Annotated in this window: 46 protein-coding genes and 3 pseudogenes (1 of these 49 cut by a window edge); 15 read left to right on the plus strand and 34 right to left on the minus strand. The window is 71.6% G+C overall.

Annotated features, from left to right (window positions below; all coding sequences use genetic code 11):
* Positions 1 to 55 precede the first annotated feature (55 nt).
* Positions 56 to 1,741 carry a ribonuclease J gene (locus ACH5AO_RS10800; RefSeq protein WP_398923906.1) on the minus strand — a complete coding sequence of 562 codons (1,686 nt, stop codon included), beginning with the start codon at positions 1,739 to 1,741 and terminating at the stop codon, positions 56 to 58.
* A 590-nt stretch (positions 1,742 to 2,331) separates the two neighbouring features.
* Positions 2,332 to 2,694, minus strand: a pseudogene (locus ACH5AO_RS10805) (DeoR family transcriptional regulator); the annotation flags it as partial.
* Here ACH5AO_RS10805 and ACH5AO_RS10810 point away from each other — a divergent pair.
* Positions 2,686 to 2,952 (plus strand): annotated as a pseudogene (locus ACH5AO_RS10810) (GDP-mannose pyrophosphatase); the annotation flags it as partial. The pseudogenes ACH5AO_RS10805 and ACH5AO_RS10810 overlap by 9 nt on opposite strands.
* 425 nt (positions 2,953 to 3,377) lie before the next feature.
* On the opposite strand, the gene ACH5AO_RS10815 reads toward ACH5AO_RS10810, so the two are convergent.
* The 7 genes and pseudogenes from ACH5AO_RS10815 to ACH5AO_RS10845 all read right to left on the minus strand — a co-directional run.
* Positions 3,378 to 4,670 (minus strand): TIGR02679 family protein, encoded by a 1,293-nt coding sequence (locus ACH5AO_RS10815; protein ID WP_398923907.1) that lies wholly within the window; start codon positions 4,668 to 4,670, stop codon positions 3,378 to 3,380.
* Positions 4,667 to 8,806, minus strand: a complete 4,140-nt coding sequence (locus ACH5AO_RS10820) for a TIGR02680 family protein (RefSeq protein WP_398923908.1) — start codon at positions 8,804 to 8,806, stop codon at positions 4,667 to 4,669. Before ACH5AO_RS10820 ends, ACH5AO_RS10815 begins: the two co-directional genes overlap by 4 nt.
* Positions 8,803 to 10,149, minus strand: coding sequence for a TIGR02678 family protein (locus ACH5AO_RS10825; RefSeq protein ID WP_398923909.1), 1,347 nt, complete (start codon positions 10,147 to 10,149; stop codon positions 8,803 to 8,805). The genes ACH5AO_RS10820 and ACH5AO_RS10825 overlap by 4 nt, the downstream gene beginning before the upstream one ends.
* On the minus strand, positions 10,146 to 11,699 hold the full coding sequence (locus ACH5AO_RS10830; RefSeq protein WP_398923910.1) for a TIGR02677 family protein: 1,554 nt from the start codon (positions 11,697 to 11,699) through the stop codon (positions 10,146 to 10,148). Before ACH5AO_RS10830 ends, ACH5AO_RS10825 begins: the two co-directional genes overlap by 4 nt.
* Positions 11,700 to 11,890: 191 nt before the next feature.
* The gene (locus ACH5AO_RS10835) at positions 11,891 to 14,167 is read right to left on the minus strand and encodes a DUF262 domain-containing protein (RefSeq protein ID WP_398923911.1); all 2,277 of its coding nucleotides are present in this window, start codon (positions 14,165 to 14,167) and stop codon (positions 11,891 to 11,893) included.
* Between the two features lie 320 nt (positions 14,168 to 14,487).
* Complete coding sequence (locus tag ACH5AO_RS10840; protein WP_398924051.1) at positions 14,488 to 15,399, minus strand: transposase; 912 nt, start codon at positions 15,397 to 15,399, stop codon at positions 14,488 to 14,490.
* Positions 15,338 to 15,808: pseudogene (locus tag ACH5AO_RS10845) on the minus strand (transposase domain-containing protein); the annotation flags it as partial. The gene ACH5AO_RS10840 and the pseudogene ACH5AO_RS10845, both read right to left, overlap by 62 nt.
* 347 nt (positions 15,809 to 16,155) lie before the next feature.
* Between ACH5AO_RS10845 and ACH5AO_RS10850 the strand changes: the two are divergent.
* Entirely contained in the window at positions 16,156 to 16,974 is an 819-nt protein-coding gene (locus ACH5AO_RS10850) for an IS5 family transposase (RefSeq protein ID WP_398923912.1), read from the plus strand.
* Here the strand turns inward: ACH5AO_RS10850 and ACH5AO_RS10855 are convergent.
* The 5 genes from ACH5AO_RS10855 to ACH5AO_RS10875 form a co-directional block, all read right to left on the minus strand.
* Complete coding sequence (locus tag ACH5AO_RS10855; RefSeq protein WP_398923913.1) at positions 16,946 to 18,382, minus strand: hypothetical protein; 1,437 nt, start codon at positions 18,380 to 18,382, stop codon at positions 16,946 to 16,948. The two genes, ACH5AO_RS10850 and ACH5AO_RS10855, sit on opposite strands and share 29 nt — an antisense overlap.
* Positions 18,383 to 18,502: 120 nt before the next feature.
* Positions 18,503 to 20,011: an ATP-binding protein gene (locus ACH5AO_RS10860; RefSeq protein ID WP_398923914.1), complete on the minus strand. Its 1,509-nt coding sequence runs from the start codon at positions 20,009 to 20,011 to the stop codon at positions 18,503 to 18,505.
* A gap of 678 nt (positions 20,012 to 20,689) precedes the next feature.
* A complete protein-coding gene (locus ACH5AO_RS10865) occupies positions 20,690 to 21,316 on the minus strand; it encodes a TetR/AcrR family transcriptional regulator (RefSeq protein WP_398923915.1) in 627 nt (208 codons plus the stop codon).
* A 142-nt stretch (positions 21,317 to 21,458) separates the two neighbouring features.
* Entirely contained in the window at positions 21,459 to 22,850 is a 1,392-nt protein-coding gene (locus ACH5AO_RS10870; protein ID WP_398923916.1) for an amidase, read from the minus strand.
* Positions 22,837 to 23,043, minus strand: a complete 207-nt coding sequence (locus tag ACH5AO_RS10875; RefSeq protein ID WP_398923917.1) for a hypothetical protein — start codon at positions 23,041 to 23,043, stop codon at positions 22,837 to 22,839. Before ACH5AO_RS10875 ends, ACH5AO_RS10870 begins: the two co-directional genes overlap by 14 nt.
* Before the next feature lie 148 nt (positions 23,044 to 23,191).
* Here ACH5AO_RS10875 and ACH5AO_RS10880 point away from each other — a divergent pair, with 148 nt between their 5' ends.
* Together ACH5AO_RS10880 and ACH5AO_RS10885 are read left to right on the plus strand one after the other, a co-directional pair.
* The gene (locus ACH5AO_RS10880) at positions 23,192 to 24,529 is read left to right on the plus strand and encodes an MFS transporter (RefSeq protein ID WP_398923918.1); all 1,338 of its coding nucleotides are present in this window, start codon (positions 23,192 to 23,194) and stop codon (positions 24,527 to 24,529) included.
* 68 nt (positions 24,530 to 24,597) lie between these two features.
* Positions 24,598 to 25,476, plus strand: a complete 879-nt coding sequence (locus ACH5AO_RS10885; RefSeq protein ID WP_398923919.1) for an MBL fold metallo-hydrolase — start codon at positions 24,598 to 24,600, stop codon at positions 25,474 to 25,476.
* Between the two features lie 463 nt (positions 25,477 to 25,939).
* Here ACH5AO_RS10885 and ACH5AO_RS10890 read toward each other — a convergent pair whose 3' ends face one another.
* The 3 genes from ACH5AO_RS10890 to ACH5AO_RS10900 all read right to left on the minus strand — a co-directional run bounded on the left by ACH5AO_RS10890 (position 25,940) and on the right by ACH5AO_RS10900 (position 30,626).
* Entirely contained in the window at positions 25,940 to 27,268 is a 1,329-nt protein-coding gene (locus ACH5AO_RS10890; protein ID WP_398923920.1) for a class I SAM-dependent RNA methyltransferase, read from the minus strand.
* 66 nt (positions 27,269 to 27,334) lie between these two features.
* Positions 27,335 to 29,380: an APC family permease gene (locus ACH5AO_RS10895; protein ID WP_398923921.1), complete on the minus strand. Its 2,046-nt coding sequence runs from the start codon at positions 29,378 to 29,380 to the stop codon at positions 27,335 to 27,337.
* Positions 29,381 to 29,711: 331 nt separating this feature from the next.
* Positions 29,712 to 30,626 (minus strand): PfkB family carbohydrate kinase, encoded by a 915-nt coding sequence (locus tag ACH5AO_RS10900; protein WP_398923922.1) that lies wholly within the window; start codon positions 30,624 to 30,626, stop codon positions 29,712 to 29,714.
* A gap of 238 nt (positions 30,627 to 30,864) precedes the next feature.
* Here ACH5AO_RS10900 and ACH5AO_RS10905 point away from each other — a divergent pair, with 238 nt between their 5' ends.
* Positions 30,865 to 31,536 carry a TrkA family potassium uptake protein gene (locus ACH5AO_RS10905; protein WP_217129031.1) on the plus strand — a complete coding sequence of 224 codons (672 nt, stop codon included), beginning with the start codon at positions 30,865 to 30,867 and terminating at the stop codon, positions 31,534 to 31,536.
* Positions 31,536 to 32,204, plus strand: a complete 669-nt coding sequence (locus tag ACH5AO_RS10910; protein ID WP_125503764.1) for a TrkA family potassium uptake protein — start codon at positions 31,536 to 31,538, stop codon at positions 32,202 to 32,204. Before ACH5AO_RS10905 ends, ACH5AO_RS10910 begins: the two co-directional genes overlap by 1 nt.
* A 48-nt stretch (positions 32,205 to 32,252) precedes the next feature.
* On the opposite strand, the gene ACH5AO_RS10915 is transcribed toward ACH5AO_RS10910, so the two are convergent.
* From ACH5AO_RS10915 to ACH5AO_RS10950, 8 genes are all read right to left on the minus strand, one after another.
* A complete protein-coding gene (locus ACH5AO_RS10915; protein ID WP_398923923.1) occupies positions 32,253 to 33,017 on the minus strand; it encodes a DUF3159 domain-containing protein in 765 nt (254 codons plus the stop codon).
* Between the two features lie 3 nt (positions 33,018 to 33,020).
* A complete protein-coding gene (locus ACH5AO_RS10920) occupies positions 33,021 to 33,419 on the minus strand; it encodes an OB-fold nucleic acid binding domain-containing protein (RefSeq protein ID WP_078661935.1) in 399 nt (132 codons plus the stop codon).
* 100 nt (positions 33,420 to 33,519) lie between these two features.
* Entirely contained in the window at positions 33,520 to 34,200 is a 681-nt protein-coding gene (locus tag ACH5AO_RS10925; protein WP_398923924.1) for a response regulator, read from the minus strand.
* Positions 34,197 to 36,749 (minus strand): ATP-binding protein, encoded by a 2,553-nt coding sequence (locus ACH5AO_RS10930; protein ID WP_398923925.1) that lies wholly within the window; start codon positions 36,747 to 36,749, stop codon positions 34,197 to 34,199. The genes ACH5AO_RS10925 and ACH5AO_RS10930 overlap by 4 nt, the downstream gene beginning before the upstream one ends.
* A gap of 54 nt (positions 36,750 to 36,803) precedes the next feature.
* Complete coding sequence (locus tag ACH5AO_RS10935) at positions 36,804 to 37,496, minus strand: ABC transporter ATP-binding protein (protein ID WP_398923926.1); 693 nt, start codon at positions 37,494 to 37,496, stop codon at positions 36,804 to 36,806.
* Between the two features lie 303 nt (positions 37,497 to 37,799).
* Complete coding sequence (locus tag ACH5AO_RS10940; RefSeq protein WP_398923927.1) at positions 37,800 to 38,555, minus strand: DUF3710 domain-containing protein; 756 nt, start codon at positions 38,553 to 38,555, stop codon at positions 37,800 to 37,802.
* 1 nt (position 38,556) lies between these two features.
* On the minus strand, positions 38,557 to 39,117 hold the full coding sequence (gene dut, locus ACH5AO_RS10945) for a dUTP diphosphatase (RefSeq protein WP_398923928.1): 561 nt from the start codon (positions 39,115 to 39,117) through the stop codon (positions 38,557 to 38,559).
* Complete coding sequence (locus ACH5AO_RS10950) at positions 39,114 to 39,698, minus strand: PaaI family thioesterase (RefSeq protein ID WP_398923929.1); 585 nt, start codon at positions 39,696 to 39,698, stop codon at positions 39,114 to 39,116. The genes dut and ACH5AO_RS10950 overlap by 4 nt, the downstream gene beginning before the upstream one ends.
* A 58-nt stretch (positions 39,699 to 39,756) precedes the next feature.
* On the opposite strand from ACH5AO_RS10950, the gene ACH5AO_RS10955 reads away from it, so the two are divergent.
* On the plus strand, positions 39,757 to 40,227 hold the full coding sequence (locus tag ACH5AO_RS10955) for a DUF3093 domain-containing protein (protein ID WP_398923930.1): 471 nt from the start codon (positions 39,757 to 39,759) through the stop codon (positions 40,225 to 40,227).
* 310 nt (positions 40,228 to 40,537) lie between these two features.
* On the opposite strand, the gene ACH5AO_RS10960 is transcribed toward ACH5AO_RS10955, so the two are convergent.
* From ACH5AO_RS10960 to ACH5AO_RS10975, 4 genes are all read right to left on the minus strand, one after another.
* Entirely contained in the window at positions 40,538 to 41,482 is a 945-nt protein-coding gene (locus ACH5AO_RS10960) for a hypothetical protein (protein ID WP_398923931.1), read from the minus strand.
* A 13-nt stretch (positions 41,483 to 41,495) separates the two neighbouring features.
* The gene (locus tag ACH5AO_RS10965; RefSeq protein WP_003993510.1) at positions 41,496 to 41,792 is read right to left on the minus strand and encodes a DUF4193 domain-containing protein; all 297 of its coding nucleotides are present in this window, start codon (positions 41,790 to 41,792) and stop codon (positions 41,496 to 41,498) included.
* A gap of 393 nt (positions 41,793 to 42,185) precedes the next feature.
* A complete protein-coding gene (locus ACH5AO_RS10970; protein WP_398923932.1) occupies positions 42,186 to 43,430 on the minus strand; it encodes a sensor histidine kinase in 1,245 nt (414 codons plus the stop codon).
* Positions 43,431 to 43,436: 6 nt separating this feature from the next.
* Complete coding sequence (locus ACH5AO_RS10975) at positions 43,437 to 44,090, minus strand: response regulator transcription factor (RefSeq protein WP_266726523.1); 654 nt, start codon at positions 44,088 to 44,090, stop codon at positions 43,437 to 43,439.
* Between the two features lie 439 nt (positions 44,091 to 44,529).
* On the opposite strand from ACH5AO_RS10975, the gene ACH5AO_RS10980 reads away from it, so the two are divergent.
* Positions 44,530 to 44,703, plus strand: a complete 174-nt coding sequence (locus tag ACH5AO_RS10980) for a hypothetical protein (RefSeq protein ID WP_167748545.1) — start codon at positions 44,530 to 44,532, stop codon at positions 44,701 to 44,703.
* 135 nt (positions 44,704 to 44,838) lie between these two features.
* On the opposite strand, the gene ACH5AO_RS10985 is transcribed toward ACH5AO_RS10980, so the two are convergent.
* The gene (locus ACH5AO_RS10985; protein WP_398923933.1) at positions 44,839 to 45,654 is read right to left on the minus strand and encodes an inositol monophosphatase family protein; all 816 of its coding nucleotides are present in this window, start codon (positions 45,652 to 45,654) and stop codon (positions 44,839 to 44,841) included.
* A gap of 8 nt (positions 45,655 to 45,662) precedes the next feature.
* Positions 45,663 to 46,790: a ferrochelatase gene (locus ACH5AO_RS10990; protein WP_398923934.1), complete on the minus strand. Its 1,128-nt coding sequence runs from the start codon at positions 46,788 to 46,790 to the stop codon at positions 45,663 to 45,665.
* 149 nt (positions 46,791 to 46,939) lie between these two features.
* On the opposite strand from ACH5AO_RS10990, the gene ACH5AO_RS10995 reads away from it, so the two are divergent.
* From ACH5AO_RS10995 to sepH, 3 genes are all read left to right on the plus strand, one after another.
* The gene (locus tag ACH5AO_RS10995; RefSeq protein ID WP_398923935.1) at positions 46,940 to 48,178 is read left to right on the plus strand and encodes an MFS transporter; all 1,239 of its coding nucleotides are present in this window, start codon (positions 46,940 to 46,942) and stop codon (positions 48,176 to 48,178) included.
* Positions 48,138 to 49,457, plus strand: coding sequence for a D-arabinono-1,4-lactone oxidase (locus tag ACH5AO_RS11000; protein ID WP_398923936.1), 1,320 nt, complete (start codon positions 48,138 to 48,140; stop codon positions 49,455 to 49,457). Before ACH5AO_RS10995 ends, ACH5AO_RS11000 begins: the two co-directional genes overlap by 41 nt.
* Before the next feature lie 313 nt (positions 49,458 to 49,770).
* Positions 49,771 to 50,820 (plus strand): septation protein SepH, encoded by a 1,050-nt coding sequence (sepH, locus tag ACH5AO_RS11005; protein ID WP_398923937.1) that lies wholly within the window; start codon positions 49,771 to 49,773, stop codon positions 50,818 to 50,820.
* A 97-nt stretch (positions 50,821 to 50,917) separates the two neighbouring features.
* Here sepH and ACH5AO_RS11010 read toward each other — a convergent pair whose 3' ends face one another.
* The gene (locus ACH5AO_RS11010; protein ID WP_398923938.1) at positions 50,918 to 51,769 is read right to left on the minus strand and encodes a sulfurtransferase; all 852 of its coding nucleotides are present in this window, start codon (positions 51,767 to 51,769) and stop codon (positions 50,918 to 50,920) included.
* Here ACH5AO_RS11010 and ACH5AO_RS11015 point away from each other — a divergent pair.
* The gene (locus tag ACH5AO_RS11015; protein WP_398923939.1) at positions 51,768 to 52,088 is read left to right on the plus strand and encodes a hypothetical protein; all 321 of its coding nucleotides are present in this window, start codon (positions 51,768 to 51,770) and stop codon (positions 52,086 to 52,088) included. The two genes, ACH5AO_RS11010 and ACH5AO_RS11015, sit on opposite strands and share 2 nt — an antisense overlap.
* Before the next feature lie 2 nt (positions 52,089 to 52,090).
* On the plus strand, positions 52,091 to 52,894 hold the full coding sequence (locus ACH5AO_RS11020) for a VOC family protein (protein WP_398923940.1): 804 nt from the start codon (positions 52,091 to 52,093) through the stop codon (positions 52,892 to 52,894).
* A 40-nt stretch (positions 52,895 to 52,934) separates the two neighbouring features.
* On the opposite strand, the gene ACH5AO_RS11025 is transcribed toward ACH5AO_RS11020, so the two are convergent.
* Positions 52,935 to 53,525 (minus strand): L,D-transpeptidase family protein, encoded by a 591-nt coding sequence (locus ACH5AO_RS11025; protein WP_398923941.1) that lies wholly within the window; start codon positions 53,523 to 53,525, stop codon positions 52,935 to 52,937.
* Between the two features lie 250 nt (positions 53,526 to 53,775).
* Between ACH5AO_RS11025 and ACH5AO_RS11030 the strand changes: the two genes are divergently transcribed.
* Entirely contained in the window at positions 53,776 to 54,753 is a 978-nt protein-coding gene (locus ACH5AO_RS11030; RefSeq protein WP_398923942.1) for a helix-turn-helix domain-containing protein, read from the plus strand.
* A 40-nt stretch (positions 54,754 to 54,793) separates the two neighbouring features.
* On the opposite strand, the gene ACH5AO_RS11035 is transcribed toward ACH5AO_RS11030, so the two are convergent.
* Complete coding sequence (locus ACH5AO_RS11035; RefSeq protein WP_398923943.1) at positions 54,794 to 55,927, minus strand: FAD-dependent oxidoreductase; 1,134 nt, start codon at positions 55,925 to 55,927, stop codon at positions 54,794 to 54,796.
* A gap of 149 nt (positions 55,928 to 56,076) precedes the next feature.
* Between ACH5AO_RS11035 and ACH5AO_RS11040 the strand changes: the two genes are divergently transcribed.
* Positions 56,077 to 56,143, plus strand: the beginning of a protein-coding gene (locus tag ACH5AO_RS11040; protein ID WP_398923944.1) for a TetR/AcrR family transcriptional regulator. Its footprint extends 560 nt past the window's final position; only the first 67 of its 627 coding nucleotides appear in the window; its start codon is at positions 56,077 to 56,079; its stop codon lies beyond the right edge, outside the window.

A 56,143-nucleotide genomic window follows, 5' to 3' on the forward strand; every position in this document is an offset into this window, starting at 1 on the left:
GGCGGGTCAGCGGCCTCGGACGCCCGCCGGGCCGTGCTCAGGCGTCGACGACGGCTCAGGCGTCGATGATGACGGGGATGATGAGGGGCTTGCGGCGGTAGGTGCGGAACGCCCAGTTCGCCACGGCGCGGGCGATGAGCTGTTCCAGCTGGCGCGCGTCCCCGACGCCTTCCTCGGCCGCGGTGGCCAGGGTCTTCTCGATGACGGGAACGACCGGCTCGAAGGTGGTGTCGTCGTGGACGAAACCGCGGGCCAGGAAGTCGGGGGCCTCGGCGAGCATGCCGGTGTCCGCGTCGACGATCGCCACCACCGTGACCACGCCCTCCTCCGCGAGGGTGAGGCGGTCCTTGAGGGACGCCTCGGTGGCGCCGCCCACCTCCATGCCGTCCACGTAGACGTTGCCGGCGGGGACCTTGCCGGTGATGGACGCGCGCCCGTCGACGAGGTCGACGACGACGCCGTCCTCGGCGATGACGACCCGGTCGGGATCGACGCCGGTACGGATGGCGAGGTCAGCGTTGGCCCGCAGGTGGCGGAACTCGCCGTGCACGGGCATGACGTTGCGGGGTTTGACGATGTTATAGCAGTAGACGAGTTCGCCGGCGCTGGCGTGCCCGGAGACGTGCACCTTGGCGTTGCCCTTGTGGACCACGTGCGCGCCCCACCGGGTGAGTCCGTTGATCACCCGGTAGATGGCGTTCTCGTTGCCGGGGATGAGGGAACTGGCGAGCAGGACGGTGTCGCCCTTGCCGATGCGGATCATGTGGTCGCGGTTGGCCATCCGGGACAGCGCGGCCATCGGTTCGCCCTGGGAGCCGGTGCACACCAGAGTGACCTTGTGGTCCGGGAGCCTCTCCAGCTCCTTCGTGCTCACCACCAGACCGGACGGAACCTTCAGATAGCCCAGGTCGCGGGCGATGCCCATGTTGCGGACCATCGACCGGCCGACGAAGGCGACCTTGCGGCCGTGCTGGTGGGCGGCGTCCAGGACCTGCTGGATGCGGTGTACATGGCTGGCGAAGCTGGAGACGATGACCCGCCGCGGCGCGGTGCGCATCACCTGCTCGATCGCCGGGTTCAGCTCACGCTCGGAGGTGGTGAAGCCGGGCACCTCGGCGTTGGTGGAGTCGGTGAGGAACAGGTCCACGCCCTCCTCACCGAGGCGGGCGAAAGCGCGCAGATCGGTGATGCGGTCGTCGAGGGGGAACTGGTCCATCTTGAAGTCGCCGGTGTGCAGCACCGTCCCGGCGCCGGTGCGGATCGCGACCGCGAGGCTGTCCGGGATGGAGTGGTTGACCGCCACGAACTCGCAGTCGAACGGGCCGAAACCGCGCCGGTCCCCCTCCCGCACCCGCACCGTGCGCGGCCGGATGCCGTGTTCCTTGAGCTTGGCCTCCAGGAACGCCAGCGTCAGCTTCGAGCCGACGAGGGGAATGTCGCGCCGCTCGCGCAGCAGGTACGGCACACCGCCGATGTGGTCCTCGTGCCCGTGGGTCAGTACCACGGCCACGATGTCGTCCAGCCGGTCCCGGATCGAGGTGAAGTCCGGCAGGATCACGTCCACGCCGGGCTGGGTCTCCTCGGGGAACAGCACGCCGCAGTCGACGACGAGCAGCTTGCCGGCGTGCTCGAAGACGGTCATGTTGCGGCCGATCTCACCCAGGCCGCCCAGGGCGATGACCCGCAGCCCTCCCTCGGGAAGAGGCGGTGCGGCTTTCAGTTCGGGGTGCGGATGGCTCATACCTTGACGGTACCCGGAGAGCGGGACGGGATGATCCATCGCCCGTGATCCCTTCCTCCCGACGGAGCGGGTCAGCCGCACCTGATGTCCCGGAACGACCAGATGACGCCGGCGGCCGGAACAGGGAGCGGCCAAGGCGGTACCGCCTTCGGCGGGTGAGCCGTGGGCGGGTGGTGCCGACGAGGATCTCGTGCTCCCCCGAGCGGGTGACCGGCCCTCGCGGACCCCTGGTGCGCCTCGGCGCCGATCCTCTCGGTGTACGGCGGCGGGGTCCGGATGCCGTCGGCTCCGCGCGGGAGGCGCACCCTGCAGGACGCCATGGACCCGACGAGGGCGCCCTCGACCGTGCGGAGCGAGGTGCCGCGGGTCGTGCACCCGCCGGGGCCGGCCCGTGCGTGCTCCGGGGCGGGTGCGCCGGCGGCGTACAGGGGCGGGTCCGGCCGGTGGAACGTGCGGAATCGGCTGTCCCGCGCGGAGCGGCTGCCGTTCCTGTGGATGACCGGAGCACGGTCGGGGGTTCGGGGGTTGGAGGGTTCGGGGGTGATGCCCTGGATGTCCCGTCGGCGATTCCGTATGCGGAGATGCTCCTGTCAGTCGGCCGTCAGGATCTCCACGCCGAGCGCGGTGAGCTGCTCGACGACGGTGTCGTGGGGGTCGGCGTCGGTGATCAGCCCGCTGATCTTCTCCCAGGGCAGGACGCCGAACCGGGAAGCGGTGCCGATCTTCTCGGACGAGGCGAGGACGTAGGTCTCCGCGGCCCGCGCGGCCAGGGCGCGCTTCATCGCGGCCTCCTCCGCGTCGCCGGTGGTCAGGCCCGCTTCGGGGTGCACGCCGGTGACGCCGATGAGGCACAGGTGGGCGGAGACGTTCTGCGCGGCCTCGACCGCGGCCGCGCCGCAGGCGACCGCGGAGTGCTTGAAGACGCGGCCACCCAGCACGAAGAGCTCGGCCCGCTCACCCATGTCCTCGACGCCTACATGAGCCCCGGCTCCGTCACCGAGCGCCTCCACTTCTTCGCCGCCCCCTACACCCCGGCCGACCGGACCGGGACCGGCGGCGGGCTCGAGGAGGACGGCGAGGACATCGAGGTCCTCGAACCGCCCTTCACGGAAGCCCTCGCCATGACCCGCGACGGACGCATCACCGACGGCAAGACCATCCTGCTCCTGCAATGGGCGGCCCTGGACGGCCCCTTCGCCCCCGGCCTGTGAGGCGGAGCGATGGTCAGGAGTTCCGGTTCGGTCAGTGCGTGACCGGACAGCCGCGGGCTCCCGGCTCCCGGCTACCGACTCCCGACGACGATCTCGTCGATCAGGGAGCCCGAAGTGACGACATCGGTCGCCCCGTTCGCAGCGGACGGCGTGAGGGCCAGGTGGGCATGGCTGGACGAGTCGTACGTCGTGCGAGCGTCGAGGATCCCCGGACGAGACCTTGACACCGTCCGGGGATACGGGTGCCTCTCTCGCGAACGCGCGGGTCAAGCGTCCTTGCCCACGGGCTCCAGAATCGCCACGCACTTCACGTGGTGCGTCATCGAAATGACGCCACATGAAAAGCGAGACGAATAATCGCAGGTCGGCGTGTGTCTGCGGCCGCTCCGAACGGCCACTCGTCCACCTGGAGCGTCAAAGGAGCGTCACGACCACCCAGGGCGACGCCTCTGCTGAGCCATACCAGCGAGATCTTTCAACAACACCTCCGCCACCAGTTCCTCGACCACGGCGATGCCGTGCTCCGTCATGGCCTCGGCCAGGTCGAGATCCCAGGGCGCTTCGGTGATGCGTCCCGGCTGAGGACCGCGTGGGTTGAGGGCGACCGCGGCACGATAGTCCGCTGCCGTCATGCGCCAGGGACGCGCCGGCGTCTTGTCCAGGACGTAGGCGGCGATGCGGACGCCTTCTCCGTCGAAGTCACCGTGGTAGCGAAGAGCCGCGCCGTGGTCCGCGAGCATGCGCAGGAGCTGGATCGCGGCGCTGTTGGGCCAGCCGGACGTACAGACGAGCGGCGGGCAGCAGGGCCCGAAGCGGCGTAGGGCCAGTGCCAGGACGCTGGGGTTCTCCACGACGTGGACGACGGGTACCGGGGCCTCGGAAAGGATGAACTCGCCCGGGTACCGGACGTTGGCGAGGGTGAGACAGGCGGCCTGGCCGGCCTCCGCGCACGCCGTGGCCACCCGGGCGAACAGGCCGTCACCGGCCGGGCGAAGACCGCTGACGAGGACGGTGGCGGACAGCTCGTCGTCGGCGACTCCCGCACGGGTCCACAGGGCGCGCCGCTGCGCGGCGGACTGCGGCGGGATGGTGTCGTACAGGGTCGCCAGGGCGCGCAGGACGAGCGCGGACAGGGGTGTGCCGTCGTCGAGTGCGTGCGCTCGGCCACTCAGGACGCGGGCGGCGAAGACAGGCAGGGGTTCTGCCTGGCCGGGCAGTTCGGCGAGCACCTTGAGCGCGTCCGTGAGCAGCGTACGGGTGTGCTCCACCGAGCCGGCGGCCACGCCGGCTGCCCGGCAGGTGGCGGCCCAGTCGGAGAGCGCCGGCTGGGCCCTCACCGTCTCGTGCTGGGCCAGCCAGGTCCACAGCTCGGCCCGCTCGTCCTTCTGGCGGCGCCGCTCGCCAGCTCTGTCGCCGAGAGGGCCGACCAGTTCGGCGACGATTTCTCGTACTGTGCGGCCGGAGAGTTCGGTTACGGCCTCTTCCAGGCGGGCCAGGGGGACGGAGGGACGTGCGTCCGGCAGACGGTCGAGGCCCAGGAGGTCTGCGAGCGCCTCGCGCTGGGTGTCGTCGAGCGGTCCGAGGCGCACCCGTGTGACGGGGCGGCCGGAGGAGAGACGGCTGTGGAGCGTGTCCCAGAGGGGGCGGAGTTCGGGGCGGCGCAGGGTGGCCTCGCCCGGGACCGGTTCCGTGGGGATCGTCGTTTCGGTGCTGGTCATTCCGACTCCAGGTCGACGCCGTTCCACACGAAGCGGGCGCTGGTGACCGCGTCGTCGTCCCCGCCGGTGAGGAGTTGGTGGACGGCGATGCCCGGCAGTTCGCCGTAGGTGCACCATTCGTGGTCGGAGGTGACCATGAGGTCCAGGTCGAGGGCGGTGAGCAGCGCGAAGACCTGTCCGCGGTTGACCGTGTCGACTCCGACGAAGACCTCGTCCAGCAGGATCGGCCGGGGTGCCAGGGGCACGGCCTCGTAGTGGGCGGCGACGGCGGCGAAGAGGGGCAGGTGCAGTGCGATGGCTTTCTCCCCGCCGGAGAGCGCGCCGTGCAGCTTCTTGGTCAGCGGCTGCCAGCCGGTCCCGTTCGCCCGGTCGAGGCGGACGGTGAAGCGGTGCCAGGCGGTGTAGTCGAGCACCTCACCGAGCTGTTCCTCCCAGCTCGCGGCCGTCTCACTGCCCTTGGCCTCCTCGATGCGGGCGCGGAAGAAGACGTGCAGCGCCTCCCGGTCGCTCTCGGTGACCCGGCCGGGGTCCTTGAGCAGCAGCTGACGGGCGGTGCGGGTGCTGTCCGGAAGGTCCGGGCGGACGTCCCAGACGAGTTGGACGGCGACGTCGGAGGCGGTGCGGACCCGCTCCAGGTGCCCGTTCATGCGGTCGACGAGTTCGCCGGCCTGGCGGATGCGGGCCGCGAGGTGGCGGCGGATGTCGCCGGTGAGGATCTGGTCGAACAGGTGCCGTTCGGCGGTCGTGATGTCGTCCCGGCTGCGGTCCCGCTCCTGGGTGAGCGTGCTGAGCAGGCCCGTCGCCCCCACGCGTACGCCGTCCAGGGTGGCGGTGAAGAGCTGGATGTCGTCGTCCGGTTCCAGGTCCAGGTCGGCACGGGTGCCGAGGCGCTGGCGGGCTTCGTGGACCGCTTCGGACAGGCGGGTCGCGGCGTCGCCCAGGTTGCGCGGGGCGTGCGGGAGGTCCGGCCACTTCGCCGCTGTGGCGCGGGCGGCCTCCAGGGTGACCCTGGTGCCGTCCCCGGCGTCGAGTGCCGGTGCGATGCCGGCGTCCTCGGCCAGCCCGGCCAGACACAGGTGCCGGAACCGGTGCGCCGCTGCGTCCCTGGTCGCGACGGCCTGTTCCCGTCGTTCGGCGTCCTGGCCGCTGGTGGCACGCAGTTCTCCGACCTGTCCTTCCAGGCGCAGCAGGAGTTCGGCGGCCCGGCCGGCCTCCTCACGGCAGCGGCGCAGCTCGGCGCGTGCCTCGGCGAGGCGTGCGACGATCTGCCGGTAGTCCGCGCCGGCTGTGGCTTCCACTGCCTCCAGGCGGGCTTTCAGCCCCGTTGCCTCCGCTTCGGCGGCGGCCGCGTCCTCGGCGCGTTCCTCGGCGGTTCGGCGCGATCGGTCCGCCTGGGCGGCCCGCTGGAGGGCCCGGTCGGAGGCGGCGGTCACGGCGAGCCGGGCGTCCACCCAACTGTCGGCGGTGTCCCGGAACCTGTCGACGGCGTCGGAGAGCGTACGCAACCGGGCGCGGTCGGTGGGCAGCCCGTGTTCGGCGGCTCGGCGGTCGAGCGTGCGCAGAGCGCCCCCCACCTCCCTCTCGCACCGCGCCAGTCGTCCGGCGACGTCACGCACGGCGTCGTCCCGAGCCGCCACAGTGTCCTCCGCGCGGTCCCGGTCACGCCGCCGGGCGTCGAGTTCCCGGTGGTCGGGGCGGGCGGCGCGGTCGGCGTCCAGCCGGGCGCGGCGAGCGGCGAGGCCGCGCAGTCGGTCGTCGAGCGCGGCGAGGGAGGCGTTGGTCTCGCCGATGCGGTCGGTCAGTTCGCCGATCATGCGCTGCCGGGCGCGCTGACGCGCCAGGGCACCGATGTGAGCGGGTTCCGGCTTGCTCCATGTTCCGGTGGCGAGCGCGAGACGCCATGCGCCGTCGGCGGAGACGGCCGCGGGGTGCCCGCCCGGCAGCGTGGGGCCGTAGGCGATGCCTGCGAGGATGCGGGTCACGGTGTCGGCCGGGACGGGGATGTCCTCCTCGGGCCTCAGCACCTCCAGCAGGCTGGGCCCCGGGGCGGTCGCGGCCAGGGCGGCCTCGGCGCGCGTGTCGTGCCCCGGCAGCGTGATGCCGTCGTAGGGACTGACCCAGGCGTCCAGAAGACCCGACGCCTCCAGTGCGGCCTCCACCGCGGACTGAACGGAGAGCGGGACGCCTTCCCGGAAGGCGACCAATCGCCACAGGGGCGCTCCCGCCGTCGCCGTACGGACGGCGGTGCGGGTGGGCGGGGGCGCAGGCGGCAGGTCGGTTTCACCGCTCAGCCGTCGTAGCCGCTCCTCCAGTCGGCTCCGCTCGTCCCGCAGACCCTGGCGTGTGGCTCGGGTGGCGGCCTCCGCCGTGGCGATCTCCTGTTCCAGCGGGCGTGCGGCGGCTTCGGTCAGGGCCGTCACCTCGGCCTCCGCCGCTGCCGCGGCGGCGAGTCGGTCGAGGTCGGTGATGCGCAGTTCCGTGCAGTCCTCGGCCCAGGCGAGCACGCGTTCCACCTGTGCGGCAAGGGCGTCGTCCCAGGCGGCGGACGCCTCGTCCCGCCGGGTGATCGCCTCCGCGAGGCGGGTGCGGGCCTGGTCCAGCAGTTCCTCGACGGCGCCTCGGTCGCGTACGGCACGGTCATGCTCGTCGATCGCCTCGGCGACGAGGGTGAGCTGCTGCCGGCGGGCGGTCTCCGCGCCGCGCAGCAGCCGACGTGCCTGTCGCGCGCCGTCCTCGCCCGTCACGCGCGGGACGCCGCCCCGACCGTGTCCCGTGCCATGAGGAAGGGCCACCACGGGATCCGCGTCGAGGACTGTCCTCACCTCGTGGTGGATGGACTCCAGCCCTGCTGCCCGAGCCGCCCTGTGTGCTTCCCCGGCGGCTTCACGCGCGTGCTCGCCGAGTGTACGGGCCTGGTCCGCCGCCTCGTCGGCGTGCCGCTGGTCCTTCTCCCACCCGGCCTGAGCGGCCCGGGCGGCGGCTCGCTGCCTCTCGGCGGCGGCTGTCACGTCTTCGGTGCGGCGGCGGAGCCGGTCGAGTTCCTCGCCCCGCTGGTACGCGTCGCTCTCGCGCAGGCCCTCGACGGTCTCCTCCAGCGCGTGCGCGCGCAGTTCCTGCTCCTCGCGCCGGCCCTGAGCCGACTCCCGTTCCGCCATGGCCCGTTCGAGCTCCTCGGCGCTCTGGCGGGCGACGCGGGTGAGGTTGTCCATCTCGGTGGTGGCCGAGATGAGCGCGGCGGAACTCGCACGCAGGACCCGTCGCGCGTAGGCGCGCTGCCGGGACGCGACAATCCCGGCGGCCGTCACCTCGCCGTCGAGCCGCTTGAGGTGTTCGCGCTGCCGGTCGAGCCGCTCGAAGCCCTCGGCGAGTTCGGCGATCTCTCCCTCGCCGAGCGGAGGCAGGGCACGGGACAGCAGGGTGGAGAGCAAGGACGGGTCGAGTCGCTCCGACAGTTTGGGCTGACGCAACTGGAGCAGCGCGGACAGCAGCGATTCGTATCGCTGCTCCCCCATCCCCGCGAAGAGTTGACGCCGTACGGCCGTGCGGTAGTCGGTGGCCGAGACATGGACGTCACCGCGGTCGCGCAGGGCTTCGACGAGGGCGGCCCGGGTCAGTGGCTGTCCCGCTTCGTTGACGAGGAGCACACCTCCGGGGCGGGCGATTCTGGAGCCGGTGGTGAAGTAGTCGGCGTGTACCGCGCTGGTGTGCACGCTCGCCTGCAGGCGCGCCCCGCAGCCGAACCACTGCTCGGTGCCGTCGTCGCCGACGCGGCGGAACTCCATCCACACGTATCCGACGCGGGTCTTGCCCGAGGCGCCCTCGCCCAGCAGGTTCCAGTGCATGGTGCGTTCGGAACCGCCGAACGTGGACAGGCGATTGGGGCGGAGGCTGGCGTCGAAGAGGAACGGCAGCAGCAGTTCCAGTGCCTTGGACTTGCCCGAACCGTTCTGGCCGCGCAGCAGCAGGCGGCCCTGGTGGAAGGTGAACGTCTCGTCGTAGTAGCGCCAGACGTTGAGGATGCCGGCGCGGTGGGGCTGCCAGCGGCTGCCGGCAACGTCCGCCGCTCGGGCGGCCCCTGCCACGGCCGGTTCGGTGGGCTCCGGCCGCCGTGGGAAGGGAAGCTCTGTCACGCTCACTGCTCGTCTCCTTCTGCGGCGATGTCCTCGGCAGCCGTGCCGCCTGCCGCCTGGGGGGCGGTGGCGTCCCCGTCCGGTCCGGGCTCGTCGTCCCGGTCCGGGCTCGTCGTCTGTGCCAGGCGGTAGCGGTAGGCGGCCGGGCACGCGACGACACGCCCCCCGGTCCGGCGGGCCAGGCCGGCGTCACGCAGGACGCGTACGGCATCGTCGGACAGCCGGGCCGCGCCGTCCTCGGACTGGTACGCCCTGGCCCACCGCGGGAAGCGCCGCAGCAGGTCTGCTCCGGCCTCGGCGAGCTGCTCGGGCAGCAGCCCGGCGGGCGCGGCACACAGCGGCTCCAGAAGGAGCAGCGCGGCGACCCGGGCGGTGGACGTGTCGTCGGGGAAGCGGACATCGGTAGCGAGCCCGTCCGGGTCCACGAGCATAAAGCCCTCGGCTCGTTCCTCCAGCAGGAACCCGGCCTGCTCCACCGAGCGACGCAGGATCTGGCGCCCGGTCAGGGAGGTGACGTAGGCCAGCTCGTCGTCGGTGAGGTCCGTCCGGTACAGCACGGGGTCGTCGAAGAGGCGGCGCAGCACCGAGTGGCGCAGCCTCAGGTTGCGTTGCGCGTCCGTGGCGGCCCGCTCGCCGTGCGCCTCGTCCGCCGTACCGTCGGCGACCGCGCCTCCGTAACGGCGCTCGCGCACCAGGCCGGTGAGAAGTTCCCCGAACCGCGCGGGCACCTCGTCCGGGGGTATGGCGAGCCGGGAGGCGCCGACGGGCGCGGCGGGCAGCCGCATCAGCAGCGTGGTGTCCACCCGGTAGAGGACCTTCGCGTCGGCGGACTCGACGTACGCCTCGGTGGTCCCGTCGACCGCGCGCAGCACGTCGTACGCCTCCAGCAGTTTCAGGACGTCGACGAACGCCATCCGCTCCGGCTTGTGCACCGGGTCGAACGCGGTCAGCGCCCGGTCGGCCGCCGTGGCCTGCACGACACGGCCGGCGAGCATGCCGATGGTCGTCATGGGCATGGACAGCAGCTCGGCGGCGGTCACGCACAGCAGCACGTAACGCCGACGGTCGAACGGGGCCCGGCCGGAACGTGCTCTGCGGGCCGGCCGGGTGCCGTCCGGGTCGGCGCGGACCTTGGTGAGGCGGGCGTAGCCGCGGCGCGGTTCCACCACCAGGCTCCAGCCGCAGGTGTAGTCGAACCACTGGGCCAGCGGCTCGCGACGGCGGCGTACCAGTTCGAAGCCGGCCGGGTCGGTGGCCTCGGTCAGCAGGGGCCGGGCCAGCAGGAGACGGATGGCACGGGCGACCTGCTCCCGTTCCGCGGCGGCGAGTTGGTTGGCGAGGGTGCTCATCCGGCTGCCTCCCGTCGCGCGGCGCCCGGCCGTGGGAGGGGGCTCGCTGCGCCGACCGCTGTGATGAGTACGAGGTAGTCCGGTCCGGCGAGTGTGCCCTTCGTCGTGCGCAGTACGGCGGTGCGCTCGTCGGAAGGTGGGGACAGCGCGATCTCCACCCGGCCGTCCCCCGTCGTGGCGCGCCGCGAACCGGTCGTGTCCGGCCGGGCGGCCAGGGCCCGGCCCACCAGGTCGAGCAGGCGCTCGAAAACGGCGGGATCGAGTATGCCGAAGGAGGACAGGCGCACCGGGCCGTCCGTCTCCAACGCCTCCCAGGCACGGGCGAGTTCCGCCCGCTCCGCGCGGGCCCGCTCCGCACGCTCGGCCCTGACCGCCGCTACGTCCCGCACCCTGGCTGTGCGCGTGAAGCGCTCCGTCCGTCCACTGGTCCGCAGCAGCGCCGACACCTCCACGGGCGGGGCCTCGGACCAGGAAAGCGTCGACGGGATCAACTCCGGGTCCGGGTGGGCGAGGTGAGCGTGACGTGCCGGACCGAGCCCGAAGGCCGCCGACCACAGCCGGTGCAGATCCTCCTCCGCGGGGGCCGCGGCGAACCAGCGCGCCAGCTCCCGGAAGTCCTGTACGGCGCTGGAGGAACGCCGCCGTGACTCGTTGATCCGCTCCAGTACCTGCAGCAGCGAGACGATGGCGCGCCGGGCGATGTCGTGCAGCTGGTCGATCCGGGGGCGTGCCCCGTCGTCCGGCAGAAACCAGGCCCGCAGGCCCGCCCAGCGCGCCCGCCTGCTCTCCAGCCAGTCGGCCGCGGGGTCCTCTCCGGCGACCGGGGGCAGTTCGGCCCCGCGCAGGGCCCGCTCGCGCAGCACGGCGGTCTCCCGCTCCTCCACCCGGTCCACGGCGGCGGCGACCGCCTGCCCGCGCCGGTCGAGGTTGACCAGGAACTCCTGCAGATACGCGACGGTGGCGGCCTTGACCTCGCGGAAGACCTCCAGGTCCGCCCCTTCGGCGCGCAGGAGGCGCTGCAGTTCCCCGTTGAACGCCTTGGTGTTCTCCACCAAGGCGTCCAGATGCCCCTCCAGCTCGCGCAGCGTGCTGAAGATCCGCCGGTCGGCCGAGGGTGGTTCGCCGGACAGCAGGCACAGCTCGTCCAGCCGGTCGGCGATGGCCTCCAGTACTGCGGTCTGCAGCGCCCCCGTGGAAGCCAGCACCTCGAGCGCGCGCCGCACTCCGGCGAGAGCCGCCTCACCCAGGCGGGTCAGCGAGTACTGGAGGTTGCGCCGCTCGTACTCCTCGGCCGTGCGGTAGTTCTCGGCGTGGTTGTGCACGACGTCGAGGAGCTCCCACTTCACGAGCCGGGCGAGCGCGTCGTGCAGTTCCCCGTCGTCGACGTCCGCCACCCAGCCCACCAGACGCAGTCGCTCGCGCACCGCGTCGGCCCCCAGCGTGGTCTCGAGGCGCTCGCCGGCCACGCCGAAGGCGTCCAGCACCGCCCCGTACAGGTCGGCCTTCTCCCCCGTCGTGAACCGGAACATCTCCGGTGGCACCCTGCGCATGCCTGTCGTCCCTCCCCACCGCCCCCGCGGCATCGGTGATCTCCACCGTAAGGGGCGGCACCGACATCACGTGCCGTGTCACGGAAGAAGGGTGTGCGCCCCGGTCTGCCAGGGATTGGGCGGAACGTGGCCCAGACCAGCGATGAGCCCGAGGAATCTCCCCTGTGACGGAGGGTCGGCCATGAAGTCCCTCATCCCCAGTGCTCCTCCTGGTAACGCAGAAGGTCATCGCCATGGAGTTGCTTGGTGGCATTGCCGACCCGGACCCAGAAGTCGGTGGCCCCGTTGCCGCCCTTGGCGGGCTTGGCGAACACGGGCTTACCTGCCGCAGCAACGCTGATCTGGCAGACGACTCTGCCGGAGATCTCGGGAAAGCGTACGCGGACGGTGGTCGCTGTCGGGGCCGACAGGCTGCTGTCGAGGAGTTGCCGCACGAAGAGCTCATACCCGTCGACGCCGGCCTGGGACTCCAGGGTGGTGAGGTCGTTCTCGATGCCGAGGACGGTCCCGTCGTCGGCGACACCGATGAACAGGTTCCCGCCCTCGCCGTTGAGAAAGCCGCCGACAGCCTTGACGATGTTGTGCCGTAGGGACTTGTCGGCCTGCTGGGTGTGCACGTTCCAGCGAGCGCTGGCCTTGAACTCGGTGCCCTGAGACTCGCCGGCGGCGATCATGTCGGCCGGGGTGGTCGGGACGTACGCGGGTCGTTCCCCTGTGAGGGTCTCGAAGGCTTCCCGCACGACCTTGGCGATCAGGTGACGTCGCCGTTCCAGGAAGGTGAAATAGTCGAGCTGCTGCCAGCCCACGGGGAGTGCGTGCCACCGCACCTGCCGCTCGAGCACCACCGGGTCCATCTCGTCCGTGATTCTCGGCCAGTAATCATGGGGTGCGTCGGTGTTCGACTGCGCGCCTGCCGGCCACGTCACGTAGGCCATGTTGGCGATGGCGTTGACTTGGCGTCGGTCGGTGATACCCAGTCCGGCGAGCACCTTACGGTGGAACAGGTTGTCCCGGTCGACAGCCTTGACGGGTTGGACCGAGGGGTCCAGCAGCTCACGGATTCGCTGGTGGCCGAAGAGCATCTCGGCGTCGAGGATGTTGAGCGCCGCCTGGTAGGCGAACAGCACCGGTGAACGCGACGAGGATGTGTCCAGACGGTTGGGCAGGGAGATGTCCCAGTAGTCGCCGGTGAAGTTCGCTGCGATGATCCGGTCGAGTTCCGCGGTGAAGGCCCGGCCGTCACCTGGCGGCAGATTACCGATCCGCCCCAGGTCGAACTCCATCTGTGATTCAGGCGAGTTGGAGTACCGCCCGGTGGTGTGCGCCATGAAGAACCACCGTCCGATCACGTGACGGAGTTCATCGACCGTCAGTCCGAAGTCGTGGCGCCCGATCAGCCAGATCGCGTAGCTGTACAGCAGGGCGTTGTCGGAGGTGATCATCTTGCGACTGCGGAAGCCGGCCGCCGTGACGCACTGGAAGAACTCGTGCCAGCTGACCAGGTCCAAGACCTTTGTCTGTGCTTCGGCGAGCCGGTCGAACTGCTCCTGGCGTCGAGCGGCGGTGACCTTGCCGGTTTCGAGGTCCTTTCCTCGCAGGACGCTGTAGACGTGCTGCAACCGGGCGCGCCGAAAGGCAACAGCGACGGCTACGCGCAGCAGTTGGTCGGGGCTGGGGTCCAGGAAGGCGTTTCGGGGACTCGGACCGGGGGGTCCCGCCACCACCGCACCACGACTGAAGTCCTCGAGCTGACGACGGCCCTTCTCCCAGTGCACGGACATCAGAGTGAGGATGAAGTCGGACTGGTTGAGCTTCACCCCTTCGGAGTTGATGCGCACGAAGATGTCGGCGACCTGCTCCTCGCTGGCAGAGGCGCCCAGCTCCACCACCTGGAAGCGGAACTCGTGCAGGTCCCGAACCCTGTCCACACGTTCTTCGAGCTCGTCCTTGGCAGCGTCCGACAGCGGTTGACCGCCGGCCTGTTCGAGCCGTTGGAAGAACTGCCGGACGGTGCGCTTGTAACCACCCTGCGCCCAGAGCGCGGTGATGTCCGGAATGTAGTGGGCGTTACGCTCGATCGCCGCGTCCGTGACCTCGAACGTCTGATCCTCCGGGCGGAACGCGATACGAACGTTGATCTCGTCGAAGGACTTGGTGACGATCTTGTGGCCGGTGAGGACAGCGAACAGGGCTGTGAGCCGCTGCTGTCCGTCAACGACCAACAACTGGGGTGCCCGATCACCGACTTCCGTGCCGATCTGCCGCGTCCCCACCTCAGCGCCGGTCTCCCAGAACATCAGGGTGCCGATCGGGTAGCCCCGATACATCGAGTCGAAGAGATCGCGGGTCTTCGCCGCAGACCAGACGAACGGGCGTTGAATGTCCGGTAATCCGATACGACCGCCTTCGATGTTCTCAATCAAGTGCCGGAGCGTGTAGCCGGTGTCGCGATACAGGGTGGGGGGCACAGCCGAAAACTCTAACGTCTGAGAGCAACTGGTTGACGGAAGCGGTCATGGCGTGGGAACAGCATCAGGTTAGCCTGCGCCACCCTGCCCGAGCAGCGCCGCTTCTCTATTCAGGGATGCGACTGGCCGAGACTCGCTCGCCTCCGGAGGAACGCCCCAGGGCGTTAAACAGAGCCGCACCTGACGGGATCGTCTCATCGGCTGGTGGCCGGCGAGGGCACTGGTCGCCAACGGCCACTGGCCTCGTGCTTTCATGAAGCGGACTGTCCGGCAGGCGGTCAGGAAAACAGAAAGTGCCTCTGCCCCGCGATGCGGTTGATTTAGGGCGTTTCCGCAGGTGAGAGTGGGTGCCCCGGGTTCCGCGTGACTTTGAGGGAGTAGCTGACGCGGCTGGGCGGGCGGGGCTCGTCCCGGCGTTTGGCTTCGAAGGTTTTCCGCGGTGGTTTCTTCAGTCGGTAGACGGTGAGCAGTGTGTAGATTTCCTGGCTGATGAGCTCGGGGGTCCTGGAGCGCAGGATGAAGCCGGCGCCGCGCAGGCGGTTCTTGAGTTCGGCGAAGCCGTTCCCGATCTCCCAGCGCTGGTGGTAGAGCTGTTCCAACTGCCGTGCGGGTGCTTGCCGGTGGTCGAGCAGGCTGGTCGCGAGGCGGAACTTCTCCACCTGCACCGGCTCGTGCTGGGGCCGGACGGTGACCGTGCAGTCGATGATGCGCACGAGGTGTCCGTCGGGCAGCCCTGCCGGGGTACGGCCCTGGAAGCGGGCGTTGCCCAGACGCTGGCTTTCGGCCGGGGTGGGCATGACGGACACGTACGAGCCGTCGGACAGGACCCACAACGGCGGCAGGACGAGGTTCTTCTTGATTCGCCAGGCGAGGTGGCAGCCGGTCGCCTCGACCAGGCCCCACAGCTCGTGGCCGGCGAAATTACGGTCGGCCGGCAGCGGTATGCCGGGCCGCAGGGAGGCGAGCAGGCGGCGGGCGAGCTTGTGCTCGCTGAACCTGGCAATCGAGTCGAGGGCCGCGTCGATGACGGCGAGGGTGCCGCACTCGATCAGAGCCATCAGTCCGACCTGCGGGTTTCCGCTCTTGTTGGTGCCATCACGGCCGGTGAACCCGAATGTGACGGCGTTCTCGGGAGTGTCCGGAACGTCCAGCGCGGTGCCGTCCCAGGCGCTGGCGGGCTCGGGTGAGGGCCGAACCGGTGGGCAGGCGCTGGACGCGCCCGCCCGGCAGATGCCGCAGTTTCTCGGTCGGGGTCCGCAGGACCGCCCGGTATCCCGGCGGCCCGGCGCTGTCGGAGCTGCTGAACAGGCACAGGGCCAGGACGAAGTAGACCACTGCGCGGCCCGGGAGAAGCCTGCGGCGCCGTTCGGTCCTTCCGGTCAACTCCAGTACTTCGTCGACCACTTCGGGTGTGATCTCTTCGGTGAGTACGCCGAGCCGAATCCGGTCGCCGAACTGCGGATCCGACCGCTTTCGAGGGCTTCGGGGGGCACCGGACGGACCGCCGTGGTGACGGCTGGGGCAGCAGCGACGGCAGACTGAGTGCCCAACGGGGCTCCCTCGCAGGCAGTCGGATCTTGGTCGATCTCCTGTCCTACCGGAAGCCCCGTCACCCTGTCCCGAGATCACCTGGCGCATCATCAGTCCGTGGCGGACCGCCTGTGCATTCCAGGGTTCTATTCACCCAGAACACTCGTCATCGCGCGCTCTACCTGCCCTGAGACGCCATCCGCTTATCGATCACGGGGTTGGTCTGGTCGAACAGGGTTCCTGATCGGGTGATCGCGCGCGAGTCAGCGCATGACAGCAGGGCCTCTTGGTAGCTCGGGGGTGCGAACCAAACCAAGCGCCAGGAGGCCCTGTTGCCGCAGTCTTTCGCGCTCGCGTGCGTGGAGTCCAACCCGTCGTCCCCATCGTGTGACTGCCTCGCGCACAGGTTCGGCAACGCGGCGGACCGGCCGGAGCGTACTGCGTGCTACGCCTCCGACATGACGGAGGCCGAGTGGCAGGTCATCCGGGCGGTGCTGCCGGTTCCGGCCTGGCTGGAGGGCCGGGGCGGGCGGCCGGAGGGGTACTGCCACCGCGTGATACTCGACGCAGTGCGCTACGTGGTCGACAACGGCGTCAAGTGGGCCAACCTCCCCGCGGACTTCCCGCCGTATCGGCGCGTGCATGCTTTCGCCCGCCGCTGGCAGGTCACGGGTCTGCTCGCCGAGTTCCACGACCGGCTGCGCGACAAGATCCGCCAGAAGGAAGGCCGTTCCCCGGATCCGACGGCTGCCGTCGTGGACTCACAGTCGGTGCGGGCAGCGGCGAACATCCCGCGCTCCACCTCCGGCTGGGACGGCGGGAAGAAGGTGGGCGGCCGCAAGCGGCACCTGGCGGTGGACTGCCTCGGCCTCGTCCTGGCCGTCGCGGTGACCGCGGCGAGCGTGCAGGACCGCGACGCCGCCGTCCCACTGCTGGAGCGGCTTCGCAAGACGTACTTCTCCGTCCGCCTGGTGTGGGCGGACGGCGGCTGTGCCGGGCGCCCGGTCGACTGGGCGGCCGAGAAACTCCAGCTCACCCTCGACATCGTCAAGCGCACCGACGACACGACAGGGTTCGTGGTGCTGCCACGCAGGTGGGTGGTGGAGAGGACGCTGAGCTGGCTGATGCGCTCGCGCCGCCCGGTACGCGACTACGAGAGGCTGCCCGCCATGCACGAGGCCATGGGGCTGTGGTCGATGACCATACTCATGAGCGGCCGCCTGGCCGGACGCCGCCGCCCAGCCGGTCTCAGCCGGCCGACACCGCGAGCGCGGTGAACACCCCCGGCCGCATCTGCAGGGCCCAGCCCCGCTCCACCAGGCGTTTCGCCTTCGACCGCACTCCCTCGACCTTCGCCGGGACCGCCTGAAGGCCCAGGGCCACGGCCAGCTGCCGGCAGCGCATCCCCTCCCGGCCCGCCGACTCCAGCACCGACACGATCCGCTGGTAGTCCGCCGCGAGCACCGACGCCGGCATGCCTTCACTCCGGTGCGGCACCGGCGAACCCGCCATCGCGCCCCGCTCCGGCTCCGCTACTGACGAAGACGGCTCGGCCAGCACCTCGGCCACCGTCGCCCGGGCATCCACCAGCCGCTGAAGCGAGCGTTCCGCATCCCCGAGCGCGGCCTGCACCCGCTCGGCCTCCTCCCGCAACGCCGCGATCTCTTCCCGGACCCTTTTCTCCCGGGCCCCCAGCAGACCAAGCACCGACGGCACCAGCCACCTCCACGAGCCAGACGAGCGGACGAACCACACCCATCTCTCCCGTCCCTGAACGGAGTCCATGCCCACCCACCCCGAACCAACCGACCACGTTCGGAAAGCGGATGGCGTCTCAGAGCCGTTGTCCACCAGCAGGTCAAGGACCTCCGGACCGAACCGGGGCGCCAGTTCGCGGACGAGGGCGACCATGTCACCGCTGTCGGCCACGTTGGTCCAGTGCTTGACCGGCGCCGGCCAGATCCCCGTGCCGTCCTGCTGTGGTGCAGGCTGTAGACGGTCGAAGACCAGCCCGGCGAGGCCCAGCGGGGAGCCGAGGGTGACCAGCGTCAGCGGCGGCCGCTCCGGCCGAAGAGCGCACAACACCTCGTAGGCAACCACTGAGCCCAGCGAGTGCCCCACAACCACCCGGGTGTCCGACGTGATCAGCTCCGCAGTCCGAGCCCGTACGGCGTCACGCAGCTCGGGCTCTGTGAAGTAGCGACGTACCTGCTTGAGGTTCGAGATGAGTAGCCGGTCGGAGACAGCACCAAAGAATCGAGTGCGGGTGAGGGCGTGCAGGGCTCGGCGAACCCGGTCCACAGAAAGGGGGCGACTGGCAAGATGGCCGAGGGCACCACGGGCAGCGGGGCCAGCGCCCGTATCGTCCGGCCCCCCAGTGTCCGGGCCGGGGATACCGGGATCCAGCCGAGCGGCCTCCCGCCACCAGGTCTCCAGCAACTCGGCCTCGAACCCGGGCTCCACATCCTCCGCCCGGTAGTAGGGCTCGCCGCGCGTGCCGGTCTGCCTGTAGAGGTCCCCATATCCGGCGCAAGCGATGTCGTCGTCCGACAACCGCCCGAGCGTGGGATCTCGGCGTAAGGCGAGTCCGACTCCGCCGCGCAACGCCGGCGCGATTTCCGCCAACATGGTCTCAGCGGTATCAAGTTGACGCTCCACCCCGTGCACCACGACAACCCGGCTCATGGTCCCCCTCATGCGCGTTCCCGTGCTCCCGTCACGAGTTTAGTCGGAGGCAGTGTCAGGGTCTGATCTCTTTCCTCTCTACGCCGTTCATCGACTTGCCAGGCAAAATCCCTGCTGAGGTCAACCGCCCCCGTAGAGACCCGGCAGGTCAACCAGGAGGAGATCATCACGTCTGGCCGCCAATTCGACCAGGTCCGGGTAGAAACCGTGCAAGGAGAACAGGGCCAGCGTGGCGCCTGCGGTGTCGTAGCCCTGGCTGGTGAGCAAGCCCCGGATGTGCTCGAGGCGTTGCAGGTCGCCGGTGCCGCGGCGGGCGGCGGTGGCCTTGGCCTCACCGATCAGGGCGATCCGGGCGCGCGGCGCCTGCGGACGCTCGCCCAGGGCGAGGGCGAGCACGTCGACCTCGTGCTTCGTGCGGGCCGCCGGGTCGGCGACCTCGGTGGTGCCGACGGGGCCCGGCAGGCCGCCGGGAAGGAGGGTATGGGCGTAGCGGCGGGTGAAGGTACGGGCGAGATCCTCGAAGTGCGGTCCTAGGATCTTGGAGTTGAAGGTCGTCGTAGCGGCCTGCCACGCCTGTTCCGCGAAGCCCTGCTCGACGGTGGCGGCCTGCGGCAGCGTGATCAGTTGGTTGAAGCGGATGACGGGGTCGGCGAGCGTGATGACAGGGTGGCGCGGGCGCAGAATGTCTTGCTCGCGCTGGATGTAACCGGTGGACTCTAGAACGTCCAACGGGTGTGTGACGGCGTTGCGTTGGCGCTCCAGGGCTGCCCCGATCCTCGTCGGGGTCGAGGCGCCCTGGGCGATCGCGGTGAGGATGTCGTAGTACAGGGTGTGCTGGGTGATGCGTGGGTCCTCCCGCAGCAGGTACTCGGTCTCTGTGCGCGAGTAGACGGCCCGGCCGGGGTCCAGGAGCGTGCGGGTCAGCCAGGCGGCGAAGCCGTCGTTCGGGTGGGGGCGGGCGGCCACCGGCCGGTAGCCGGGGGCTCCGCCCAGGACGGCGTGGACCTGCAGGGCGGTCAGCGGATCGTCGATCCGCCAGAAGTCGCGTGCGGCCCGGTAGTCGAAGGCACCCAGCCGGAGGTCGATCACGGCACGGCCCCGCAACGGCTTGGTGCCCGAGAGCAGTTCGTGCATGACGCTCATGGCGGAGCCGCAGAGGATCAGCCGCGGGCCGGGACGGACGCCGGTGCCGCTTCCGCGCTGGCGCTCGTCGTAGAGCTGCTGGAGCAGCCCGGGGATCTCCGGCGAGTGCTGGAGCAGATAGGGCAGTTCGTCGATCACCAGCAGCGACGCACCCGAGCGAACGGTTACCTCAAGGGCGTTGGTCAGGACCTCGCGCCAGTCGGACAGCCGCAGTGTGCCGGGCTGCAGACCGGCGTGGGCCGCGACCGCGTCGCCGAACCGCTGGATCGCCGGCAGCCGGCCCTCCTCCCGCACCGCGGTGACATAGAGGCCGCCCACCCGCTCGCACAACGCCTGCAGGAGATATGACTTCCCGTGCCGCCTGCGCCCCGACACGATGCCCAGGCGCATCGCCGGATCCGGATCCGTGACGAACTCGGCCAGCAGGTCCCACTCCCGGTCCCGGTCGACCACGTCTTCCGGCTTGAGCGGCAGGTTCTTGTTCATCAGAGAAACCCCACATCGGGACAGGTCCGCTACGTCGCAACATGTACAAGTCTACTTGTACAGAGTCCGTACAGGCAGACTTGTCAAGGAGAACGTCCGGTCATCCGGCCCAAGGCCACAGCAGTGAGATATCACTGTCCGTGGCCGATGCGCAGGCATCCGTAGGCGCACTCCTCGCCACAGCCGACCCCGCCTCGCACCGGTCACTCCCCCGAGCGGCCCCCTGACCCGCCGGGATCCGAGCGTCAGTCGAGCGTCAAGATTTCCGAAAAGACGGCGCCGTCGCGCACCGCAGCGCCCCGACCAGAGGAAACACGCAGGTCGGGGCCATGTGGGCGGATCGACCTGTTGCGGGGACGAGAACACGTCGAACCCGTGAGGTCAACTACGAAACCGCAGGTCAGGCGCCCTTCTTGACCGGCTCCAGGATCGCCACGCACTCCACGTGATGCGTCATCGGAAAGCTGTCCCGGCAGGACGGATCTCACACAACACCAGGTCAGGGGCCGTTTTCGGCTCCGCCGAAGAGCCCTTCGTGCGCACGGAGCGTCAAACGGGCGTCACGCCCAAGGGCTACGTCCCGGTCGGTCATCGCCGGTGATTTCAGGACCCCTGCCAGTACAGCCGGCCGCTTGGCCTCCACGGCCCGGTGGCCGGACCGCCCGATGAGCGAAGTGGTCAGTTGTCGGGTTTCTTCGAGCGCCGAGGGGCGGCGGTCCGGGTGGGGCGAGCGCCGGCCTCGATCTGCTGGGCGTACACGGCGTTCGTCACGAGCTCGCGCGCGTATGCGGCGTCCAGTCGGCCAGGGCGGAAGAGGATGCGGTACATGATCGGTGCCACGACACGGTCGATCAGCAGTTCCGTCTCGGGCACCGGCTCCCCCCGTTGCACCGCACGGGCCAACACGACGTCGATCTGCTCTGCGGCATACGCCGAACACTGACCGGCATTGGTTCCGTCGGGATCGCCGAGCAGGGCGTCCCGGATGTAGGCGCGCCCGGGCGGCGAGGCCATCTCGTCGACGAACTGTTCCGCCCACGCGTCGAGATCGGCCCGCAGGCTTCCGAGATCGGCCGGATCCGTTTCCGGGCGCAGTCGTTCGACGGCCACGTCTGACAGGAGTTCCTGCAGGTCGCCCCAACGACGGTAGATCGTGGAGGGGGTCACGCCCGCCCGAGTGGCCACCATCGGGACCGTGAGCGCGTCGCGGCCCACCTCCCCTACGAGTTCACGTACCGCCGCATGGACGGACTCCTGTACGCGTGCACTGCGCCCGCCGGGGCGGACCATGGGCCTGGGACTCATGCGATCCACCTTAATGCGATTTTGTTGCTTCTAGGCGGTGGCCGGCGTCGGCGACCCGCGGGGCTGCGCGTCCGGGCGTCCGAGCCCGGCGGACGCCCCTGCAGCGACGCGACCGCATGCCGGCCGGAACGTCCGCCTTCCCTCAGGCAGCGAGGGGAGCAAGCCGCCCCGCGTCGGCCACCGACTCCTCGTAGACCCGGCCCACACGGAGAACCGTCGCGTCGTGGAAGGGGCGCGCCATCAACTGCATACCGATCGGCAGTCCGGCGCGGTCGTGACCGACCGGCAGGGTGAGGGCCGGGACGCCGGTGATGTTGGCCGGGGCACAGAGGCGGACGTAGCTGTCCGACACGGCCTCGGTCGTGCCATCGGCCCACTCGACGGTTTCCTGCCCCGCCTCGGCGGCGGTCATCGGCACCGTCGGCGCGGCAAGGACATCGATTCCGTCGAACATGCGAGCCCAGGCGTCTCGCATCATGGTGCGGGCCCGCTGGGCGCGGAGGTAGTCGCCCGCAGAGGTGAGTTCGCCGGCCTCCAGCAGGATGCGGACGTCCGCCGCGTACAGGTCGGGGGTGGCCCGCAGCGACCGCTCGTGGTAGGCGGTGGCCTCGGGAACCATCAGCCCCCACTGGACGGCCCGGATGTAACGCGCCATCGGGATCTCGACGTCGACGAGCTCCGCTCCCAGCTCCGCCAGCCGCTCGATCGCGCCGCGTACGGACTCCTCGACCTCGGGCGTGACCCGGTCGAAGTAGTGGTTCCGCGGTACGCCGACCCTCAGTCCTCGCAGGTCGCCCCCCGGGAAGCGGTCCGGCATCGGGCCGGACACGCTCGCCGGGTCGCGCGGGTCGTGGCCGGCGGTCGCCGACAGCACCAGCGCGACGTCCTGGACGGTTCGGGTGAGAGGGCCCACGTGGTCCAGGGACCAGGACAGCGAGGTCACGCCTGTGCGTGGGACCAGGCCGTAGGTCGGCTTGAGGCCCACCACGCCGTTCAGGGCCGCGGGGACCCGGATGGAACCGCCCGTGTCCGTGCCCATGGCGAACGTCGCCCCGCCGGCGGCGACAGCCACCGCCGAGCCGCCGCTCGACCCGCCCGCGACCCGGCTGTGGTCCCAGGCGTTGTTCGTCTGCGGAGTGGTCAGGCCGTAGGCGAACTCGTGCGTGTGCGTCTTGCCCAGGAGGACGGCCCCGGCGGCGCCGAGCCGTTCGGCCACCCGGCTGTCGCGTTCCGCCACGTGCCCTGCCCGGACGTGCGAGCTCGCCGTGGTGGGCATCCCCTCCACGTCGATCAGATCCTTGAGCGCCATGGGGATCCCGTGCAGCGGCCCGCGCGGTCCGCTTCCGGAGATCTCCCGTTCGGCGCGGGCCGCTGCGGCCAGGGCCGCGTCGGCGGCGACGGTGACGTAGGCGCCCAGCCGTCCTTCGACGGCGGCAATACGGGCGAGCACCGATTCGGTGAGTTCGACGGGGGACAGCTCCCGTGCGCGCACCGCACGGGAGGCTTCGGTCAGCGACAGCTCAAACGGTTGCATCGGCGTTCCCCTGTCCGGCTCGGTAGGAGGACGCGGGAGGGGTCTCGCCGAAATCGAGCTCGCGCAACGTGCTGATGACGGAGTGGATGTGGTTGGCCGTCATGGCCACTCCTTCGTGTCGGCCGTCCCCGAGGTGGAGCCCCGCCCGCAGCGCCCCTCGGGCTGCCTCTTGGGGGGTGAGTTCGCTGGTCATGGCTTCCTTCCGGATCTGTGCGGCGCGACGGGCCGGGGCCGGTACAGAACCTCCGACCACCGTAAACGCGAATTGTTTGCTTTAGTCGATCGTAGGATCTACGGTGGCTTAAAGCAAACCAATCGCTTTTAGTACGGGAAGGACCCTCATGCAGAGCGTCCCCGCGGGCCTCGCGCCTCCCCGCACCTCCCCATCCGGACGCCTGCCGTTCGCATTGCACGCCTCGGTCCTGATCGCGCTGCTCGCCGCATCCAGCGCGCCGACCCCGCTGTACCCCCACTACCAGGCTCAGTGGCAGTTGTCGTCCCTCGACATCACCGTGGTCTTCAGCGCCTACGCTCTGGCGCTCCTGATCGCACTGCTGACGACCGGAACCCTTTCCGCCCATGTCGGACGCCGCCCTGTGCTCCTGGGCGCGCTCGCGGTCCAGGTCGCCTCCATGTCACTGTTCGCGACGGCCGGCGGCCTGACCACCCTGATCGGCGCCCGCGTGCTGCAGGGCATCGCGACCGGCGCGGCGACCAGCGCAGCAGGTGCGGCCCTCCTCGACCTGGAAGACCCCGCCCGGCCGGGTCGCGCCGCTCTGGCCAACAGCATCGCGCCGGTGACGGGCATGGCGGCCGGCGTCCTGGCAGCCACCCTCATGGTGCGCTTCGCCCCCGTTCCGACGATCACGCTGTACGCGGCCCTGATCGTCGTGTTCGCCGCGCAGGCCATCGCCCTCGTCTCGACGTCCGAGACCGTCCGCCGCCGTCCCGGAGCACTGCGCTCGACGCGGCCTCACCTGGCGCTGCCGCCGGCGGCCGCCCGCACTCTCCTGCTCAACGGCGCCGGCGTCGTCGCCGTCTGGGCCCTCGGCGGCTTCTACTCGTCCCTGGGACCGGGCTTCACACGGCTCATCTCCCCCGGCGGACCCGAATACGCCGGCGGCATGGTCTTCTTCACGCTGACGGCCGTCGCCGCCCCGACGGTGTACTTCACGCGCAGGATGCGTGCCGACGTCTCCGCTCTTCTCGGGGGCTGCGCGGTGATTCCGGCGGCCGTCCTGACCCTGGGTGCCCTCCACCTCGCCGACTCCGTACTCCTCTTCGCCGGGGCGGCGCTGGCCGGGTTCGGCTTCGGAGCCGTCTCCCAGGGTGCGCTGCGCGCGGTCGTCGACTCGGTCCCGGCCCGGGAGAAGGGCGGCACGCTCGCCTCCTATTACGTACTCAGCTACCTGGCGATGAGTCTGCCCGCCATCGGCGCCGGCGCCCTCGCCGCCGGCTTCGGGCTGCGTGCGGCGGCACTGGTCCATGCCGGCTGCGTGGCCGTACTGGCGACCGTCGCAGTCACGACGCTGACCGCGTCGCTGCGCAGTCGACGCCGGGCACCGTCCCCGGACACCCGCTCCCGCTCCCGCTCCCGCCCGGCAACGAGCAACTACACATCCGCCTCACCCGACACACCCGCTCCGGACATCTCCGTCCTCGCGACCCATGACAGGTAAGGAAAGTCACCGTGTTCACCTCATCGCAAACGACCAGATCCATCACTCCCCCCGCCTCTTCCTGGACGGTGGGCGACCACACCGTACGACGCATCGACGAAGTGGTCCTGCCCGCCCGGACCGGTCCGTGGCTGCTGCCCGGGGCAACCACCGACCTCGTGAGCCGGACTCCCTGGCTGAGCCCCGAATTCGCCGACGAACAAGGCGTCCTGCGTCTGGCGAGTCACAGCTTCGCCGTCGAGGTGGACGGCATGCGGGTGCTGGTGGACACCGGCATCGGAAACGGGAAGCGGCGCGCCAACCCCGCCTGGCACAACCTGAACAGCGACTACGAAGCACGGCTACGGGCGGCGGGCTTCGCGCCGGAGAGCGTTGACCTCGTGGTCCTGACCCACCTCCACGCCGACCACGTGGGGTGGAACACGCGTGCCGAGGGCGACGCCTGGGTGCCCACCTTCCCGAACGCGCGCTATCTCACCTCACGCACCGAGTGGGACTACTGGGCGGGTGTCGACATGGAGGAGGCGCGTCGGCAGATGTTCCGGGACTCGGTCCATCCCGTCCGGGAAGCAGGTCTGTTCGACCTCATCGATGTCGCGGACGAGGGCACGGACGTCGCGCCGGGCATTCGTCTGCTGCCCACCCCCGGCCACACACCGGGGCAGGTGGCGGTGGAACTGAGCAGCCGTGGCGAGACCGCACTGGTCACCGGCGACAGCATCCACCACCCGGTCCAGATGGCGCATCCGGAGCTCTGCAGTTGTGTGGACGTCGCTCCCGAACTCGCGGCCAGGACCCGGAACCAGGTGCTCGGCTCACTGGCCAGTACGTCGACTCTCCTGCTCGGGAGCCACTTCCCGCCGCCGACCGCCGGACACGTGCTGCGCGAGGACGGCGGGTACCGACTGGTCCCGGCTCCCTCAGGGGTCACGCCCATCGGCGGCTGAAGCGGATCGGAGCACCCGGGACGTGCCGCGCACCGAGTCGCACCGAGTCCGTGCGGGTGACGTCCTGGGCGTCCGCGACCGGACGGCCCGGGAGCGGCTGTGAGACTCCTCCGGCATGCGTTCCGTCGTCACCGACGGGGCCGGACGACGTCATGACCGATCACCGGCTTGCGCCCTTTGCGCAAGCCGGCTGTCCCTCATGGGCGACGGTCACGCCGACGCGTCGCGGACGAGGGCGACCCGCCGGCCCCACTCGCCCATCGCCGGCCGAGCAGCGCGGCCCTGCTTCAGTCTCACGAATCAAGCGTCAACAACGATGAATGCACGTCGCCGACATCATTCGCACGACCCCCGCCGCACCCTGTAACCGCAGGTCAGGCAAGTTCGAACAAGCAGTGGGTCTGCCCGACCCGCTGTACGGAGCAAAACAGGTCGAGCGACCCACCTGGGCCGCGCAACCGCATCAGACGTCCTTCGCGGCCTTCTCCAGAATCGCCACGCACTCCACGTGGTGCGTCATCGGGAACAGGTCGAACACCCGCAGCGTCCGCACCCGGTACCCCCCGTCCCGGAAGTACGCCAGGTCCCGTGCCAGTGCCGCCGGGTCGCAGGCCACGTACGCGATGCGGCGGGCGCCCAGGGAGGACAGGTGCTGGACCGTCTTGCGGCCGGCGCCCGCGCGCGGCGGGTCGAGGACGATGAGGTCGACCTCGTCGATCCCCGTGCGGGGCAGGACGGACTCGACCTTGCCCTGTTCGATGCGCACCCGGGGGAAGTCCGCCAGGTTGTGGCGGGCGTCCTCGACCGCGCGCTTGCCGGACTCGATGCCGAGCACCGCGCCCGCCTCGCCGACCCGGTCGGCCAGGGCGCCCGCGAACAGGCCGACGCCGCAGTAGAGGTCGAGGGCCATGTCGCCCTTGCGGGGCAGCAGGCCCTGCATGACGGCGGTGACGAGGGTGTCGGCGGCCTTCGGGTGGACCTGCCAGAAGCCGCCGCCGGCGACGCGGTGGGTGCGGCCGTCGGCGCGTTCGCGGACGAAGGGGCGGCCGTGGACGCGGTGGAGCTGGCCGGAGCGTTCGTCGACGCGCATGACGGAGACGGGGCGGTCGAGTTCGACCAGGGGGAGGCGGGCGCCCGGCTTGGGGGTGAGGACGACCTGGCGGTCCTGGGAGCCCGTCGCGGCGATCGCCTCGACGGAGTCCATGCCCGTCCAGTCCCGCTTCTCGATGCCCAGCTCGCTGACGCCCTCGGCGGCGATCATGCAGTGGTCGATCGGCTCGACCTCGTGCGAGCGGTGCCGGCGCAGTCCCGCGCGGCCGTCGGCGGTGACGGCGTACTGCACGCGCGTGCGCCAGGCCGGGACCTGGCCGGCGGGGACCTTGTCGCCCTCGGCCGGCATCACCGTGCCGTCCCAGCCGGCCTCCTCGGGGGTGAGCCCGGCGAGGCGCTGGAGCTGCTCGGCGACGACCTCGCCCTTCAGGCGCCGCTGGGCGCCCGGCTTGGCGTGCTGCCAGTCGCAGCCGCCGCAGCGGCCGGGGCCGGCGTAGGGGCAGGGGGCGTCGATGCGGTCCTTGGAGGCGTCCAGCACCCGCACCGCGTCCGCGCGGAGGAAGCGTGCACCCTCCTCGCCCTCCATGACCTGCGCGACGACCCGCTCACCGGGCAGCGCGTGCCGGACGAAGAGGACCTGGCCCTCGGAGGTGCGGGCGATGCAGTGCCCGCCGTGGGCGACGGGGCCGATCTCGACCTCGTACTCCTCCCCCACCAGTGGTTTCCTCGGTTCTGCCTGCATGGTGGGGTGTCTCCACAACATCGAGAGCGGGAAGGCCCGTGCGGGCCGGGACGACAGCCCACCAGTCTACGTGTGCGGGGAGGAGTCCTTCGCCCGCTCGGCCGGACCGCGGCGCACCGAGCCGGGCGCGGCCCAGTCCTGGCGCCTGCGGGCCCGCTGCTTGGCGGCCTCGGAGGATTCCAGCTGGTAGGGGACGGAGGTCACCATGACGCCCGGGGTGAACAGCAGCCGTCCCTTGAGCCGCAGGGCGCTCTGGTTGTGCAGCAGGTGCTCGTACCAGTGGCCGACCACGTACTCGGGGATGATCACGGAGACCACGTCGCGCGGGGACTCCTTGCGCAGGCTCTTGACGTAGTCGATGACCGGCCGGGTGACCTCCCGGTACGGCGAGTCGAGCACCTTCAGGGGTACGTCGATGCCGCGCCGTTCCCACTCCGTGCGCAGTGCCTTGGTGTCGTCCGGGTCCACGTTGACGCTGAGCGCCTCCAGGCTGTCGGAGCGCATCAGCTTGGCGTAGGCGAGCGCGCGCAGCGTGGGGCGGTGGATCTTGGAGATCAGGACGACCGAGTGGACGCGGGAGGGCCGCACCATGTCGTCGGCGGAGGTCTCCGGGGCGGCGATCTCCTCGGCGACGCGGTCGTAGTGCCTGCGGATCGCCGTCATCGTCGCGTAGAAGATGCACATGCCGAGCAGTGCGACCCAGGCGCCGTGGGTGAACTTGGTGACGAGGACGACGACCAGGACCAGGCCGGTGAAGAAGGCGCCGAAGGTGTTGATGGCCCGGGAGCGGATCATGTGGCTCCGCTTGGCCTGGTCCTTCTCGGTGGTCAGCAGCCGGTTCCAGTGGCGGACCATGCCGGTCTGGCTGAGCGTGAAGGACACGAACACGCCGACGATGTAGAGCTGGATCAGCCGCGTGGAGTCGGCGCCGTAGATCCACACCAGCAGGGCGGCCGCGCCCGCGAGCAGCACGATGCCGTTGGAGAAGGCGAGGCGGTCGCCGCGGGTGTGGAGCTGGCGGGGGAGGTAGCGGTCCTGGGCGAGGATCGAGCCGAGCAGCGGGAAGCCGTTGTAGGCGGTGTTCGCGGCGAGGAACAGCACCAGTGCGGTGGCGGCGGCCAGGATCATGAACAGGAGGCTGCCGTGGCCGAAGACGGCCTCGGCGACCTGGGAGATCACCGGGTCCTGGACGTAGCCGGCGCCGAGCGGGGCGCCGTCGTGGACCAGGTCCTCGGCGGGGTTCTCGGCCATGCGGACGTCGGTGGCGGCGGCCAGCGCGATGATGCCGCAGAACATGGTGACGGCGAGCAGGCCCATCAGGGCGAGCGTGGTCGCGGCGTTGCGCGACTTGGGCCGGCGGAAGGCGGGGACGCCGTTGGAGATCGCCTCGACGCCGGTGAGCGCGGCGCAGCCGGAGGAGAAGGCGCGCAGCAGGAGGAAGACCAGGGCGAAGCCGGCCAGGCCCGGGTGTTCGGGTTTGATCTCGAAGTCGGCGGTCGGTGCCCGCATGTCGTCACCGAGGACGAGGCCGCGGAAGGCTCCCCAGGCGATCATGGTGAAGACGCCCGCGACGAAGACGTAGGTGGGGATCGCGAAGAGGGTGCCCGACTCCTTCACCCCGCGCAGGTTCATCAGCGTCAGCAGCACGATCACGCCGATCGCGCAGGCCACCTTGTTCTCGACGACGAAGGGGACGGCCGAGCCCAGGTTCTCGATGCCGGAGGAGATCGACACGGCGACGGTCAGGACGTAGTCGACGAGCAGGGCGCTGGCGACGGTCAGTCCGGCCTTGGGGCCGAGGTTGGTGGTGGCCACCTCGTAGTCACCGCCGCCGCTGGGGTAGGCGTGGACGTTCTGCCGGTAGGAGGCGACCACGGTGAACATCAGCACGACGACCGCGACCGCGATCCAAGGGCTGAAGTGGTACGCCGACAGGCCCGCGATCGACAGGACCAGCAGCACCTCGCCGGGGGCGTACGCCACGGAGGAGAGCGGGTCGGAGGCGAAGACGGGGAGTGCGACACGCTTCGGCAGGAGCGTTTCGCCCAGTCGGTCACTGCGCAGTGCGCGCCCGATAAGAATCCGTTTGGGCACGTCGGTCAATTTGGACACAGCAGTGGATCGTAAGCCTTCGGAGCGGGGGCGGCCCAACCACCACCCCACATCCATACGGCATCCATACGCCTCTGCCCTCCGGGTGAAATCACCGGGTGCCGGGCCGCGGACCGGGCAGGTCGGGGCAGTCCTGTGCCTGTATGACCGAGCGTCGTCGCCTCCACCACCGAGCGTCGTCGCTCCGGTGACCGAGCGCCGTCCGCCGCCCCGGCCGCTTTCCGTCCGGTGCCGCTCCGTGGAGGTTCCATGCACCCGATCCCAGAACTGATCGGCGCCGCGGCCGCCCTCGTCGGCCTCGGGATCCTCACGCTGGCGAGCGTGCGCAGCATCACGCGCCGCTGACCGTCCCGGCGGCTCCGGCGAGCAGGGCCTCCGGTCCGATGGAGGCCACCCGTGTCGACGGCACCGTGCAGGCGTACGCCCCCGCCACCGCCCCGAGCCGGGCGCAGCGGAGGGCGTCCTCACCGCCGAGCAGGCCGTACAGGAAGGCGGCCGCGAAGGCGTCGCCGGCCCCGTTGGAGTCGACGACCGGTGCCGGGGGCTCGGCCGCGGGGACGTGGGTCAGCTCGTCGTCGGCCAGCAGGTACGCGCCCTCGGCGCCCGCGGTGGCGACGACGGTCCGGGCCCGGCCCCGCGCGGCGATCCGGCGCATGACGGGCTCCGGGTCGGTCAGGGCGGCGGCGGAGAGGAAGACGAGGTCCGCGGTGAGGGCGAAGGGCTCGTGGTAGGGGTTGGCGCCGTCCCAGTCGTGCAGGTCGGTCGAGATCGTCACGCCCGACTCGCGCAGCAGGGGCAGGGCGTCGGCGCACGGCTGGGTGATGACGACGTGGGCGTGCCGGCTGGCGGCGGCCAGTTCGCGCACCGTCTCCTCGGGCAGCCGGTCCGTCTCGGACCAGCGGGTCGCGTCGTACAGGGAGAGCCTGCGGCCGTCGGGGCCGACCAGGTTGACGGCGCGTTTGGTGCCGCACGGCTGCGGTACGGCGGTGAGCGCGATGCCGTGGTCGCGGTGCAGGGCGCGGACGAGGTCGCCCTCGTGGTCGTCGCCGATCAGGTCGAGGTGGTGGGTGCGCAGGCCGAGGGCGCTGGTGCCGAGGGCGACGAAATCGCCGCTCTGTCCCGCGCGGGTGACGATGCCCGGCCGGATCATGTGGCTGTCGGCCGGCGGTACGGGCAGCTCGGGCACGTGCACGATCGTGTCCACGCCCGCGCCGCCCAGGACGAGGACGTCGATCTCGGTGGTCATGGCCGGCTCTCTCCTCGCCCCGGGCCGCGGTCGTGCCCGGATGTGGTGCGGATACGTTGGACCCGGCACGCGAACGCGGCGGCCGGGCCCCGGAGGACGTCGGGACCGCGATCCCCCGGCATGATGTTGCCCGGCGGCCCGCACGCAGGCCGCGATGTTTGCCTGGCGAGCCGAAAGAGAGACATGAGCACGAAGGTCATGAAGGTCGAACGGCCTGCAGGAAGCGCGGTGTGACGCGATGCATATTGTCATCATGGGCTGCGGAAGGGTGGGTTCCGCCCTGGCCCAGAACCTGGAGGAGCAGGGGCACACCGTCGCCGTGATCGACCAGGACCCCACCGCCTTCCGCCGGCTGGGCTCCTCGTTCGGCGGCCGCCGGGTCACCGGCGTCGGTTTCGACCAGGACACCCTGCGCGAGGCGGGCATCGAGGAGGCGGGTGCCTTCGCCGCCGTCTCCAGCGGTGACAACTCCAACATCATCGCCGCGCGGGTGGCCCGGGAGATGTTCGGCATCGAGAACGTCGCCGCCCGCATCTACGACCCGCGCCGCGCGGAGGTCTACCAGCGCCTGGGCATCCCCACCGTGGCGACCGTGCGCTGGACGGCCGACCAGATGCTGCGCCGGCTGCTCCCCTCGGGCGCCGAGCCGCTGTGGCGCGACCCCACCGGCGGGGTCCAGCTCGCCGAGGTGCACACCTCCACGGCCTGGGTGGGACACAGGATCAGCAGGCTGCAGGACGAGACCGGCGTGCGGGTGGCCTTCCTGACCCGGCTCGGCGAGGCGATGCTGCCCAGCTCGCAGACGGTGTTGCAGGAGGGTGACCTGGTGCACGTGATGATGCGCACCGACGAGATCGACCGGGTCGAGGCGGCGTTCGCCAAGGGTCCCGAACAGGAGGGCGGTCACTGATGAGGGTCGCCATCGCCGGAGCCGGCGCCGTCGGCCGCTCGATCGCGGGCGAGCTGCTGGAGAACGGCCACGAGGTCCTGCTGATCGACAAGGCTCCGACCGCCATCTCGGTCGAGCGCGTGCCGCAGGCGGAGTGGCTGCTCGCCGACGCCTGCGAGATCACCTCCCTGGACGAGGCGGCGCTCCAGCGCTGCAACGTCGTCATCGCCGCGACCGGCGACGACAAGGTCAACCTGGTCGTCTCACTGCTCGCCAAGACCGAGTACGGCGTCCCGCGCGTCGTCGCCCGGGTGAACAACCCGAAGAACGAGTGGCTCTTCAACGAGTCCTGGGGCGTGGACGTCGCCGTCTCCACCCCGCGCCTGATGTCGGCCCTGGTGGAGGAGGCGGTGAGCGTCGGCGACCTGGTCCGGCTGCTGCGCTTCAGCCACGGCGACGCCAACCTGGTCGAGCTGACCCTGCCGGAGGAGTCGGCGCTGGCCGGCACGCAGGTCGGGGACGTCCAGTGGCCGCAGGACACCTCGCTGGTCACCATCATCCGCGGCACGCGCGTCCTGACGCCGACCCGGGAGGACTCCCTGGAGGCCGGCGACGAACTCCTCTTCGTGGCCGCCCAGGCGCGCGAGGAGCAGTTGGAGGACCTGCTCTCCGTACGCAGGGAGTCATGAGGAAGGGGGCGCCCGGAGAACTCCGGGCGCCCCCTTCTTCCGTACGGACTAGGGCTCGCGGCGGTGACGGCCGGCCGTCGTCGTCCCGCCGTTCTCCCGCGCGGCGGCGGCCTTGCGCTCCTCCTCCGCGCGTTCCTCCGCCTCCATCTCGGCGAACACGTCGATCGGCGGCGGCGCCTTCGCCAGGAACACCCACGTCAGGTACACGGCCAGCAGGAACGGCGGGATCTTCAGCGCGACCAGCACCCAGCCCAGCTGCGTGGTGTCCGCCCACCAGTACAGCGGGAACAGGATCGCGCTCTTGCCGAGCAGGATCAGTCCCCAGGCCCAACTGGCCTTGGTGTACGCCTTCTTCCGGCCGGGGTTGCGGGTGCGCCAGGAGAGGTTCTCCTTGAAGACGGGGCCCAGCATCAGACCGATCAGCGGGACGCCCGCCACCGCCGTGACGATGTACGCCAGGGCCAGGCCCAGCGTGTACAGCATGCCCGGCAGGTAGAAGTCCTTGGCGTTGCCGGTCATCATCGCGAAGACCACGCCGAAGGCGACGCCGAAGACGCCGCTGAAGGCGTGCTTGACGGTGTCCTTCATCGCCAGCCGGACCACGACCATCACCAGCGCCACGGCGAGCGCCGCGATCGCCGACATGTGCAGGTCCTTGTTGACCGTGTAGATGCTGACGAAGAGCAGCCCGGGGAGCACCGTCTCGATCATGCCCCGCACCCCGCCGAACGCTTCGAAGAGGGCGGCTTCGGTCACCGCCCGGGCGTCGTCCGCGGATGTGTCTTCGGTCGTCGGCTTGTCGAGTGACGTCACCGGCTACTCCCGTCCGAGGGGTCTCAGTTCGTATTTCGGATTGAACAGCACCCGGCGGCCCCGGCTCATCGAGATCCGGCCCGATGCGATCAGCCTGCGCCCCGGTTCTATGCCCACGATGGAGCGCCTGCCGAGCCACACCACGTCGAGCGCGGCGGAGCCGTCGAACAGCTCGGCCTCCAGGGCCGGAACCCCCGCGCGCGGCCTCAGCGTGACCGTGCGCAAGGTACCAGTAACCGTGACGATCTGCCGGTCGCGGCAGTCGCCTATCCGCGTGCAGCCGGCCGTCTCGGCGTCCTCACGCAGCTCCTCGGACTCCAGGTCCTCCTGGGACGAGGAGAGCCGGTCGAGCATGCGCCGGAACCGGCCTGCCGGCTTCTCCGGTCGAGGAACAGCACTCATGCTTGAAGCGTACCGGGGTGCACTGACGGTCACGTACCCCCTGCCGCCCCGGCCCGAACGGGCCGCTTCGCGGTACTCCGCGCGGGGACGCCCCTGACCTTCACTTCTCGAAGCGGTAGCCCATGCCCGGCTCGGTGATGAGGTGCTTCGGATGTGACGGATCCGCCTCCAGCTTCCGCCGCAGCTGCGCCATGTACACGCGCAGGTAGTTCGTCTCCGTCCCGTACGACGGCCCCCACACCTCCCGCAGCAGCTGCTTCTGCGCCACCAGCCGGCCTCCGGCCCGCACCAGCACCTCCAGCAGGTGCCACTCGGTGGGGGTCAGCCGTATGTCCTTGCCGCCGCGGTTGACCTTCTTCGCGGCCAGGTCGACGGTGAAGGCGGCGGTCTCCACCACCGTGTCGCCCCCGTCGCCCGCGGGCTCCGCGCGGCGTACGGCGGCCCGCAGCCGGGCCAGCAGTTCGTCCATGCCGAAGGGCTTGGTGACGTAGTCGTCGGCCCCCGCGTCCAGTGCCTGGACCTTCTCGTCGGAGGCGTGCCGGGCGGACAGCACCAGGACCGGCACCCGGGTCCAGCCGCGCAGCCCCCTGATCACCTCGACGCCGTCCATGTCGGGCAGGCCGAGGTCGAGGACGACGACGTCGGGATGGCGGGCGGCGGCCGTACGGAGGGCGCCGGCGCCGTCGTGGGCGGAGTCGACCTCGTACGAGCGTGCCCTGAGGTTGATCACGAGGGCGCGCACGATCGCCGGGTCGTCGTCGACCACCAGCACACGGGTCATGAGGGCTGCCTTTCGGGTTCTGCGGCCGTCGCGGTCCGCGGGTTCTCCGGGTGCGCCGCGGCGGCGCGCAGGGTGAGCGTCATGGTGAGGCCGCCGCCGGGGGTGTCCTCGGCGTTCAGGGTGCCACCCATGGCCTCGGCGAAGCCCCGGGCGACCGCCAGTCCGAGACCGACACCGGCTCCGCGCGGGGCGTCGCCGTGCCGCTGGAAGGGCTCGAAGATGTGGTCCTTGGCCTCGTCGGGGACGCCGGGGCCGCGGTCCACCACCCGCACCTCGACCCGGTCGGCGAGGGCGCTGGCGGCGACCAGGACGGGCCGGCCGGGGGGACTGTACTTGACGGCGTTCTCGATCACGTTGGCCATCGCCCGCTCCAGCAGCCCCGGGTCGACGGCGACCATGGGCAGGGCCTCGGGGATGTCCAGGGTCACGCTGCCCTCGGGCACCCCGCCGAGCGCCATCGGCACCACCTCGTCCAGGTCGATCCCGCGGATCAGAGGGGTGACCGTGCCGGTGTGCAGCCGGGACATGTCCAGCAGGTTGCCCACCAGGTGGTCCAGGCGGTCGGCGCCGTCCTCGATGCCCTCCAGCAGCTCGGCCCGGTCCTCGGGGGACCACTCGACGTCCTCGGAGCGCAGCGAGGAGACGGCGGCCTTGATCCCGGCCAGCGGGGTACGCAGGTCGTGGCTGACGGCGGCCAGCAGGGCGGTGCGGATGCGGTTGCCCTCGGCGAGGGCGAGGGCCCGGTCGGCCTGCTCGCGCAGCCGGCGGCGGTCCAGGACGACGGCGGCCTGCGCGGCGAAGGCGGCCAGCACCCTGCGGTCCTCGGCGGGCGGCACCCGGCCGGTCAGCGCCAGCGCCATGTGGTCGCCGACCGGCACCTCCACGTCCGCGTCCTCGGGCCGCTCGACCGGGCGTCCGCGCCCCACCCGGCCGGCGCAGGTCCACGGCTCGAGGTCGCCCGCGCGTTCGAGGAGGGCGGCGGACTCCATGCCGAAGGTCTCCCGGACCCGCTCCAGCAGGTCCTCCAGGCCCGTCTCGCCACGCAGCACGTTGCCGGCGAGGAAGGACAGGATCTCCGACTCGGCGCGCAGCCGGGCCGCCTGGTGGGTGCGGCGGGCCGCGAGGTCGACCACGGACGCCACCGCCGCGCCGACCGCGACGAAGATCACGATGGCGATGATGTTCTTGGGGTCGGCGACGGTCCAGCGGTGCAGGGGCGGGGTGTAGAAGTAGTTCAGCAGCAGTGAGCCGACCGCCGCGGAGGCCAGGGCCGGCCAGAGCCCGCCGAGCAGGGCCGCCGCCACCGTCAGGGCCAGGAACAGCAGCATGTCGTTGGCGAGTCCCAGGTCGACCGCGCTGAGCAGCAGCGCCACCGCCGCCGGTCCCGCCACCCCGACCGCCCAGCCCCAGGCCAGCCGGGAGCGCCCGAGCCGCGCGCCGCGGGCTCCGGGCAGCCCGCGGCCCTTGGCGACCTCCTCGTGGGTGACGATGTGCACGTCCAGGTCGGGTCCCGAGTCCCGGGCGACGGTCGCGCCGACGCCGGGGCCGAGGACGTACTGCCAGGCCGGGCGGCGCGAGGAACCGAGCACGATCTGGGTGGCGTTGGCCCCGCGCGCGAAGGCGAGCAGGTCGGCCGGTATGTCGTCGCCGACGACGTGGTGGAAGGTGCCGCCGAGGTCCTCCACCAGGGTGCGCTGTTCGACCAGTTCCCCGGGGGAGGCCGAGGTGAGCCCGTCGCTGCGGGAGATGTAGACGGCGAGCAGCTCGCCGCCCGCGCCCTTCTCCGCCAGCCGCGCGGCCCGCCTGAGCAGGGTGCGGCCCTCCGGACCGCCGGTCAGGCCGACGACGATCCGCTCGCGGGAGCCCCATATCGCCGAGACCTCGTGCTCGCTGCGGTAGCGCTGGAGGTGGGCGTCGACCCGGTCGGCCACCCACAGCAGCGCCAGTTCCCTGAGCGCGGTGAGGTTGCCGGGGCGGAAGTAGTTGGACAGGGCGGCGTCGACCTTGTCCGGCTGGTGGATGTTGCCGTGCGCCATGCGGCGGCGCAGCGCCTCGGGCGTCATGTCGACCAGCTCGATCTGGTCCGCCCGCCGCACCACCTCGTCCGGTACGGTCTCCCGCTCCCGTACGCCGGTGATCGACTCCACGACGTCGCCGAGCGACTCCAGGTGCTGGATGTTCACCGTGGAGAGGACGTCGATCCCGGCGGCGAGCAGCTCCTCCACGTCCTGCCAGCGCTTGGCGTTGCGCGAGCCGGGGGCGTTGGTGTGGGCGAGTTCGTCGACGAGGGCCACCCGGGGGCGGCGGGCGAGGACGGCGTCGAGGTCCATCTCCCTCAGGACGGTCCCGCGGTGCTCGACGTCCCGGTGCGGGATCCGCTCCAGTCCGTGCAGCAGCGCCTCGGTGCGGGGCCTGCCGTGCGGTTCGGCGAAGGCCACCACGCAGTCGGTGCCGCGTTCGGCACGGCGGTGGGCCTCGGAGAGCATCGCGTACGTCTTGCCGACGCCCGGTGCCGCACCGAGGTGGATCCGGAGGCTGCCACGTCCCATGACCTCATTGTCTTCCCCCGTGACGCCCGGCCGGGCGCGGGGCCCCCGTGGAGGTCAGTGCTCGGTGATCTCGCCGTCGCTCAGCTCCAGGACGCGGTCGGCGAGGCCGAGGAGGGTGGTGTCGTGGGTGGCGACGAGCGCGGTGACGTGCTCGCTGCGGACGACCGCGCGCAGCAGCTCCATCACGGCGTGCCCGGTCTCCGCGTCCAGCTGGCCGGTGGGCTCGTCGGCGATGAGGAGGGAGGGGCTGTTGGCGAGGGCACGGGCGACGGCGACCCGCTGCTGCTGGCCGCCGGAGAGTTCGCCGGGCCGCTGGGCGGCGTGGTCGGCGAGGCCGACGAGGGACAGCAGGAGGTCGACGCGCTCCTCGCGCTCGCGCGGGTCGGCGCGGCGCAGCCGCAGCGGGACGCCGACGTTCTCGGCGGCGGTGAGGACGGGGATGAGGCCGAAGGACTGGAAGACGAAGCCGACGTGGTCGCGGCGCAGGGCGAGCAGCCCGTTCTCGTCGAGGCCGGCGAGGTCGCGGCCGTCGACGTGGACCCGGCCCCGGTCGGGGGTGTCGAGGCCGCCGACGATGTTCAGGAGGGTGGTCTTGCCGGATCCGGAGCGGCCCTTGAGGGCGACCAGTTCGCCGCGCGGGACGTCGAAGGAGACGCCGCGCAGCGCGTGGACGGCGGCGGCTCCGGTGCCGTACGACTTGTGCACGTCCTCGACGCGCACCATGGCCTCGGTGACCACCTGACCCATCCGACCGCCCTCCCCCGTGGACCGGGCGCCAGTATCCCCGTTCGGCGCCCGGTCGTTCAACGGGCGGACCGGGTTGCCTCCGGCACCCGGGCGTGCGCGCGAGCGCCGTCGTGGGGAGGGGGCGGGGGTATCTCCCCGTTCGAGCGGAGCCGGGAGCGGGGGAGGCACCCGCCGGTGCCGGGCCGCGCGACCCGCCCCGGCCTGCCCCGGCCGCCTCCGCGCCGGCGGCGGCGTCGGCTCGCGGACAACGGGAAGGGCCGCGTCCCGGGCGGGACGCGGCCCTTCGACCCGCCGGAGAACCGGCTAGCGGACCTCGGTGATCTCCGGTCCGCGCTGGAGCTGGCCCATGCCGCCGGCGAAGCGGGAGCCTCCCTCCTCCTGCTGCACGTTCTCGGGGACCATCTGCGCGTCGTTCGGCAGCTTCAGGACGATCGGGTCGCGCGGGGCCATCGGGCCCTCGCCGCGCACCACGACCGTGTCCCGGAAGATCTGCTCGAGGAGCCCGGCGGCCTGCGGCTGCACCGCGCCCTGGCCCGAGATCACCCCGCGCAGGAACCAGCGGGGGCCGTCCACACCGACGAACCGCACGACCTGGAAGCCGCCGGTGCCGTCCGGCAGCTGCACCGGCACCTGGGCCCGCAGCTCCCAGCCCAGCGGGCCCTCGACCTCGTCGATGATGCCGCCCTGCTGGGTGATGCCGGCCGCGATCTCCTCGCGCACCTCGCCCCAGATGCCCTCCCGCTTGGGCGCGGCGAAGGCCTGCAGCTGGATGGCGCTGTCCCGCAGCACGACGGTGGCCGCGACGATCGCGTCGCCCGCGACCTCCACCCGCAGCTCCATGCCGTCGACACCGGGTACGAAGAGGCCGCCCAGATCGACCCGTCCCTCGCCGGGCGCGCTGATCTCGGTGCTGTCCCAGGGCCCGTCGGGCCGCGGCGCCGGCTCGAGCCTCAGCCGCTCGGCCTCCTCGCCCGCCTCAGCGTCGACACCGTCGACGACCTGCTCGGCCTCGCCGGCCGCACCGTCGGCGGCACCCTTCTTCTTGCGACGTCCGAACACGTCACTGTCCTTCCCGGTCGGATACGACCGAAGCGTATCGATTCCCACCCGCTGTACCGCCCGTGGCGGCCTGAACGTTTGTGCCGCTCTTACCTTCCACCGCGGCGTGACCGCCGGTGGACCCGAAGCCCCCCTCGGCCCGGGCCGAGGGGGGAAGCTCCGCGACCGACACGAAGCGGACCCTCTCGACCTGCTGGACGACCAGTTGGGCAATCCGGTCGAAGCGCTCGAACCGCACGGTCTCGCGCGGGTCGAGATTCACCACGATCACCTTGATCTCCCCACGGTACCCGGCATCAACCGTCCCCGGGGCATTCACCAGGGCGACGCCGCAGCGGGCGGCGAGACCGGATCGCGGGTGCACGAAGGCCGCGTACCCCTCGGGCAGCGCCACAGACACCCCCGTGGGCAGGACGGCCCGTTCGCCGGGGGCCAGTTCGCAAGCCTCGGTGGTCCGCAGATCGGCTCCCGCGTCCCCCGGGTGCCCGTACGCCGGAAGCGGTACGTCCGGATCGACGCGCCGGATCAGCACCTCGAGCGCGCCGGGGCGGGGTCCGCTCACGGGTTGACCTCGAAGGCGCGGACGCGGCGGACCTGGTCGGGGTCGCTCATCGCGGCCCGGATCTCCTCCTGGCGGCCGTGGTCGACGAAGTGGTCGACCTTCACCTCGACGAACAGGGCGTCGGCGCGGACCGCGACCGGCCCGTCGGGGCCGCCGACGCGTCCGGTGGCGGTGCAGTAGATCTTCCGGCCGGCCACCGCCGTCACCTCGGCCTGAAGCTGCAGCACGGTGCCTACCGGCACGGGCCGGACGAAGTCGGTCTCCAGCCTGCCGGTCACCGCGATCGTGCGCAGCAGCCAGTTCAGCGAGCCGAGCGCCTCGTCCAGGGCGGTGGCGAGGACCCCGCCGTGCGCGAGTCCCGGGGCGCCCTGGTGGGCGGGCCGCACGGTGAACTCGGCGGTGATCGACACGCCTTCGCCCGCACGGGCCTCGAGGTGCAGTCCGTGGGGCTGCTCGCCGCCACAGCCGAAACACTGGCCGTAGTGGGCGCCGAGGAGCTCGCCGGGTGCGGGAGCGTCGGGGTGACGCACCGGTGTCACGGCGTCGGCCGGAGGCTGAAGGGCTGCGGAAGTACCACTCACAGCCGCAGACCTTACCCGCGCGCGGGTCCCGGTCCGGCACCGTGCCAAGCTTGGATTCATGCAGCTCTCCGCCACCCCGTACGAAGAACGCCTCACCGCCCCCCGCTCCTGGTGGCTGATCTCCTTCCTGGTGGGGGTCTCGCTGGCACTGATCCTGCTGCCGTTCGGCACGCTGCCGATGCTCGGCGGCCTGGCCGGCGGCACCGCCGCGGCGGCGGTCGTGGTGAGCTCGTACGGCTCGGTGCGCATCCGGGTCGTGGGCGGCCACCTGATCGCGGGCGAGGCGAAGATCCCGGTGTCGGCGCTGGGCGAGGCGGAGGTCCTGGACGCCGACGAGGCCCGGGCCTGGCGGACCCACAAGGCCGACCCTCGCTGCTTCATGCTGCTGCGGGCGTACATCCCGGGCGCGCTGCGCGTGGACGTCACGGACCCGGCGGACCCGACTCCCTACGTCTTCCTGTCGACCCGCGAGCCCCAGCGGCTGGCACAGGCCCTCCAGACGGCCCGGAACACCACCGGCGCCGCGTAGGCGGGGGCGCGGGCCCCAGGGGCGCGGGGCTGTGCCGACATGCGGCTCCGCCGCGCGGGCGCAAAGGGGACGGCCCATAGGGGCGCGGGGAACTGCGCAAGGGGGTCTGGGGGCGAAGCCCCCAGGGACGGGAAGGGAAGGGGCGGCGGGGGCGAGAGAATCGTTCAGCCGCCCGAGCCGACGCGCGACCACGGGAACGCTCCCGCGGGACCACGGTCAAGCCGAGCGACCCCGGTCGCACAGGCGCCCGGCGGACGTGCGGGCCGAGGGGGCGGGCCGCCGCACAGAAGCGCGGCCGGAAACGGCCGGATCACGGCGCCCGGTGGCCACCGTCCTCGCCCACGTGACCGCCGAGTTCCTTGAGTGCGTCCTCGGGAAGGGCGTTCTCGGGGCGCTCCAGTGCGGGGAGGGCCGGCAGCGCGTCCCAGGGCACCTGGATCCCGCGCAGGTCGTCCCGGACGCGTGCGGCGAGCTTTCTGGTGTCCCTGCGGTTCATGGCGGCGCCCACGGCGGCCCCCACCAGGAACGGCATCAGGTTCGGCAGGTTGCGGACCGTGCGCTTCATGATCCGCTGGCGCAGTTCGCGCTTCATGCGGCTGTTGAGCGCCGCGCTCACGGTCGAGGGTCTGGTGGCCTCGATGCCGCGCTCCTCCGACCAGGAGCGGAGGTACACGGTGGTGCGCTGGGCGAGGGTGCCGGCCGGCCGTACGCCGTAGACCTCGTGGAGTTCGGCGATCAGCTTGAGTTCGATCGCGGCGACGCCGGTGATCTCGGCGGCCAGCTCCGCCGGCATCGCGGGCGGTACGGGCATCATGGCCGCCGCGCCGACTCCGGCCCCCACCGTCGCCGTGGCCTTCGCGGCGCCCGCCACGAGCTTGTCCGCGAGCTCCTCGGGGCCGAGGCCTGGGAACTGCCGGCGCAGCGTCCCGAGGTCGCGTACGGGCACCCGCGGGGCGATCTCGATGATCCGGTCCGCGAGGTGGGCCAGTCCCGCGCGGGCGCGGGCACCGCCCTTGCGGGCGCCTTCCAGGGCCTTCTCACGGATCACGGCGGCCCGCCGGTGCGCCACGGGCGCGGTGACCTCCAGGGGTGCCGGGAGGTCACTCGGGCCGCCTGCCGCTTCGAGCGAGGCCGCCCCGGTATCGGTTGGGCCCCGCTCTTGGTCACGCGTGTCGTGCCACGGGCCCTCCTGGGGCCCCGGGTCCGCTCCCCTGGCGAAGAAGCGGCGCTTCCGCGGAGGGGTCGAGCCAGTCACGGCCGACCCCGCCTCAGTCGCAGTCGCGGCAGATCGGCTGGCCGTTCTTCTCGCGGGCCAGCTGGCTGCGGTGGTGGACCAGGAAGCAGCTCATGCAGGTGAACTCGTCCTGCTGCTTGGGCAGGACCCGGACGGCCAGCTCCTCGTTCGAGAGGTCCGCTCCGGGCAGTTCCAGGCCCTCGGCGGCCTCGAACTCGTCGACGTCCACGGCCGAGGCCGACTTGTCGTTCCGCCGGGCCTTCAGCTCTTCGAGACTGTCCGAGTCGACGTCGTCGTCGGTCTTGCGTGGAGTGTCGTAGTCGGTTGCCATAGTCGCTCTCCCCCTCTGGGTGTATGCGGTGTCTCCAGCGCACGTAACGCGTGAGAGGCCGGACTTGTGCCCGACCTGAGGCGGAGATTTTGCCTCACATCAAGGTCTGTTACTCAATCGACACCCAACCGGACCCCTCATGAGTGATCGGGTTGGATGGCGATGGGGACCGTACACGGTCCGAATACCGCACTTCAAAAGCGCCTCACCGTGTACTTCCCGTGATCAGGCCCCCTGAAAACCGGGACTTTCCCGACTTCCACGGGGATACATGATCACGGAGAGTGGACATCCGGGGAATCGCCCTTGTGATCGATCACACACGGTCCGACCGGAGGGGTGCGCCGAAAATTCCGCCCGAAGCGAACACCCCGTTGTGTCGGCGGCATCATCTCAGATCGGCAGGGTGACACGCATCACGAGCCCGCCCCCCTCACGCGGTTGTGCGTAGATGTGCCCGCCGTGCGCCCGGGCGACCGACCGCACGATGGACAGACCGAGTCCGACGCCCTTGTCACTGCCCGTGCGCTCGGTGCGCAACCGCCGGAACGGCTCGAAGAGGTTGTCGATCTCGTACGCGGGTACCACCGGGCCCGTGTTCGACACCACCAGGACCGCCTGTCCGTGCTCCACCTGGGTGGTGACCTCGACCCAGCCCTCCTCGGGCACGTTGTACCGCACGGCGTTCTGCACCAGGTTCAGCGCGATCCGCTCCAGCAGTACGCCGTTGCCCTGGACCACCGCGGGCCGGCGTGCGCCGCGGATCTCCACGCCCTTGGCCTCCGCCTCGCCGTGCACCTGGTCGATCGCCTGGGTGGCGACCTCGGCGAGGTCCACGGGTTTGCGCTCGACGATCTGGTTGTCGCTGCGGGCGAGCAGCAGCAGGCCCTCCACGAGCTGCTCACTGCGCTCGTTGGTGGACAGCAGCGTCTTGCCCAGCTGCTGGAGCTCCACCGGGGCGTGGGGATCGGAGAGGTGCACCTCCAGCAGGGTGCGGTTGATCGCCAGCGGGGTGCGCAGCTCGTGCGAGGCGTTGCCCACGAAGCGCTGCTGGGCGGTGAACGCCCGCTGGAGCCGCTCCAGCATGTCGTCGAAGGTGTCGGCCAGCTCCTTCAGCTCGTCGTCCGGGCCGTCCAGCTCGATCCGGCGGGACAGGTCCGAGCCGGCCACCGCGCGGGCGGTGCGGGTGATCCGGCCCAGCGGCGACAGGACCCGGCCGGCCATGGCGTAGCCGAAGGCGAAGGCGATGACGGCGAGGCCCAGCAGGGCCAGCAGGGAGCGGCTGAGCAGGTTGTCCAGGGCGACCTGGCGCTGGTGGTCGATGCATTCGTTGATCCGGGCGTTGAACTCGGACAGCTCCAGGTTGCCGTTGGTGATACCCGGACAGTCGTTGCTGGAGACCCTCAGGCCGTCGAAGTCGACGATCTTGTACAGGGGCTGGCTGCCGGTGCGCAGGGCCTGGGCGGCGAGCAGGTAGATGATCGACAGCAGCAGGATGCCGGCGATCAGGAACATGCCGCCGTACAGCAGCGTGAGCCGTATGCGGATGGTGGGGCGCAGCCACGGCAGCGGAGTGGCCGAGCGGGGGTCCCAGGTGGGTTTGGGGGGTGCCGTGGGAGGCGCGGGGGTGGCGGCCATCGGTGATCAGATCCGGTATCCGGAGCCGGGCACGGTCACGATGACCGGCGGCTCCCCCAGCTTGCGGCGCAGGGTCATCACGGTCACCCGCACCACGTTGGTGAACGGGTCCGTGTTCTCGTCCCAGGCCTTCTCCAGCAGCTGTTCCGCGGAGACGACCGCGCCCTCGCTGCGCATGAGCACCTCCAGGACGGCGAACTCCTTCGGCGCGAGCTGCACCTCCTTGCCCTCGCGGAAGACCTCGCGGCGGTTGGGGTCGAGCTTGATCCCGGCGCGCTCCAGAACGGGCGGCAGCGGCACGCTCGTACGCCGCCCGAGGGCGCGCACGCGGGCGATGAGCTCGCTGAACGCGAAGGGCTTGGGCAGGTAGTCGTCGGCGCCGATCTCCAGGCCCTCGACACGGTCGCTGACGTCGCCGGAGGCCGTGAGCATCAGTACGCGCGTGGGCATGCCGAGCTCGACGATCCTGCGGCAGACGTCGTCGCCGTGCACGAGCGGGAGGTCGCGGTCGAGGACGACCACGTCGTAGTCGTTGACGCCGATGCGCTCCAGGGCGGCCGCACCGTCGTACACGACGTCGACGGCCATGGCCTCCCGGCGCAGTCCGGTGGCCACCGCATCGGCGAGCAGTTGCTCGTCCTCGACGACGAGTACGCGCACGTCGCTTGTCCTTCCTCATGTCCCGCCCTTGGTCGGACGGCGCCTCAGGGCGCACTCGGGCAGGGGTACGGGTGGGTGTGTTGACCTCCATCCTGCCCTTTTCGGCCATAAGTCGGCTGTAAGGCGGGGAGCGGGAGGCGGGTGCGGGACCGGGGAACGTCCGGGCGAACGGGACGGGAATACAAGAATTTCTCGCGAGGTTAGGTTTCCCCGGAAGAGAGCTTGGGGAGGACGGGTTTTACATCCCACGATCACGCTCCGCACGTACCGCACCACCATGCGGTGCGCCGCAGTCCGCTTCCGCAGGGCGGGCGTGGATGTCCGGCACCGTCGCCGCCCGGCCGAGCGGCGCTGGGCATCCTTCTCGGACGCGATCGTCCCTTCCGAACGGCACACCCCCGTGCCACCGACCCACCGACCCAGGACGAGGGGGCGCAGCATGGACGCATTCACCGCAGGACTTCTGCAGCGCATAAAGGCGACCGAGTCCGATCTGTCGCGGGCCCGCGACGACGGCGACGACTTCCTCGTCGACGTGGAACAGGGCGAACTCGACGATCTGCGCCGCCTCGCCGCCGAGCACGGCGTGGAGGTCGGCGCGTACAGCGTCTGACCGGCGCGTACAGCGTCTGACCGGCTCGCACCGGAACGGGCCCCGGCGAATCCAGCGCCGGGGCCCGTTCTTTTCGTCCGTTCGCCCACGGGGTGCCTCAGCCGACGCGCGGGGGCGGTGGGCGTCGGCGTCCCGTCAGTCGTGCCACGCTCCCAAGTCCTCCAGGAGCCGCTGAAGCGGCTCGAAGACGCCCGGGGTCGCGGCGACCGCCAGGTCCCAGGACGGACGGTCTCCGGGGCGGCCGCCGGTCAGGGCGCCCGCCTCGCGGGCGATCAGGTCACCGGCCGCCAGGTCCCAGGGGTGCAGCCCGCGCTCGTAGTAGCCGTCCAGGCGTCCCGCCGCGAGGTCGCACAGCTCGATCGCGGCCGAGCCGCCCCGCCGGATGTCCCGCAGCAGCGGGATCATGCGCTGCGCCACGTCGGCCTGGTGGGCGCGGACCTCGGTGACGTAGTTGAAGCCGGTCGACACCAGGGCCTGGTCCAGGGGCGGCGAGGGACGGCAGGTCAGCCGCCGCTCCCCCTCCCAGGCACCGGTCGCCCAGGCGCCGCCGCCGCGCACCGCGTGGTACGCCTCACCGCGCATGGGGGCCGCCACCGCCCCGGCCACGGTCTCGCCGTCCTGCTCGGCGGCGATGGAGACGGCCCAGGTGGGCAGGCCGTACAGGTAGTTGACGGTGCCGTCGAGCGGGTCGATCACCCAGCGGATGCCGCTGCTGCCCTCGGTGGAGGCGCCCTCCTCGCCGAGGAAGCCGTCCTCCGGGCGGCGCTCGGCGATCAGCGTGGTGATCAGCTTCTCGGCCGCGATGTCCATCTCGGTGACGACGTCGATCGGGCTGGACTTGGTCGCGGCGACCGCGAGGTCGGCCGGGCGGCCGTCCCGCAGCAGCTCGCCCGCGCGGCGGGCGGCTTCCCGCGCGAGTTCCAGCAGTTCCGTGTGCAGGGGGTCGGTCACGGTGCTCCTCATGCGTAGGGGCTGTCGGCGCCCGCGGCGGCGGGGCGCGGGGCGCGGGCCGGGCAGCAGCCCACCGGGCACAGGTCGTGGCTCGCACCGAGCGTGCCCAGGGCGCACGGTGCGACGTCCTGCCCCCGCTCGGAGACTGCGCGTTCCAGGATCAGCTCGCGGACCGCGGCGGCGAACCGCGGGTCGGCGCCGACGGTCGCCGAGCGGCGCACCGGAAGGCCCAGCTCCGCCGCCTTGGCCGTGGCCTCGGTGTCGAGGTCGTAGATGACCTCCATGTGGTCGGAGACGAAGCCGATGGGGGCCATGACCACGGCCGGGACCCCGGCCGCGTGCCGCTCCTCGAGGTGGTCGCAGATGTCGGGCTCCAGCCAGGGGATGTGCGGGGCGCCGGAGCGGGACTGGTAGACGAGCTGCCAGGGGTGGTCGACGCCGGTGCGCTCGCGGACGGCGTCGGCGATCAGCCGGGCCACGTCCAGGTGCTGCCGGACGTACGCGCCGCCGTCGCCGTGCCCCTCCACCGGGCCGGAGGTGTCGGCGGCGGAGGTGGGGATGGAGTGGGTGCAGAAGGCGAGGTGCGCGCCGTCCCGGACCTCCTCGGGCAGGTCGGCGAGCGACCGCAGGACCCCGTCGATCATGGGCTCGACGAAGCCGGGGTGGTTGAAGTAGTGCCGCAGCTTGTCGATCTTCGGCAGCTCCAGCCCTTCCTCCTCCAGGGTCGCGAGCGCGTCGGCGAGGTTCTCGCGGTACTGGCGGCAGCCCGAGTACGAGGCGTAGGCGCTGGTGGCCAGGACGAGGACGCGGCGGCGGCCGTCGTGGACCATCTCGCGCAGGGTGTCGGTGAGGTAGGGCGCCCAGTTGCGGTTGCCCCAGTAGACGGGCAGGTCCAGGCCGTGGTCGGCGAAATCCTTGCGCAGCGCGTCCAGCAGGGCACGGTTCTGGTCGTTGATGGGGCTGACCCCGCCGAAGAGGAAGTAGTGCTGCCCGACTTCCTTCAGGCGTTCCTTGGGGATGCCGCGCCCGCGCGTCACGTTCTCCAGGAACGGGACCACGTCGTCCGGGCCTTCGGGACCACCGAAAGAGAGCAGGAGCAGGGCGTCATAGGGGCTGGCATCGAGCACGTCAGGCATGTCTCGATCCTGCCACCCGGCACCGGCGGGCGGGACGGGGCGGGGGGTGTCACCGGCCATGACGCGGAGTTCCGGGGTGTGTGAGGGTGCCCTGACCCGTAAGCTGTATCGACTGCGGTCGCACCTTACTGAGCCCCTTCGGAGATCCCGTGCCCAGCCCCTATCGCGCCCTGTTCGCCGCCCCCGGCAGCAGGGCCTTCTCCGCCGCGGGATTCCTCGGCCGGATGCCGTTGTCCATGATGGGCATCGGCGTGGTGACGATGATCTCCCAGCTCACCGGGCGGTACGGACTGGCCGGCGCGCTGTCGGCGACCATCGCGCTGGCCGCCGCCGTGGCGGGCCCGCAGGTCTCGCGCCTGGTGGACCAGTACGGGCAGCGGCGGGTGCTGCGCCCCGCGACGCTGGTCTCGCTCACCGCGGCGGCGGTGCTGCTGTTCGCCGCGCACTACGACTGGCCGGACTGGGTCCTGTTCGTCGCGTGCGTCGGCATCGGCTGCGTGCCGAGCGTCGGCTCGATGGTCCGGGCCCGCTGGGCCGCCCTGTACCGGGGCACCCCGAAGCTGCACACCGCGTACTCGTTCGAGTCCGTGGTGGACGAGATGTGCTTCATCTTCGGGCCGATCATCTCCATCGGGCTGTCCACGGCCTGGTTCCCGGAGGCCGGCCCGCTGCTCGCGGCCTGCTTCCTGGCGGCCGGCGTCTTCTGGCTGACCGCGCAGCGCGCCACCGAACCCGAGCCGCACCCGCGCGAGCACCGGGGCGGCGGCACGGCGCTGCGCGCCCCGGGTCTGCGGGTGCTGGTGGCGACGTTCGTGGCGACGGGGACGATCTTCGGTGCCGTGGACGTGGTCACCGTGGCGTTCGCCGAGGAGGAGGGGCACAAGGCCGCCGCGAGCGTGGTGCTCGCCGTGTACGCGCTGGGCTCCTGCGTGGCGGGCGTCGTGTTCGGGCTGCTGCACTTCACGGGGGCGCCGGAACGCCGTTGGTTCCTGGGCGTGTGCGGCATGGCCGTGAGTATGATCCCACTCCTACTGGTCGGGAACCTGCCGTTCCTGGCCGTGGCGCTGTTCGTTGCGGGCCTGTCCATCGCTCCGACGATGATCACGACGATGTCCCTCATCGAAGAGCACGTACCACGCGCGCAGCTCACCGAGGGCATGACCTGGGTGAGCACCGGGCTCGCGGTCGGGGTCGCACTCGGCTCCTCCGCGGCCGGCTGGGTGATCGACGCGGCCGGGGCGCGTGCCGGGTACGGGGTTCCGGCGGTGGCCGGCGCCGTCGCGGTCGCGGTCGGTTTCCTCGGGTACCGCCGGCTCAAGCGGCCGGCTCCGGGTCGGGGAGGCTCCGTTGGGCAGCACAGCGAGCACGGGGAACGGCACATGGTGTAACTGGGGCGGCAACATCTCCGCCCGTCCCGCGCGGGAGATCTCGCCCGCCTCCGTCGACGAGCTGGCCGCCGCCGTGCGCCGGGCCGCCGAGGACGGCATGCCGGTGAAGGCGGTCGGCACCGGCCACTCCTTCACCTCCATAGCGGCCACCGACGGCCTGTTGATCCACCCCCGTCTGCTGACCGGCATACGTCACGTCGACCGCGCGGCCGGCACGGTCACGGTGGAGGCCGGCACCCCGCTCAGGAGGCTGAACGTGGCCCTCGCGCGGGAGGGTCTGTCGCTGACCAACATGGGCGACATCATGGAGCAGACGGTCGCCGGGGCCACCAGTACGGGCACCCACGGCACGGGCCGTGACTCGGCCTCCGTCGCCGCCCAGATCCGGGGCCTGGAACTGGTCACCGCCGACGGTTCGGTGCTCACCTGCTCCGCGGAGGAGAACCCGGACGTCTTCGACGCCGCCCGGATCGGGCTCGGCGCCCTCGGCGTCGTCACCGCGATCACCTTCGCGGTGGAGCCGGTCTTCCTGCTCACGGCCCGCGAGGAACCGATGCCGTTCGACCGGGTCTGCGCTGAGTTCGACCAGCTGTACGCCGAGAACGAGCACTTCGAGTTCTACTGGTTCCCGCACACCGGCAACACCAACACCAAGCGCAACAACCGCAGCGCGGGCCCGGAGCGGCCGGTGCCGCGGCTCAAGGGCTGGTTCGAGGACGAGTTCCTCTCCAACGGCGTCTTCCAGGCGGCCAACTGGGTCGGCCGCGCGGTGCCCGCGACCGTTCCGGCCATCGCGCGGATCTCCAGCAGGGCGCTCTCCGCGCGGACGTACACCGACATCCCGTACAAGGTGTTCACCTCGCCGCGCCGGGTGCGCTTCGTGGAGATGGAGTACGCCGTTCCGCGCGAGGCCCTGGTGGAGACGCTGCGGGAGCTGAAGGCGATGGTCGACCGCTCGTCGCTGCGGGTCTGCTTCCCCGTCGAGGTGCGCACCGCGCCGGCCGACGACATCACGCTGTCCACCGCGTCCGGCCGGGACAGCGCCTACATCGCCGTCCACATGTTCAAGGGCACCCCCTGGCAGGGGTACTTCACCGCGGCCGAGCGCATCTTCACCGCGCACGAGGGGCGGCCCCACTGGGGGAAGGTCCACACGCGGGACGCGGAGTACCTCTCCCGGGCGTATCCGCGGTTCGGGGAGTTCACGGCGCTCCGGGACCGGCTCGATCCGGAACGTCGGTTCCGGAACGACTACTTGCGGAGGGTCCTGGGGTCGTAGAAGATTCGTCACGCGGCGTGCCAATCCACGCACGTGGCCCAAATGGAGTACTGTTGCGAGCCCTGGGCCCGGTCTCCCGTCAGGGTGCCCGCGGCCTTGAGGACCGCCGGAAGGGGGCTAGTTGCACAAGGTGACACGATTGGTCACTTAGCGTTGCGAACAGGTAACCGTGCCATAACGGCGATCCGGGGCCCGCGCCCGACACGCCGGGCAAATAGGCAAGGTTGTGGCAGGCTGCACCCGGGCAGGCCACACTCGACTAGCGGAAGCAGCGACGCACGTGACGTCGGCAGGCACCACCCGGGAGGTCCCCATGCCCGAACTGCGTGTCGTGGCCGTCTCGAATGACGGCACACGGCTTGTGCTGAAGGCTGCGGACAGCACGGAGTACACGCTTCCGATCGACGAACGGCTCCGCGCCGCCGTGCGCGGCGACCGTCCCCGCCTCGGCCAGATCGAGATCGAGGTGGAGAGCCATCTCCGCCCCCGTGACATCCAGGCGCGTATAAGAGCCGGTGCGACCGCGGAAGAGGTCGCCCAGATGGCCGGCATCCCCGTGGACCGCGTACGCCGCTTCGAGGGCCCCGTCCTCGCCGAGCGCGCGTTCATGGCCGAGCGCGCCCGCAAGACCCCCGTGCGCCGTCCCGGCGAGAACTCCGGCCCCCCGCTCGGTGAGGCGGTGCAGGAGCGGCTGCTGCTGCGCGGCGTCGAGAAGGACACCGTCCAGTGGGACTCCTGGCGTCGCGACGACGGCACCTGGGAGGTGCTGCTGGTCTACCGGGTCGTCGGCGAGCCGCACTCGGCGAGCTGGACGTACGACCCGCCCCGGCGGCTCGTCCAGGCCGTCGACGACGAGGCGCGCTCGCTGATCGGCGAGTCCGACGACCTCGCCGCGCCCGAGCCCAGCTTCCCGTTCGTGCCGCGCATCGCCCGGCTGCCGCGGGACCGCCCGCTCGACCGTCCCGGCGACCGCGAGCGGCCGAGCCTGCCCGCGCAGGCGTCCGAGCCCGACGAGGAGTCCCTGACCGTCACGGCATCGGGTGAACGGGACTCGCTGACCAGTCTGCTGGAGGCGGTGCCGAGCTTCCGGGGCGACCTGGTGGTGCCGGAGCGCGCGCCCGAGACCGCCCCCGAGGAGCCGGACCCCGAGCCCGAGGCGGAGGAGCCGCCGGCCCCCGCGGCCTCGGCCGGGGCCGCGTACGCGGACGTCCTCATGCCGCGTTCCGTCGGCAGCCACCGGGACCGGCTCATCGGCTCGACCGACCGTCAGGCCGAGGCCGACGGTGTCCGTCCGGGCCGCCGCGCGGCGGTGCCGAGCTGGGACGAGATCGTGTTCGGTACGCGCCGGAAGAAACAGGAGTAGCCCGTTCGGACGGTCCGCCTCCGCGGCCCGTTGACGAGAGGCCCACAGGTAAGGGGTGTCCACCATGGTGGGCGCCCCTTACGCGCCGCGGAACGGTCTACTGCAGGTCCGGTCCCACCGCGACCGGCCGCCCGGGGTCGGACGACCACTCCGACCAGGAACCGACGTACAGCGCCGCCGGGATGCCCGCGACCGCCAGCGCCAGTACCTCGTGCGCGCCGGAGACACCCGAGCCGCAGTACACGCCGACCGGTGAGCCCTGCGACACGCCCAGCTCCTCGAAGCGGGCGCCCAGTTCGTCCGCGGGCAGGAAGCGGCCGTCGGCGCCGACGTTCTCCGTCGTGGGCGCCGAGACCGCACCGGGGATGTGCCCGCCCACCCGGTCGATCGGCTCCACCTCACCGCGGTACCGCTCCCCCGCGCGGGCGTCCAGCAGCACCCCCGAACGCGCCAGCGCCGCCGCGCCGTCGGCGTCGAGCAGCCCGGCCGCCCCCGGCACCGGTACGAAGTCCCCCTCGGCCGGCCGCGGCACCGACGTCTCCAACGGCCCCTCCCAGGACGGCAACCCGCCGTCGAGGACCCGCACGTCCGGGTGACCCGTCCAGCGCAGCAGCCACCACGCGCGGGCGGCACCCCAGCCCAGACCCCCGTCGTACACGACCACCGGCCTCCGGGACGACACGCCCGCCCGCCGCATCGCGGCGCCGAACACCGCGAGGTCCGGCAGCGGATGGCGTCCGTGACCGCCCGGCGCGGACGCCAGTTCCTCGTCGAGGTCGACGAAGACGGCGCCGGGAAGGTGCCCGGCCTCGTACGCGGCCCGCCCGTCGAACGGCGGCTCACCGGTCGCCGTGGCCACGCTGAGCTGCCAGCGGACGTCGAGCAGCACCGGCGGGTTGGCGCCCGCCGACGCGTTCGCGAGTTCGGATGCGGAGATGATGGCGTTCATGGCCACCATCCTCGCGCACGGGGTGGCCGAGCCGCCCACGTCCGGCTACTCTGCTCGGCCGGACGACCCCGATCACAAGGCGTACCGGATCGGGCACGTGCTGTACAACCGATCGACTCCCGTCGGCGAGCGCGCCGAAGGGGACGGGGACCCGCACATCGGGCATCCTCCGGGAACAGGGCCCGCGCGGGAACGTGCACCGCGACGGACCGCGGCCGGCGCCCCGATCGGCACGGGCATCACCCGCGGACCGCACACGATGCGACCCCGCCGGGTCGAGGAGAGCACGGCCACCGCGCGGCGGCCGAGAAGAGAGTGACGATGACCGACGCACGGGGGAACGCCCGCCCGAACGGCGAGGCGCCCACCCGGCACACACCCGGCACACCCTGCTGGGTGAGCCTGACGGTGCACGGCCTGGAGGCGACCGAGGAGTTCTACGGGGCGCTGTTCGGCTGGGAGTTCCGCCCCGGACCCCGGCAACTCGGCCCGTACGTGCGTGCCCTGCTCGACGGGCGCGAGGTGGCCGGCATCGGCGTGCTGCCGCCGGGCCGTGATCTGCCGGTCGCCTGGACGCCCTACTTCGCCTCGGACGACGTGGACCTGACGGCGAACGCGGTGCGGTCGCGCGGCGGCACCGTCGGGGTGGGCCCGCTGGACGCCGCCGACTCCGGCCGGCTGGCGATCGGCTCCGACCCCTGCGGTGCCGTCTTCGGCGTCTGGCAGGCGGCCGCGAGCCCGGGCACCGCCGTCTCCGGCGTGCCCGGCACCCCCGCCTGGTACGAGCTGACGACCTTCGAGGCGGCCCGTACCGCCAAGTTCTACGAGACCGTGTTCGGTCACGACGAGGAACCGGCGGTCCCCGCCGACCCCGACCACGTCACCCTGCGTCTGGACGGACGCCCGGTGGCCGGCGTCCACGGGGTGGGCAGGGCCCTTCCCCGGGACCGGGGCCCGCACTGGACGACGTACTTCACCGTCGCCGGCACCGACGACGCGGTGGAGCGGGTACTCCGCCTGGGCGGCCGGCTCCTCGTCCCGCCCCACGAGGGCCCCCACGGCCGCGTCGCCGCGGTGGCGGATCCGGAGGGGGCACGGTTCGCGGTGGTGGAGGGCCCGCGCTGACGCGCGGGCCCTGCCCGCCCCCCGGCGGCTTCCGCGCGGCTTACTTGACGACGTACAGCGTCTTCGGCCAGCCGTAGCGCTTGGCCTTGGCGAAGAGGTCCTTGATGTCGGCCGGCTTCAGCTTGATGCAGCCGTTGGAGTAGTAGTCGCGCGTGCCGTCCCAGCGCTCGGACTCGATGGTGCCCTGCTTGCCGTTGGGCTTCATCTCGCTGTGCACGAACAGTTCCGTGCGCTTGGTGCCCTTGCTGCACTTCTTGTCGGACAGCTTGATGACGTAGCCGTTGATGATGCCGTCGAAGTTCGTGCGGTGGAACTCGATCTTGTACTTGCCGTTCTTCGTGTTGGTCCCGGGCAGCCATCCCTTGTTGGTGGCGCACTCGTTCTGGCTGCCGTTGCCGGAGCCGGCGCGGTACTTGGCGACGACCTTGTCCTTGGCGTTGGCGATGCTCTTCATCAGGTAGAGCTTGGAGTTGATCGGGTTGGACGTGTTCTTCTTGAAGTACAGGTAGTAGCTGCTCCCCGCCGCGTGGGCGTCGGGGGCGGTCGCGGTCGTGGTGACGGCCAGGCCGCCGACCAGGGCGGTGGTGAGGGCGAGCGGGGCGATCCGGGCGCGCAGACGGTGCGTGGACATGGGACGACTCCTTCTGTCGTGAACGGGTTCGGTGGCGGCGCCGCGTCCGGTCCACCCCCGTGGGTCCGGAACGCGGCGGCGGTACCGGAGTCTTGGCGGACGGATCCTGTCCGGCAAGGACTTGAGGTGTCCGGGACAGCGGGAGGACTGTCCGGCCTGGTCAACGGCTTTTCCCGGCTTCGCAGTTGGGCTGTCCGAGCGGCGCCGGACAAGAGTTGCCTACCGTGACGGGGGTGATGAGAATGACGGCATGGTGGTCTCGGAGGGCGTGAATCCCGCGGACGCGCGGACGGCACACGAGTACGTCGCTCTGCTGCGGGAGCTCAAGGAGCGCAGCGGACTGACCTACCGTCAACTGGAGCAGCGGGCCGCCGAACGCGACGAGGTGCTGGCGCGCAGCACCCTGGCCGACGTCCTGCGGCGGGACGCTCTGCCGCGCGCGGAGGTGGTCGCGGCGTTGGTCCGGGCGTGCGGCGCCGAGCGGGACGTGCCGGAGTGGCTGGCTGCCAGGGAGCGACTGGCTGCCGGGGAGGGCCCTGAGGCCGAGGGGACGGACCAGGGACCGGAATCCCCGGGCCGGCCGCCGAAGCCGGCGGGCGTCGGTCGCGGCAGGACCGCCCTGACCGCCACGGTCGCCTCCCTCGGCACGGTCGCCCTGCTCGCCGTCGGCGCGACGGTGCTGTTCGAGCAGGACGGCGGGAAACCCACCGGCGGCGCGGCGCACGGGGAGGCGACCACGAACCCGGCGGTCGCCCCCGGTCCGGCCGCCGGCTTCTCACGCGTCCGCCCGGCGCGCGCACCCGGGTTGTGCCTGACCGACGGGGAGGTCCGCGCGGACGGCGGCGGGGAGTCCAAACTGCTCGCGGTGCAGCGGCCGTGCGCGGAGGCCGTTCCTCCGCGCGTGTCCCTCCAGCGGGCGGACGACGGCCTGTACCAGATCCTGTTCCACCACCCGGTGCACGGCCCCGGCTGCCTCACCGTCCTGGGCGACGGCGCGTTCAAGAACACACTCGAACCCTGGACCGACTGCCGGGCGGGCGGGGTCACCCAGTGGTTCCGCGTCGAGCGGGCCGACGGCACCGACGGATGGCGGCTGCGGTCGGCACAGGACGACGCGCTGTGCGTGGGCGTCCGCGGGGATGCCGGGGAGGCGGGCGCGGCGGCCGCGGTGGAGCGCTGCGCGGAACGGGGCGGGGACGATCAGGTGTTCCTGATCGGGCGGGAATGACGGGGACCCGGTTGTCCTCTCGGCCCGCCGCCCCCGGGTGTCAGTGGTGGTCGGCGGTGGCGAAGTCGGGCAGTTCGGTGGAGAGCAGGTCGGCGGCGGCGCCGTCGAGGAGCCGGGCCGTCTCCGTGGAGCGGGGAAGCATGGTCTTCTCGTAAGCGCGGACGGCTTCGCCGACGGTGTCGTGGTGGACGAGGGCTAGGGCGAGTTCGCAGGCGTCCAGCAGGGCGAGGTTGACGCCGACGCCGAGCGGGGGCATGAGGTGGGCGGCGTCGCCGAGGAGGGTCACCGTGGGGTCGTGCTCCCAGGTGTGCGGGACGGGCAGGGCGAAGATCGGGCGGTCGACGTAAGGGCCGTCGTTGTCGGTGATCAGCCGGCGCAGGCGGGGTGACCAGTCGCGGTAGCGCTCCAGGAGGCGGGCGCGGATGCCGTCGGTGTCCTGCGGGGTGAGGCCGTCGGCGGTGATCCAGTCGGCCGGGACGCGCTGGATGAGGTAGACGCGGATGTGGTCGCCGCTGTTGCGCTGGGCGAACAGGCCGCGGTCGCCGTCGGCCGCGGCGGCGCCGCCCTGGCCGACGAGTTCGGCGATGTCGGGGTGCCGGGTCGTGACGTCGTGGAACCAGGCTTCCAGGAAGCTCACGCCGGTGTACTGAGGGGTGGCCGGGGAGACGACGCGGCGGACCGTGGACCAGGCGCCGTCGGCGCCGACGACGAGGTCGGCCTCGACGGTGGTGCCGTCGGTGAAGTGCAGCCGCCGAGGTCCTTCGGCGGGGCCGTCGACGGAGCGCAGGGTGTGGTTCCAGTGCACGGTGCCGGGCCGGAGCGAGCCGAGCAGCAGGTCGCGCAACTGGCCGCGGTCGATCTCCGGCTTGAACCGCTCGTCCGGCTCGGGGACGTGGTGGAAGAGGACCGTGCCGGCCGGGTCCAGCTGGCGCATCTCCTGCCCCTCGGGGCGGGCCAGCTCGAAGAACTCCTCCAGGAGGCCGGCTTCGCGCAGGGCGATCTGGCCGTTGTCGGCGTGCAGGTCGAGAGTGCCGCCCTGGTCACGGGCGTCGGGGCCGGCGTCGCGGTCGTGGACGGTGACGGCGATGCCGTGCCGCTGGAGGATGCGGGCGCAGGTCAGGCCGCCGGGGCCGGCGCCGATGACGGCGATGCGGGGTGCGGGAGTGGTGTGCACGGTGTGCTCCGTTCGTTGAGCGCGGTCCCGAGAGGGGAGAGAGCGGCCGGGCGGTGCCTCGCGGCCGCCGCCCCAGAAAAGCACACCGACTCAATAAGTGCAACAACTCAACTTTTGAAGCGAGTCAACCGGAGAGATAGGATGCCGGCATGCCCAGAACGACGACCGACACCGCGACAGGCCACTCCCCCGCACCCGTGGGGCGCCGCGAACGCA

This window comes from Streptomyces sp. NPDC018964, assembly GCF_044390325.1.
Taxonomy (GTDB): domain Bacteria; phylum Actinomycetota; class Actinomycetes; order Streptomycetales; family Streptomycetaceae; genus Streptomyces.

What these genes read in the sequence shown, in the direction of transcription:
- ACH5AO_RS10800 (WP_398923906.1), bottom strand. Translation starts at nt 1,741, where the DNA reads ATGAGCCATCCGCACCCCGAACTGAAAGCCGCACCGCCTCTTCCCGAG.
- ACH5AO_RS10815 (WP_398923907.1), bottom strand. Translation starts at nt 4,670, where the DNA reads ATGACCAGCACCGAAACGACGATCCCCACGGAACCGGTCCCGGGCGAG.
- ACH5AO_RS10825 (WP_398923909.1), bottom strand. Translation starts at nt 10,149, where the DNA reads ATGAGCACCCTCGCCAACCAACTCGCCGCCGCGGAACGGGAGCAGGTC.
- ACH5AO_RS10830 (WP_398923910.1), bottom strand. Translation starts at nt 11,699, where the DNA reads ATGCGCAGGGTGCCACCGGAGATGTTCCGGTTCACGACGGGGGAGAAG.
- ACH5AO_RS10850 (WP_398923912.1), top strand. Translation starts at nt 16,156, where the DNA reads ATGACGGAGGCCGAGTGGCAGGTCATCCGGGCGGTGCTGCCGGTTCCG.
- ACH5AO_RS10855 (WP_398923913.1), bottom strand. Translation starts at nt 18,382, where the DNA reads ATGAGCCGGGTTGTCGTGGTGCACGGGGTGGAGCGTCAACTTGATACC.
- ACH5AO_RS10860 (WP_398923914.1), bottom strand. Translation starts at nt 20,011, where the DNA reads ATGAACAAGAACCTGCCGCTCAAGCCGGAAGACGTGGTCGACCGGGAC.
- ACH5AO_RS10865 (WP_398923915.1), bottom strand. Translation starts at nt 21,316, where the DNA reads ATGAGTCCCAGGCCCATGGTCCGCCCCGGCGGGCGCAGTGCACGCGTA.
- ACH5AO_RS10870 (WP_398923916.1), bottom strand. Translation starts at nt 22,850, where the DNA reads ATGCAACCGTTTGAGCTGTCGCTGACCGAAGCCTCCCGTGCGGTGCGC.
- ACH5AO_RS10875 (WP_398923917.1), bottom strand. Translation starts at nt 23,043, where the DNA reads ATGACCAGCGAACTCACCCCCCAAGAGGCAGCCCGAGGGGCGCTGCGG.
- ACH5AO_RS10880 (WP_398923918.1), top strand. Translation starts at nt 23,192, where the DNA reads ATGCAGAGCGTCCCCGCGGGCCTCGCGCCTCCCCGCACCTCCCCATCC.
- ACH5AO_RS10890 (WP_398923920.1), bottom strand. Translation starts at nt 27,268, where the DNA reads ATGCAGGCAGAACCGAGGAAACCACTGGTGGGGGAGGAGTACGAGGTC.
- ACH5AO_RS10900 (WP_398923922.1), bottom strand. Translation starts at nt 30,626, where the DNA reads ATGACCACCGAGATCGACGTCCTCGTCCTGGGCGGCGCGGGCGTGGAC.
- ACH5AO_RS10905 (WP_217129031.1), top strand. Translation starts at nt 30,865, where the DNA reads ATGCATATTGTCATCATGGGCTGCGGAAGGGTGGGTTCCGCCCTGGCC.
- ACH5AO_RS10910 (WP_125503764.1), top strand. Translation starts at nt 31,536, where the DNA reads ATGAGGGTCGCCATCGCCGGAGCCGGCGCCGTCGGCCGCTCGATCGCG.
- ACH5AO_RS10920 (WP_078661935.1), bottom strand. Translation starts at nt 33,419, where the DNA reads ATGAGTGCTGTTCCTCGACCGGAGAAGCCGGCAGGCCGGTTCCGGCGC.
- ACH5AO_RS10925 (WP_398923924.1), bottom strand. Translation starts at nt 34,200, where the DNA reads ATGACCCGTGTGCTGGTGGTCGACGACGACCCGGCGATCGTGCGCGCC.
- ACH5AO_RS10930 (WP_398923925.1), bottom strand. Translation starts at nt 36,749, where the DNA reads ATGGGACGTGGCAGCCTCCGGATCCACCTCGGTGCGGCACCGGGCGTC.
- ACH5AO_RS10935 (WP_398923926.1), bottom strand. Translation starts at nt 37,496, where the DNA reads ATGGGTCAGGTGGTCACCGAGGCCATGGTGCGCGTCGAGGACGTGCAC.
- ACH5AO_RS10955 (WP_398923930.1), top strand. Translation starts at nt 39,757, where the DNA reads ATGCAGCTCTCCGCCACCCCGTACGAAGAACGCCTCACCGCCCCCCGC.
- ACH5AO_RS10965 (WP_003993510.1), bottom strand. Translation starts at nt 41,792, where the DNA reads ATGGCAACCGACTACGACACTCCACGCAAGACCGACGACGACGTCGAC.
- ACH5AO_RS10970 (WP_398923932.1), bottom strand. Translation starts at nt 43,430, where the DNA reads ATGGCCGCCACCCCCGCGCCTCCCACGGCACCCCCCAAACCCACCTGG.
- ACH5AO_RS10980 (WP_167748545.1), top strand. Translation starts at nt 44,530, where the DNA reads ATGGACGCATTCACCGCAGGACTTCTGCAGCGCATAAAGGCGACCGAG.
- ACH5AO_RS10990 (WP_398923934.1), bottom strand. Translation starts at nt 46,790, where the DNA reads ATGCCTGACGTGCTCGATGCCAGCCCCTATGACGCCCTGCTCCTGCTC.
- sepH (WP_398923937.1), top strand. Translation starts at nt 49,771, where the DNA reads ATGCCCGAACTGCGTGTCGTGGCCGTCTCGAATGACGGCACACGGCTT.
- ACH5AO_RS11015 (WP_398923939.1), top strand. Translation starts at nt 51,768, where the DNA reads ATGGCCACCATCCTCGCGCACGGGGTGGCCGAGCCGCCCACGTCCGGC.
- ACH5AO_RS11010 (WP_398923938.1), bottom strand. Translation starts at nt 51,769, where the DNA reads ATGAACGCCATCATCTCCGCATCCGAACTCGCGAACGCGTCGGCGGGC.
- ACH5AO_RS11020 (WP_398923940.1), top strand. Translation starts at nt 52,091, where the DNA reads ATGACCGACGCACGGGGGAACGCCCGCCCGAACGGCGAGGCGCCCACC.
- ACH5AO_RS11025 (WP_398923941.1), bottom strand. Translation starts at nt 53,525, where the DNA reads ATGTCCACGCACCGTCTGCGCGCCCGGATCGCCCCGCTCGCCCTCACC.
- ACH5AO_RS11030 (WP_398923942.1), top strand. Translation starts at nt 53,776, where the DNA reads ATGGTGGTCTCGGAGGGCGTGAATCCCGCGGACGCGCGGACGGCACAC.